The organism is Pseudomonas grimontii (assembly GCF_007858185.1).
GTDB lineage: Bacteria > Pseudomonadota > Gammaproteobacteria > Pseudomonadales > Pseudomonadaceae > Aquipseudomonas > Aquipseudomonas grimontii.
Genome location: NZ_VFES01000001.1, coordinates 622,065 through 679,524 on the forward strand (window position 1 = coordinate 622,065; position 57,460 = coordinate 679,524).

The window sequence follows — 57,460 nt, forward strand, 5'->3', positions numbered from 1 at the left end:
GCCCTCTTCATCGGTGGCGATCACATGTTGTCCCTTGATGTAGGGAAAGCTGGCTTCCAGCTCTTCAAGGGCGGCGCCGATCAGCTCGCCGAGCAGTTCTTCGGTGTGGCGCTTGGGGTACATCTCGGCGATGGCCGCCAGCCGCGCGGCGGCCTCTACATCCAGATGGATGGCGTACTCCGTCTTGGTCAGGCGACCCTTGGCGTTTTCTTCCCAATGCTGGGCCAGTTCTCGAATTTTCATGGCAACCTCAATAAAGCCAGCGGTGGCGGGCGGTGATGAGTGACCAGTCGTGCGCGTGGATAAACGCGGCGACTCACAGTTGAGACTAGCTGTAAGTCACAAGGTTTAAAGTCTTGTCATAAAACGATGCTGGCGGCACTCTGACACACCTGCGCGTCCCGGATTTCTGGCTGGAGATTGGCTGATGAGTGATATCGATGCACGCTTGCGTGAGGATGTTCACCTGCTGGGTGAGCTGTTGGGCAATACCATTCGAGAGCAGTACGGCGATGATTTTCTCGCTAAGATCGAGCAGATTCGCAAAGGCGCCAAGGCCGACCGCCGCGGAGCCGCCCCGGACAAAGCCGCTGGTGATGAACTGAGCGCCAGCCTCAATCAGTTGCAGGAAGACGAACTGCTACCCGTGGCCCGGGCTTTCAACCAATTCCTTAACCTGGCCAATATCGCCGAGCAGTACCAGTTGATTCACCGGCGCGATGAGTCGCAACCGGCACCGTTCGAGTCCCGTGTTTTGCCGGAGTTGCTGGCCCGCCTGCAAGGCGAAGGCCATAGCAACGAGTCCCTGGCCCGCCAGTTGGGACGCCTGGAAATCGAACTGGTCCTCACTGCCCACCCCACCGAAGTGGCGCGTCGCACCCTGATCCAGAAGTACGACGCCATCGCCGCGCAACTGGCGCGGCAGGATCACCGCGACCTCACCACCGCTGAGCGCGAGCAGATCCGCCAGCGCCTGCAACGCTTGATCGCCGAAGCCTGGCACACCGAAGAAATCCGCCGCACCCGGCCTACCCCGGTGGACGAAGCCAAGTGGGGCTTCGCGGTGATCGAGCATTCGTTGTGGCACGCCATCCCCAATTACCTGCGCAAGGCCGACCAGGCGTTACATGCTGCGACGGGCCTGCGTTTGCCGCTGGAAGCCGCGCCGATCCGCTTTGCGTCGTGGATGGGCGGCGACCGTGACGGCAACCCGAATGTCACCGCGCCGGTCACCCGCGAGGTGTTGCTGCTGGCGCGCTGGATGGCTGCCGACCTGTACCTGCGCGATATTGACCACCTGGCTTCCGAACTGTCGATGCAAAAGGCCAGCCCTGCGTTGCAGGCTAAGGTCGGCGACAGCGTCGAACCCTATCGCGCGCTGCTCAAGCAACTGCGCGAACGCCTGCGCGCCACGCGCCAATGGGCACATACCGCGTTGAGCAGCAGCACGCCGGCGCCTGCCGAGGTCTTGCAGAACAACCGCGACCTGCTCGAGCCACTGGAGTTGTGCTATCAGTCGCTGCACGAGTGCGGCATGGGCGTGATCGCCGATGGCCCACTGCTCGATTGCCTGCGCCGGGCCGTAACGTTTGGCCTGTTCCTGGTGCGGCTGGATGTACGCCAGGATTCCAGTCGTCATTCGGCGGCCATGACCGAAATCACCGATTACCTGGGCCTGGGCCGTTACGAGGACTGGAACGAAGAGATGCGCATCAGCTTCCTGATGAAGGAGCTGGCCAACCGTCGACCGCTGTTGCCGGGTTATTTCAAGCCGTCGGCCGATACGGCCGAAGTGCTCAACACCTGTAAGGAAGTGGCCGCCGCGCCTGCCGCATCGTTAGGCTCGTATGTCATCTCCATGGCCGGCGCCGCGTCGGACGTATTGGCGGTGCAGTTGCTGCTTAAAGAGTCGGGCGTCCAACGGCCGATGCGCGTGGTGCCCCTGTTCGAAACCCTCGCCGACCTGGATAACGCCGGCCCCGTGATCGAGCAACTGTTGTTGCTGCCAGGCTACCGTGCGCGCTTGCAGGGCCCGCAGGAAGTGATGATCGGCTACTCCGACTCGGCCAAGGACGCCGGCACCACGGCCGCCGCCTGGGCGCAGTACCGGGCCCAGGAGCGGCTGGTGGATATTTGCCGTGAGCAACAGGTGGAATTGCTGCTGTTCCATGGCCGTGGCGGCACCGTCGGGCGTGGCGGCGGCCCGGCCCACGCGGCGATCCTGTCGCAACCGCCGGGTTCGGTGGCGGGACGTTTCCGTACCACCGAACAAGGCGAGATGATTCGCTTCAAATTCGGCTTGCCGGACATTGCCGAACAGAACCTCAATCTCTATCTGGCCGCCGTGTTGGAAGCGACGTTGCTGCCACCGCCGCCACCGGAGCCGGCGTGGCGCCACTTGATGGATGAATTGGCGGCCGACGGCGTCAGCGCTTATCGCGCGGTGGTGCGGGAAAATCCGCAATTCGTCGAGTATTTTCGCCAGTCCACTCCCGAGCAGGAGCTGGGCCGTCTCCCCTTGGGCAGTCGTCCGGCCAAGCGTCGTGCCGGTGGTATAGAAAGCCTGCGCGCCATTCCGTGGATCTTCGGTTGGACCCAGACTCGCCTGATGCTGCCGGCCTGGCTGGGTTGGGAAGCTGCGTTGAGCAAGGCCCTGGAACGCGGCGAAGGCGAACTGCTGGGGCAGATGCGCGAACAGTGGCCGTTCTTCCGCACCCGCATCGATATGCTGGAAATGGTCCTGGCCAAGGCCGATGCCGATATTGCACGCCTGTATGACGAGCGCCTGGTGCAGCCGGACCTGTTGCCATTGGGGGCGCACTTGCGCGACCTATTGTCGCAGGCGTGCGACGTGGTGCTTGGCCTGACCGGTCAGTCGCAACTGCTGGCCCATAGCCCGGACACCCTGGAGTTTATCCGCCTGCGCAACACCTACCTTGACCCCTTGCACCTGTTGCAGGCCGAGTTGCTGGCGCGCTCGCGTCGCCAGGAAGCCGCGCAAGACAGCCCTCTGGAACAGGCGCTGCTGGTGTCCGTGGCCGGTATTGCCGCCGGCTTGCGCAACACCGGCTGAGGTTTTTTGCGTGTTCTCAACGGCTTGCGCAGAAACCACGACGGCCGCCCTGAAAAGGGTGGTCGGCGTTTATGGGGCCGGTTGCACTCAGGCACACCCTACCTATGACGTACGCGTGGCGCGGGTTCCTGCGACTTTTGGCGGCTTGTGTGGTTAGGGCCTGCTGTGTATCTTGATCAGCCTTTGGCCGTTTGGGCGGCTTGGGCCCATATTTTCATGAGCCCTATATATTTTTACGAGATTGGCCCCACGCGGCGAATCCGAGCGTCATCTCTATAAAAAATTGAGGAGCACATCGATGCGCGTCATTCTGCTGGGAGCTCCCGGGGCCGGTAAAGGTACTCAGGCAAAGTTCATCACTGAAAAATTCGGCATTCCACAAATCTCCACCGGTGACATGCTGCGCGCAGCCGTCAAGGCCGGCACCGAGCTGGGCCTGATCGCCAAGAGCGTGATGGACAGCGGTGGCCTGGTCTCCGATGACCTGATCATCAACCTGGTCAAGGAACGCATCAGCCAGGAGGACTGCAAGAACGGTTTCCTGTTCGACGGCTTCCCACGCACCATTCCCCAGGCTGAAGCCCTGGTCAAAGCCGGCGTCGAGCTGGACGCCGTGGTTGAAATCGCGGTTGAAGACGAAGAAATCGTCCAGCGTATTGCTGGCCGCCGGGTTCACGAAGCCTCTGGCCGCGTGTACCACACCGTCTACAACCCGCCTAAAGTTGAAGGCAAGGACGATGTCACCGGTGAAGACCTGGTGCAGCGTAAGGACGACACTGAAGAAACCGTGCGTCATCGCCTGTCGGTCTACCATTCCCAGACCAAGCCGCTGGTGGATTTCTACCAGAAGCTGTCCGCTGCCCAGGGCAAGCCGAAGTACAGCCATATCCCTGGCGTCGGCTCCGTGGAAGCGATCACTGCCAAGGTGCTGCAAGCACTGAGCTGATCCTTTAGCGGCTTTATACACAACGGCCCGCTTGCGGGCCGTTGTTGTTTATACTGGCGCACTTTTTTTCGACTTGGACACCCACACCAATGAGCACCCTGCTGGCCCTGGACACCGCGACTGAAGCTTGCTCCGTTGCCTTGCTGCACGATGGCAAAGTAACAAGCCACTACGAGGTGATCCCACGCCTGCATGCGCAGAAGCTGTTGCCGATGATCAAGCAACTGCTTGAAGACGCGGGCACCACCCTGTCGGCCGTGGATGCCATCGCCTTCGGCCGTGGCCCGGGGGCGTTCACCGGGGTGCGTATTGCCATTGGTGTGGTCCAGGGCCTGGCCTTTGCGTTGGAGCGCCCGGTGCTGCCGGTCTCCAACCTTGCCGTACTGGCTCAGCGTGCCTTGCGCGAACACGGCGCCCAGCAGGTGGCGGCGGCTATCGATGCGCGTATGGACGAAGTGTATTGGGGCTGCTACCGCGAAACGGCTGGCGAAATGCGCCTTGTCGGCGTGGAAGCCGTGCAGCCACCGGAATCTTCGGTATTGCCGGGCGATGCCAGCGGCGACTGGTTCGGTGCTGGCACGGGTTGGGGTTATGGCGAGCGCATCGGTGTGTCGCTGGTGGGCCAGGACGCCAGCATGTTGCCCCATGCCGAAGATTTGCTGACCTTGGCGCGCTTCGCATTTGAGCGTGGCGAGGCGATTCCTGCGGATCAGGCTGCACCGGTTTACTTGCGCGATAAAGTGGCGCAGACCAAGGCGGAAAGAGGGGTTATTTGACGCCAAAAATGATGGCAATTTGAAGCAAAAGTCGCCAATCGTCAGAATTTGCCCCCGTTTTTAAACCTTTTTCAAATTATGTGTTCTAGTTATCACCAGAGCATTTGCGCGCGACGGACAGTGCTGCCAAAATGCCATTACTGATAGCGAGTTCGCGCCTATGCGTATTGATGGATTTTCCTCACAGTCGTACCCAATCAAGCGCAAGCCGCGTAAGGCAAACGCCACGGTGGACGATTCCGTCGAGGATTCGCCGGACTTCATTGACGTCCAATCCGATGCGCAGGCCAGTTCACAAGCCCGCATCAGTGGCGTTCCGGCCCGTCAGCAAGACATGGTCTTCCCGCGCTCCATGAGCAAAAGCGTTGCCACCGCCCTGGCCAGCTACCTGACCACCGCCGGATTTGTCGAATGGGATATGGAAGTACTGGGTCTCGACATCCACATCTGATGCGCCTGCCTTACTACCTCGGCTGCCCGTCCTGGAGTGAAAACGCCTGGCGCGAGTACCTGTACCCCGCCGATGCCCGCTCCAGCGATTACCTTGCCCTTTATTCCCAGGTCTTCAACGCCGTTGAAGGCAATACCACGTTCTACGCCCGACCCTCGGCCGCCACCGTGCAGCGCTGGGCCGACATCATGCCCGAAAATTTTCGCTTCACTGCCAAGTTCCCCGGTGACATCAGCCACGGTGGCGACTTGCGTGAGCAATTGCCGGCGGCGGAAAGTTTTGTCGGGTTGATGAGCCCGCTCGGTGAGCGTGTTTCGCCGCTGTGGCTGCAGCTGTCGGCGAGTTTTTCACCGCAACGCCTGGCTGAACTCGTCGGCTTTATTGATGGCCTGGAGCGCCCGATTGCGGTGGAAGTACGCCACCCTGAGTTCTTCGCCAAGGGCGATGCCGAGCGTACGCTCAACCGTTTGTTGCGTGATCGCGGTGTCGAGCGCATCTGCCTCGACCCGCGCGCATTGTTCAGTTGCACGTCGACGTCGGCGGCGGTACTGCATGCACAATCGAAAAAGCCCAAGGTGCCACCCCGTCCGGCAGCGCTGACCCAGTTTCCCCAAGTGCGTTTTATCGGTCATCCGGAGCTTGAGGCCAATGACCCGTTCCTGGTCCCGTGGGTGGAAAAAGTTGCCGCTTGGATCGAAGAGGGGCGCACGCCCTACGTGTTCCTGCACACCTCTGATAATCGCCTTGCCGCGCAACTGGCCCTGCGTTTTCATGCGCAACTGATGGCACGCCTGCCCGGCCTGCCGGCGTTGCCGACCTTGCATCGGGAGCCCGAAGCCGAGCAACTGGGGTTACTCTAGGGCTCCTTTTCCCGTCAGGAGTCAGTCATGGATGCCCAAACCCTTCGCGCCGAAACCTTCAAGGCCCTGCATGAGCGCGACCGCGCCTTCGTGATGCCCAACCCATGGGATGCCGGCTCTGCGGTGATGCTCGCCAGCCTTGGCTTTGAAGCCCTTGCCACTACCAGTGCGGGTTATGCGTTCAGCCTGGGGCGCCCGGATGCGGAAGGTGCATTGTCCCTGGAAGACACCTTGCGCAATGCCGCCATGATCGCCAAGGCTACCGCGCTGCCGGTGGCGGCCGACCTGGAAAACGGATTCAGCGACACCCCAGAAGGCTGTGCACAGGCCATCCTGAGTGCCGCCGGCAGCGGCATCGTCGGTGGCTCCATCGAAGATGCCACGGGCATTGCCGTCGACCCCATCTATCCCTTCGACCTCTCCGTAGAGCGTGTGGAAGCCGCCGTTGCCGCTGCCCGCAGCTTGCCGTTCCCCTTCACACTGACGGCCCGCGCGGAAAACCTCCTGCATGGTCGCCTGGATCTGCCCGACACCATTCGCCGCCTGCAGGCCTACGCCGAAGCCGGCGCCGACGTGCTCTATGCGCCGGGCCTGCGCAGTGCCGAGGACGTGCTGGCGGTGGTCAAGGCCGTGGCGCCAAAGCCGGTGAACGTGTTGATGTCCGGCGGCCTGAAACTCAGCGTGGCGCAATTGAGCGCGATGGGGGTTAAGCGCATCAGCGTAGGCTCGGCCATGGCACTGGCGGCCTATGGTGAATTCTACCGAGCGGCCCAGGAAGTGTATGAACTGGGTACCTTCAGCTTTACCGAACGCTCGATGCCCTTCAGCAAGGCCAATCAGTTCTTCAAGGGCTAAACCGTGCGTTTTTTCAAAGTGCTGGGTGTGCTGCTGGTACTCGGTGGTGCATTTGCCATAGGCGTATGGCGTGGCTGGCTGCCGCTGCCGGCTGAATGGAATCCGTGGTCGCCGTTGGACGTACGGTCCAGCCCGAACCTGTTGACCCGCTACAAGCTGGGGCGCCTGCAGGATGACCCCGCGCTGTGCGACCAGGTGCTGAAAACCTCAGGTCTGCGAGTCAGCCATCAGGCTGACTCGCCCGCCGACGCGGCCTGTCCTTTGCGCAATACCTTGCGCGTGCAGGGCGCAGATGTGGCATTAAGCAGCAGCTTTCTCGCCAGTTGCCCGTTGGCCGTGGCGTTCGCCCTGTTCGAGCGTCACAGCCTGCAACCGGCGGCCCAGGCGGTGTTCGGCCAGTCGGTGACGCGGGTCGATCACTTGGGCAGCTTTGCCTGTCGCAACATGTATAACCGTGCCGAAGGGCGGCTCAGCCAGCATGCATCGGCCAATGCCCTGGATATTGCCGGGTTTCGCCTGGCGGATGGGCGCAGTATCAGCGTGCTCAAGGATTGGTCGGGGGACGGCGACAGCGCGCGGTTCCTGCGCCAGGTGCGCGATGACGCCTGTGATGATTTCAATGTGGTGTTGAGCCCGGACTACAACGCCGCGCACCGCAACCATTTCCATCTGGACATGGGGCGTTGGTGGGTCTGTCGTTAGGCGGCCAGGCGCAGGTTGTGGGTGATCAGTGGGCGTGCCCAGTGGTAGTCGAAGTCCAGCGCCTTCTGTTGCGCCAGCAGTTCTTCGGTTGGGTAAGGCGTGGCAGGTGGTGGCAACAGGTCCAGTTCGAACTCGGCAATCGGTAAGTGCAGAGGGCGTGGTTCCGGCGCCGGGCCGGGCTCAGGCAGTGGCTGGCCGGCAGTCAGGACGATCGGGCGAACCCAACCGCTTTCGAAATTCTGCTGGCGCTGCTGGGCGACGATTTCTTCCTGCGGGAACGGCGTGGCGGCCGGTGGCAGCAACTCGGTTTCGAATTCGGCGATGGGCAGGAACAGTGGCTCAGGTGGTGCGATCTCGGTGTCTTTGACGTCGCACTCGCGCTGCGTGAGGATCTGCGACAACAGGTCGGCGCCTGCGCTGGGCTCTACCGCCGGGTCCGCCGGTGCCGGCGCCTTGGCGGCGAGCGCATCCGGCGTTTCACCGAGCTGCTCGGCCAGCGCCCGGGCGAAGAAGTCCTGCCACACATGACTCACCCCGGCCAGTGCTTGGGTATTGCGCAGGCCGTAGTGGTTATGGGTCGGCAGTACACCGATGGTTAGGGGGAGAATGTCTGACATTTTTCTCGGTCGACGCTCAGCTCTGGCAAAATACCTGACTGTTATTTCTATCGGCCGTTGTTTGCCGATCCTTAATATTTTTGAGCGTAGCGATTGATGAGCGAACAACCAGCGGCCAGCCGCATCCAGGTCGAGGCCTTGGGCGAAGGTTTCCAGGCCCGGGCCGAGCAGTGGGCTGAACAGCTCGGCTTGCCTTTACAGCTCGCGGATGCGGATTTTTCCCTACAAGTGGGGGAACACGGCCTGCAACTGCAGCAGCTTGGGCCTGACGCGCCGGGGCCGGTGCGGGTGGACTTCGTCGAAGGCGGCGCGGCTCACCGGCGGCTATATGGCGGCGGCAGCGGACAGATGATCGCCAAGGCCGTGGGCATTGCCCAAGGCGTGCGCCCCCGTGTATTGGATGCCACGGCCGGCCTGGGCAAGGATGCGTTCGTGCTGGCCAGCCTGGGCTGCGAGATGAGCCTGATCGAGCGCCAACCGCTGATCGGTGCGTTGCTCGAGGATGGCCTGGCACGCGGTACGCAGGATTTCGACGTCGCGCCCATCGTGGCGCGCATGAAGCTGCTCAAGGGTAACGCCATTGACGTGATGCTCAATTGGCAAGGGGAGCCACCCCAGGTGATCTACCTCGACCCGATGTTCCCTCATCGTGAGAAAACCGCTCTGGTGAAGAAAGAAATGCGCCTGTTCCGGCCACTGGTGGGTGATGATCCGGACGCACCGGCCTTGCTGGCCGCCGCCCTGGCCCTGGCCAGTCATCGCGTGGTGGTCAAGCGCCCGCGCAAGGCGCCGTGCATCGAGGGCCCCAAACCGAGCCATGCGCTGGATGGCAAGTCCAGCCGATATGACATTTATCCCAAGAAAGCGCTCAAGTCTTAAGCCACAAGCCACAAGCCACAAGCCACAAGCCACAAGCTGCAAGCAAAAGCGCTTTTCACTTGCTGCTTGCAGCTAACCACTTGCAGCTGCATCTCTCCTATAGGCCCGCATAAATAACCCCACCACCTCCTGCACATGGGCTTCGGCAGCCTCTTCACTCAGTTGCCCGCCGCAGCCATACAGCAGGCAGAAGTTCGCGGTGCCCTTGAGCAGGCAGAAAAAGTGCTCGGCCGCCGTCAGCGGTCTATCGATGCTCAGCGCGCCGCTCTGGTCGATCTTGCCGAGCAGGCGCTCCATGCCCTGGAGCATGCGCATGGGCCCGGCTTCAAAGAAGATTTGGGAGAGTTTCACGTCCTGATTGCCGGTGGTCATCATCAGGCGATGCAGGTTCACCGACTCTTCACTGTTGATCAGCCGATGGAACCCCCGCGCGATATTCAACAATACCGTTTCCACCGGTATGCCTTCGGGCAGTTCGAAGTACATCACCGGCAACTGTTCCTCGCACTTGGCCACCACGGCGGCGGTGAACAAGGTCTCTTTGTCGGTGAAGTGACTGTAGACGGTCAATTTCGACACGCCGGCCTCAAGGGCCACGGCATCCATGCTGGTGTTGGCGTAGCCGTTGCTCAAGAACAGGCGTTTCGCTGCCGAGAGGATAGCCTGGCGTTTTGCCATGTCCTTGGGACGCCCAGGGCTATTGGTGCTCACACGATTGTCGGACATTTTCACCTTTAATACTGGACTGGTGAGTTTTGTATTAATAACATACTGGCAAGTATAATTATTCCTAGCTCCATTTGCGAAAGGTCCTTCAGCATGCGCAGCACTTTTCTGCCCTTTGCGTTGCCTGCCTGTCTGGTCTTCCTGTTGGCCGCTTGCGACCATGAAGACGCGGTCCAGACTACCGTCCGCCCGGCCATGGTGGTGCAGCCGCAACCGTCGGCGCAGTCGGCGGACAGCTACCCAGGTGAAGTACGCGCGCGCTATGAGCCGGACCTGGCCTTTCGCATCGGCGGCAAAGTCAGCAAACGGCTGGTGGAGGAGGGTGAGCGGGTCAAGGCCAACCAGCCGCTGGCGGAGCTGGATCCCCAGGACGTGCGCCTGCAACTGGAAGCCACCCGTGCCCAGGTCGCCGCCGCCGAGGCCAACCTGAGGCTGGTGCGCGCCGAGCGTGACCGCTACAAGACCCTGATGGACCGTCAGATGGTCAGCCGTTCCCAGTACGACAATTCCGAAAACCTTTACCGTTCCGGTGAAGCGCGCCTCAAGCAGATCAAGGCCGAGTTCGACGTCGCCAGTAACCAGGCCGGTTACTCCGTATTGCGTGCCCCCCAGGATGGCGTCGTCGCCAAGCGTGCGGTGGAAGTAGGCCAAGTGGTATCCGCTGGCCAGACCGTGTTCACCCTGGCCACCGATGGCGAGCGCGAAGTGCTCATCAGCCTGCCCGAACAAGGGTTTGGTCGCTTCAAGATCGGTCAGCCGGTAGCCGTGGAGTTGTGGAGCCAGCCCGACCAGCGTTTCACCGGGCGCATTCGTGAACTGTCGCCTGCGGCAGATCCAAAATCGCGGACCTTCGCCGCTCGCGTTGCCTTCACCGGCGGCAAAGTCCCGGCGGAGCTGGGTCAAAGTGCTCGCGTATTCATACAGGCCGACGGCGTTGTCCCGCTGTCAGTGCCGCTGTCTGCCCTGAGTGCGGAGAACGGTGCGTCCTACGTCTGGCGTGTACAGCCGGACAACACCCTCAAGCGCACGCCGGTACGCATCGGTGCCTTCGGCGAAAAAACCGTACCGGTGCTGGAAGGCTTGACTCCCACCGATTGGGTGGTAGCCGCAGGCGTGCACGTGCTCCACGAGGGCCAGCAAGTGCGCCCGGTGGATGGCTCCAACCGTGTAGTGAATCTGGCGGCTAAGGAGTAGTCCCGATGGCTTTCAACCTTTCCGAATGGGCGTTGCGTAACCGCCAGATCGTACTGTTCCTGATGATCCTGCTGGCTGTGGTCGGCACCTTGTCCTACACCAAGCTGGGGCAAAGCGAGGACCCGCCGTTCACCTTCAAAGCCATGGTGATCAAGACCAACTGGCCCGGCGCTACGGCCCAGGAAGTCTCGCGCCAGGTCACCGAGCGTATCGAGAAAAAACTGATGGAGACCGGCGAATACGAGCGCATTGTTTCTTTCTCTCGCCCGGGTGAGTCCACCGTCACCTTCATTGCGCGCGACTCCATGCATTCCGTGCAGATTCCTGAGCTGTGGTACCAGGTGCGCAAGAAGATCAGCGACATCCGGCAGACCTTGCCGCCGGATATCCAAGGGCCGTTTTTCAACGACGAGTTCGGCACTACTTTCGGCAATATCTATGCCCTGACCGGCGACGGCTTCGACTATGCCGTGCTCAAGGACTACGCCGACCGCATCCAGATTCAGCTGCAACGGGTGGCGGATGTGGGCAAGGTCGAGTTACTTGGCCTACAGGACGAGAAGATCTGGATCGAGCTGTCCAACCTCAAGCTCGCCACCCTTGGCCTGCCGTTGGCCGCTGTGCAGCAGGCGTTGCAGGAGCAGAACGCGGTCTCCACTGCCGGCTTCTTTGAAACCCCGAGCGAGCGCGTGCAACTGCGCGTGTCGGGTAACTTCAAGACGGTGGAAGAGATCCGCAACTTTCCTATTCGTGTCGGTGACCGAACCTTTCGAATCGGCGATGTAGCCGACATTCACCGCGGCTTCAACGATCCACCGGCACCGCGTATGCGTTACATGGGGGCGGATGCTATCGGACTGGCCGTGGCCATGCGTGCTGGCGGCGATATCCTGGTACTGGGCAAGGCTCTCGAAGGCGAATTCGCCCGCTTGCAAAAGAACCTTCCGGCGGGCATGGAGCTGCGCAAGGTGTCAGACCAACCGGCAGCGGTGAAAACCGGTGTCGGCGAATTCGTGCAGGTGTTGGCCGAGGCGTTGGCGATTGTCTTGCTGGTGAGCTTCTTCTCCCTCGGCGTACGCACGGGCCTGGTCGTAGCCCTGGCGATTCCGCTGGTGCTGGCGATGACGTTTGCCAGCATGTATTACCTCGGTATCGGCCTGCACAAGATTTCCCTCGGCGCGTTAGTGCTGGCCCTCGGCTTGCTGGTGGATGACGCGATCATTGCCGTGGAAATGATGGCAATCAAAATGGAGCAGGGCTACGACCGGCTCAAGGCTGCCAGTTTTGCCTGGACCAGCACCGCCTTCCCGATGCTCACCGGCACGCTGATCACGGCGGCCGGCTTCCTGCCGATTGCCACCGCGCAGTCGAGCACGGGCGAATACACGCGCTCGATTTTCCAGGTAGTGACCATCGCGTTGCTCGCCTCATGGATCGCCGCCGTGGTGTTTGTGCCGTACCTGGGGGAAAAACTCCTGCCGGACCTGGCGAAGATTCACGCGGCCAAACACGGCACCGATGGCCCGGATCCCTACGGCACGCCGTTCTACCAACGTGTAAGGCGTTTGGTGGAGTGGTGCGTGCGTCGGCGCAAAACCGTGATTGTGTTGACGTTGCTGCTGTTTATCGGCTCGGTGGCGTTGTTTCGCTTTGTGCCGCAGCAGTTTTTCCCGGCCTCAGGCCGCCTGGAGTTGATGGTCGACCTGAAACTGGCCGAAGGCGCTTCCCTGAGCAACACCGCCGACCAGGTCAAGCGACTGGAAGCCTTGCTCAAGGACCATGCCGGCATCGACAACTACGTCGCCTATGTCGGCACCGGCTCGCCGCGTTTCTACTTGCCCTTGGACCAGCAATTGCCGGCGGCCAGCTTCGCGCAGTTCGTGGTGCTGGCTAAAACCATTGAGGAACGCGAAAGCCTGCGTACCTGGCTGATCGAAACCCTCAACGAACAATTTCCCGACCTGCGCTCCCGTGTCACCCGCCTGGAGAACGGTCCGCCCGTGGGCTACCCGGTGCAGTTTCGCGTCACCGGTGAACACATCGAGGAAGTCCGCGCCCTCGCACGGAAAGTCGCGGCCAAGGTTCGCGAAAATACCCATGTGGTCAATGTGCACCTGGACTGGGAAGAACCCAGCAAGATCGTCTACCTCAATATCGATCAGGACCGCGCCCGCGCCCTTGGCGTCAGCACCGCCAACCTGTCGAAATTCCTGCAAAGCTCACTCACCGGCTCCAGCGTCAGCCAATACCGGGAGGACAACGAGTTGATCGAAATCCTCCTGCGCGGCACGGTTCACGAGCGCACCGAACTGTCGCTGCTGCCTAGCCTGGCGGTGCCGACCGACAACGGTAAAAGCGTGGCCCTGTCGCAGATCGCCACCCTCGAATACGGCTTCGAAGAGGGCATTATCTGGCACCGCAACCGCCTGCCGACGGTGACCATCCGTGCCGATATTTATGGCAAGGAGCAACCGGCGACCCTGGTCCAGCAGATCCTGCCGACCCTCGCAGGCGTACGCGCCGAATTGCCGGACGGTTACCTGCTGGACGTTGGCGGCACCGTCGAAGATTCCGCTCGCGGGCAGAACTCGGTGAAGGCCGGTGTGCCGCTGTTTATCGTGGTGGTACTGACCTTGCTGATGCTGCAACTGCGCAGCTTCTCACGCACGGCGATGGTGTTTCTTACCGCGCCGTTGGGCCTGATTGGCGTCACCTTGTTCCTGCTGGTATTTCGTCAACCTTTCGGCTTCGTGGCCATGCTCGGTACCATCGCGCTGTCGGGGATGATCATGCGCAACTCGGTGATCCTGGTGGACCAGATCGAACAGGACATCAAGGCCGGCCTGGCGCCGTGGCAGGCGATTATCGAAGCCACCGTGCGACGCTTCCGCCCGATTGTGCTGACTGCCCTTGCGGCGGTGCTGGCGATGATCCCGCTGTCGCGTAGCGTGTTCTTCGGGCCGATGGCCGTGGCGATCATGGGGGGGTTGATCGTGGCGACGGCGTTGACCCTGTTGTTCCTTCCGGCCCTGTATGCTGCATGGTTCCGAGTGAGGAAGGACGTCGTGTAATCATGCTGGCTACTGTTTCAGCCCTAATGTTGTTATTACTCGCCCCCGGCCCGACCAACACCCTGCTGTTTCGTGCCGGGGTGCTGTTTGGCTATCGCGCGTCCTGGTGGTTGGCGTTGGTCGAGTGCCTGGCGTACTTGCTGCAAGTCTCGGTGTGGGGCGTTGCGCTGCTCTACCTGGCGGCCTATTCGCCGTGGGCATCGAAGCTCACGCAATTCGCGGCGGCCTGTTACCTGCTGTATGTCTCGTACAGGCTCTGGCAACGCAAAAACAGCACCGTCGACCCTGGCCGTGACCGCTTCAATGGGTTGAATTTTTTCTGGCTGACGCTGATGAACCCCAAGGGGCTGTTGATTGTGTCCTTCATTGCACCCGCCGGCACCTTTGCCACATGGCAAGGCTATGTCGGGTTCATGACCACACTGGCATTGGTGGTAATACCCGTAGGGTCTGCGTGGATCGTGTTCGGCAGTCGCTTCGAAGGGCTGCAAAAAGCCTGGCTGACACCCTTGAAGATCAACCGTGCGACGGCACTGGCAATGGCGTGCTTTGCCACGTTGACGGTGGGGCGATTGGCTGAGTCGGTACTGCATTGAGTCGCTCCCCGTTGCAGGGAGCGATTCTTGCGCGGCTTAAAGTGCGCCAAACACCTTCTTCGCCAGGCTGGTAGCCGCAGCCGCCGGGTTCTTGCGAATCGTCTCTTCCTGCTGCGCAATCATCTTGAACAAACCATCCAGCGCCTGTTCGGTCACGTAGTTTTCGACGTTGGCACTCTTGGCATCCACTGCGCCAAACGCTGCAGCCTTGCCTGCGAGGGCGTTGTACTGCTGGGCCACGCCCACCTTGTCGGTAGCGGCCTTGACGATCGGCAGGAACTTGGCGCGGATGGCTTCGCGGCTGCTTTTGTTCAGGTATTGGGTGGCGGAGTCCTGGCCGCCGCTGAGGATACCCTTGGCGTCGGTCACGCTCATGTTCTTCACCGCGTTGACCAGAATCGGCTGGGCCTGGGTCACGGCGGTTTCCGCCGCTTTGTTCATGCTGTCTTCCAACTGCGTGACCTGGTCACCCATGCCGAACATTTTCAGTTTGTCGGCGACTTTGCCCAGCTTGCCCGGCAGGCCGATCTTCACTTCAGGATTGTTGCTGAAACCGCCGGGTACACCCAGTTGTTTCACGGCGATCTGTGCGCCTTGGGTCAGGGCGTCCTTGAGACCGCCGCTGGCGTCGCCCTGGGACAGGCTACTGAGGTCCAGGGCCATGGCATTGGCGCCGAGCAGCAGGCCGGCACACAGGGCAGTCAAGCGAAGGGAGTTGCGGAGCATGGGGCTTCCTTATGTTCGTAAATTCAGTGAGCGACCGCATCAACCCGCAGGCGCAGCGGCTGTGGATCCTGGCCGTTGAGCTGCACCGCGTGCCGTTCGGTGGTGATAAACAGTAGCTTGCCATCCAGTTCGATGCGAGCGCTCAGCGAATAACTGTGGCCCGGCTTGACCTGCGCGGGGTCGTAGGTCAGGTGAAACGGCAGCGGCACCTGGCCTTTGACCGGGCCTTTCTGTTCGGCGAGGGTCACGGCAGGCGCATCCGCCAGGGACACGTCTTGCAGGCTGACACTCAAGGTGGCAGTGGGCGGCAGGGCGATACGTTGCAGGTAGAACACTTCGCCGTCGAGGCTGGCCTTGGGTGCAGGATGCATGGATTGGCAGGCTCCGAGCAGGGCGGTGAGCCCCAGGAGAATGATCTTTTTCATGGTGCAGCTCCTTTTCAACGGTGCCAGCGTCCAGCTGGCGCCTTCTTCAATCTAGCGTGTTTCTTCTGCTTCCACCGGCGCTTCGGCCGCGCCATCCACGCGATGCAAGGCCACCTGACGGATCGACAGGCGAATATCCGCCGGCAACACGCGCTTGGCCGCGCCTTCGGCCAGCTCACCGAGCAGGTCGTGGTAGCTCAACTTGCCGGCCTCGTCGCGGCGCAGCACATCTTGTTCCAGCAAGGTCTGGATGAAATGTCGGAAAAGGCTCTTGTCGAAGAATTCCGGGGCGTTGAGGCCATGCAGGATCGACAGGCGCTGGGCCATGATCGTGCACAGGTCTTCCAACTCTTCGGCGCTGATGCTGTTCTGGCCGCTGTTGAGCAGCAGCGAGATCGCCATATAGAAGCGTTGCAGGGTCTGGGCGATGGTCTTGGACAGCAGTGTCAGCAGCACGAAGTGTCGCGAGCTCGGCGCCGGGCGCAGGAACACATTGTTTTCGAAGCGCAGCAGGCCCTGTTCGACGAACGCGTCCAGCCATTGATCGACCACCGTCTCCAGCTCGTCCAGCGACCAGCGGATAAACAGCTCCGATTGCAGGTACGGATACAGCGCGTGGGTGTAGCGCAGGATCTGCTCGCGGCTCATCCGCGAGCTGCTCTGGAAGAAGCTCGCCAGCAGCGCCGGCAGGGCGAAGATGTGCAGCACGTTGTTGCGGTAGTAGGTCATCAGGACGGCGTTCTGCTCGTCCAGGTACAGAATCTTGCCCAAGGCATCGCTCTGTTCCGACAGCAGGTACATGTCCTTGACGTGCTTGATCAGCGCCAGGCCGTCGCCTTCGGGCAAGGTGGTGTGCGGCGAATAAGGGACGCGGCGCAGCAGCGCCAGGTACAGGTCCAACTGGCGGGCCATGGCCTGTTCATCCAGGGCCAGGCGCGTGGTCGACAGCAGCGCCAGGGCGACCAGGTTCACCGGGTTCACCGCGGCGGCTTCGTTCAAGTGGCGGGCCACCTGCTCGCCGAGGCGGTTCGTGGTTTCGTTAAGCCAGGCCGGTTTGTAGTTCGGGCCCAGTTCCTGGGTGCGCCAGTCCGGTTGCTCGGCGTCGAGGAACTCCGCCAACTTGATCGGCTCGCCGAAGTTGACCGCGACCTGGCCAAAGCGCTGCTTGAGCGCACCGATCACTTTGAAAATATCGAAGATCGACTCTTTCTTCTTGCTCGCCCCGCGCAGTTCGCCGAGGTAGGTGCGGCCTTCAAGCACGCGTTCGTAACCGATGTACACCGGCACGAACACGATCGGCATGCGCGAGGAACGCAGGAAGCTGCGCAGGGTGATCGCCAGCATCCCGGTCTTTGGCTGCAGCATGCGCCCGGTGCGCGAGCGGCCGCCTTCGACGAAGTACTCCACCGGGAAGCCCTTGGTGAACAGGGTGTGCAGGTATTCGTTGAACACCGAGGTGTACAGCGGGTTGCCCTTGAAGGTGCGGCGCATGAAAAACGCACCGCCACGGCGCAACAGGCTGCCGATTACCGGCATGTTCAGGTTGATGCCAGCGGCGATATGCGGCGGGGTCAGGCCGTTCTTGAACAGCAGGTAGGACAGCAGCAGGTAGTCGATATGGCTGCGGTGGCAAGGCACATAAATCACCTCGTAGCCCTGGGCAACCTTTTGCACACCCTCGATGTTATTGACCTTGATGCCGTCGTAGATTTTGTTCCAGAACCAGCTCAGCACCACTTCCAGGAAGCGGATCGCGGTGTAGGTGTAGTCGGAGGCAATCTCGTTGCCGTAGCGCAGGGCCTGGGCCTTGGCTTTTTCCGGGCTGATTTTTTCCCGCTCGGCTTCGTCAAGGATGGCCTGGCGCACCAGCGGCATGTTGACCAAACCCTTCACCAGATTGCGCCGGTGGGACAAATCGGGACCGATCACCGCAGTCTTCAGGTTACGAAAGTGCACGCGCAGGATGCGTTGGGCCATGCGAACGGTGCGTTCGTGGCCTTTATTGTGCTCGATCAATTCACGCAGGTTGATGGGCGCGGAGAATTGCACGCGGGTCTTGCGTCCCAGGATCAGGATGCTCAACAACCGGCGTAGACGCCCGGTGACCGCCCAGCTGTCGGCAAACAGCAGTTTCCATGGGCTGGACTCGCTCGCAGGGGTTTGCCCCCAGAACACGCTGACCGGAATGATTTGTGCATTCTCTTCGGCGTGTTCGCTGAGGGTGTTGACCAGGCGGGTCAGGGTTGGCGGCGCGCCGCGCTTGTCCTGACGCCCGAGCCAGTCCGGCTCGGGCGTGAGGTAGAAGAACGCCGCGGGTTCCATCAACGGGCCTACCGATACCGGCAGCACCGGGCGCGGCAAGCCGGCCTTGGTGCACTCGGCATCGACCACGGCCAGTTCGGTGAGGGAGGGTGATTGCAGGACGTAAAACACCGGCCGGCTGCGGTCGAGGTTAAGGGTTAGGGACGACTGGTTGATCGTCTCCGAGCGAACCCAGAGGTACAACAGTCGGCGCAAGGTGCCAAACACCAGACGGCGGAACGGGGAGCGGGTCATAGGCGAGCTGCTTCAAGTGGGAAAAACCGAGCAGGCGCTCGGGCGGGTAGTGTGCCGTATTCGCCGAAAATCGGCAAAAAAGCAGCGATGTAAACTTGAGTTGATCGTTTTTGAGCCTGTCTTATACTCGGCAGTTCAACGCGATCGGCTCAACAATAACAATCAAGTGGGAGTGAACAGATGGCAACGCGCGAGACAGGCAATGTGAAGTGGTTCAACGACGCCAAAGGCTATGGCTTTATCCAGCGTGAAGACGGCAAGGATGTGTTTGTGCACTACCGCGCCATTCGCGGCGACGGCCACCGTTCGTTGGCCGAGGGCCAGCAGGTGGAATACGCCGTGGTGACCGGCGAGAAGGGGTTGCAGGCGGAGGATGTGGTCGGCCTGTAGGCCGAGCGGCAAGTTTCAAGCTACAAGCTGCAAGCGCTTTGACTTGCAGCTTGTAGCTTGAAGCTGCTTTTTAAGCTGTTTTCCAGGTGATCTGCTCTTCACCGTCTGCGCTGATGCGAATCCAGGTGTCGGCGCTTTCCTCACCTTCCTCCTCGACCCAGGTCCCCGGTGCGCAGCGCACTTCCACGTTCAGCGCGGCAAACGCAGCGCGGGCGCAGGCAATGTCGTCTTCCCACGGCGTCTGGTCACTTTCCAGGTACAGGCTGTTCCACTTGCCTACGGCTTTCGGCAGCCAGGTCACGGGTACATTGCCGGCCTTGCACTTGTAGGTCTGGCCACGCTGGACCCAGTCGCTGCATGGGCCCAGGGCAGCGCCCAGCCAGGCGGCGATAGCCTTGTAGTCGACGTCGGCGTCCTTCAGGTAAATCTCGATATCAGGTTGGCGCATGGATGTTCCTCGTTGCGGGATTCGAAAATCCATTCGCGGATGTTTAAACGTCGGTTATTGAAGCACGAAATAATCGTAGCGCATCGATACGGTGACCAGCAGCGGCTCGGCAGCCTCGATCACCTCGGCACGGCGCTCGGCACTGGCGCGCCAGCCGTGGGGGGTCATGGCCAGCAGGTTGGCGCGGTCCTGCGGCTCGGCCAGGCTCAACTTGAATTCCAGGGTTTCACTGTGCGCCTGGCTCATGCCGTCCGGCACCAGGGCCAGGTGCTTGTCGTCGGTGTACTCGCGCACTTCGTCGTACAGGCGCTCGCGCAGTTCCATCAGATGGCCGCTGGTCGGGCCGACCTTCATCAGGCCGCCGCCTGGACTGAGCAGGCGCTTGGCCTCTTGCCAATCCAACGGGCTGAACACACTGGCGAGGAATTGGCAGCTGGCGTCGGCCAAGGGCACGCGGGCCATGCTGGCGATCAACCAGGTCAGCGCCGGGTTGCGTTTGCACGCGCGCTTGACCGCTTCCTTGGAAATGTCCAGCGCGTAGCCGTCGGCATGGGGCAGGGCCGCGGCGATTTGCGCGGTGTAGTAACCCTCGCCGCAACCGATGTCGACCCAGCGCTGCGGTGCGCGTTCGGCGGCCAGCTCGGCCAGGCGCCTGGCTACCGGGGCGTAGTGCCCGGCGTTGAGAAAGTCGCGGCGCGCCTCGACCATCGCCAGGTTGTCGCCCGGGTCACGGCTGTTCTTGTGTTGCACCGGCAACAGGTTCAGGTAACCCTGGCGCGCGCGGTCGAAACGGTGCCCGGCCGGGCACGCCACGCCATTGTCCACCGCGTTTAGCGGCGCGCTGCAAATAGGGCAGGCAAGCATCAGGCGAGCAACTTGATCAGGGTCTGGTAGTAAATTTCGGTCAGCACATCGAGGTCGCTGGCGAGGATGCGCTCGTTGACCTGGTGGATCGTCGCATTCACCGGGCCCAACTCGACCACCTGGGTGCCGAGGGTCGCGATGAAGCGTCCATCGGAAGTGCCGCCACTGGTGGAGGCCTGGGTCTCACGCCCGGTGATCGCCTTGATGCTGGCCGACACCGCATCGAGCAACGCGCCCGGCTCGGTCAGGAATGGCAGGCCCGACAGCGCCCACTCCACGTGCCAGTCCAGGCCGTGCTTGTCGAGAATCGCCGCAACGCGCTGTTGCAGGCCTTCGACAGTGGATTCGGTGGAAAAACGGAAGTTGAACACCGCCGTCAGGTCCCCAGGAATCACGTTGGTGGCGCCGGTGCCGGAGTTGAGGTTGGAGATCTGGAAGCTGGTCGGCGGGAAGAAGGCGTTGCCGTTGTCCCAGTGCTCGGCGGCCAGTTCGGCCAGGGCCGGTGCGGCCAGGTGGATCGGGTTCTTCGCCAGGTGCGGGTAAGCCACGTGGCCCTGTACGCCGCGCACGGTCAGCGTGGCGCCGAGGGAACCGCGACGGCCGTTCTTGACCACATCGCCCACCAGGGTAGTGCTCGACGGTTCGCCGACGATGCACCAGTCCAGGCGCTCCTTGCGCGCGGCCAGGCGTTCGATCACGGCCTTGGTGCCGTGGTGCGCCGGGCCTTCCTCATCGCTGGTGATCAGGAAAGCGACCGAGCCCTTGTGGTCCGGGTAGTCGCTGACGAAGCGCTCCGCCGCCACCAGCATCGCGGCCAGGCTGCCCTTCATGTCGGCCGCGCCACGCCCGCAGAGCATGCCGTTTTCGTCGATCAATGCGTCGAACGGGTCGTTCTGCCAGGCTTGCACCGGACCGGTGGGGACCACGTCGGTGTGGCCGGCGAAGCACAGCACCGGACCGTCATGCTTGCCATGGGTGGCCCAGAAGTTGTCCACGTCCTCGATGCGCATCGGCTCCAGCGCAAAACCGGCGTCGCCCAGGCGCTGCATCATCAGCTTCTGGCAATCGGCGTCGATCGGCGTGACCGAGGGGCGACGGATCAGGTCGATGGCAAGTTGAAGGGTCGGCGAAAGGTCGGCATGGGCCGTCATGGGAAAACTCCGGAAAGCATGTTTGGAAGAGCAGGGCGGGCAGACAAAACGGCCGTTATCTTATAGCAAAACGGCGACCACAGGCCGCCGTTTAGTGCATTGCGCACGTTTTTAAGCCGCAGGTGCGGGCTCAGGTGCCGCTGCCGGTTTCGGCAGCGACGACAGGAACGCCATGATCAACGCCGCCACATACGGCAGCGATTGCACCAGCAGCATCACCACCCAGAAACGTATGTCATTGCTCGGCAGGCCCTGCACCAGGTAGATCCCCAGCGCGGCGCCCCACAACAGCAGCATGATGAACATTTCTTCGCGGGCTTCGGAAATCGCTACCCAGAAGCCGTGGTTATCCGCGTTTTTCGGTGTACGAAAGAACGGAATGCTGGTGGTGAAGAAGCCATACAGCACCGCCTTGGCGATGGTGTGGGACAACGCCAGGCCAGCCAGGGCGGCGCAGAATGCATCCTTGAGGTTCACGCCCACCGCACGGCGGTAGAGGAAGATGATCTTGCCCACCTTGAACACGAACAACGCCAACGGCGGGATCGCGAAAATCAGCAGCGGCGGGTCGACCCGCGTCGGCACGATGATCATCGCCGCCGACCACAACAGCGCGCCGACGGTGAAGAAGATGTTCATGCCGTCCGCCACCCACGGCAACCAGCCCGCGAGGAAGTGGTAGCGCTGGCCACGGGTCAGCTCGGTCTCTTTGCCGCGCAACAGGCTGGCGGTGTGACGCTTGATGATCTGGATCGCGCCATAGGCCCAGCGGAAGCGCTGTTTCTTGAAGTCGATAAAGGTATCCGGCATCAGGCCCTTGCCGTAGCTGTCGTGGTAGTACGCCGCCGACAGGCCTTTCTCGAATACCCGCAGGCCCAGTTCGGCATCTTCGCAGATGCACCAGTCGGCCCAGCCCAGTTCTTCGAGCACCGAGCGACGGGTCATGGTCATGGTGCCGTGCTGGATGATCGCGTCGCGGTCGTTACGGGTGACCATGCCGATATGGAAGAAGCCTTTGTATTCGGCGTAGCAGAGCTTCTTGAAGGTGCTTTCGTTCTGGTCGCGATAGTCCTGCGGCGACTGCACCACGGCGATTTTCGGGTCGGCGAAGTGCGGCACCATGTGCTTGAGCCAGTTCGGCGACACGCAGTAGTCCGAGTCGATCACCGCGATCACTTCGGCATCCTTGGCGGTGTGCGGGATCAGGTAGTTCAGCGCGCCGCCCTTGAAACCGGCCAGGGGCGCGACGTGGAAAAACTTGAAGCGCGGGCCGAGGGTTTCGCAGTAGTCGCGCACCGGTTCCCATACCGCCGGGTCTTTGGTGTTGTTGTCGATGATCAGGACTTCGTAGTCCGGGTAATCGAGGGCGGCCAGGGCGTCGAGGGTCTGTTTGACCATCTCTGGCGGCTCGTTGTAGCACGGCACATGGATCGACACTTTCGGGCGGTAGTCTGATTCCCCTTCCACCGGCAGGAATTCACGCCGGCGCTTGTGGGTCCATACCGCTTCCGCCAGTTCGTGGGCTTCGGTCAGCAACACGATGAATACGCCCAGGGCGCCCAGGGCCAACAAGATGCCGACGGTCACGCTGAACCAGGTGCTGTATTGCTGGCTGTAGTCGTAGCCGATCCACACCAGTACCGAACCGCAGAGGAACGCAATAAAGGTCAGGAAGGTGCGGCCACGCTGGCGCAGGGATGAGCCGTCGATCATCAGCAGGGTCAGGGACAGCAATGCGAGCACCACCGATCCGATCGCCAGGACGCGCCATTGCGGGATCGCAACGACGGGCCCTTCAAAGTTGAATTTTTGCTGGCGCGCGGCGTTGTACACGCCCCAATAAGCGCCGGCCGAGCCTTCGTCGCTGACTTTCCACGGCTGGTCAAAGGCTTCGATAACGAAGTAGTTGTAGCCCTGGCGGTTCAGCTTGTTCACCAGCGTACGCAGGTAAATCGCCTGGTCTGCCGGCGACGTTTCATTACCGCCGCGCATACGGCCGTTACTTGGCCAGCCAACTTCCGACAATAGCAGCGGCTTTTTCGGGAACAGTTTCTTCAGGTCCTTGGCGCGGTCGAGTACGTACTGGCCGGCCTTGTCCATCGGGATGTATTCCCAGAACGGCAGGATGTGCGCGGCAATCAGGTCGACGTGCTTGGCCAGTTGCGGGTTCTTTTCCCAGATATGCCATTGCTCGGAGGTCGTCACCGGTACTTTCACGGCGCTGCGCACCCGGTCCAGCAACACGATCAGTGCTTCAGGAGTGATCTCTTCACGGAACAGGGCCTCGTTACCGACGACAACCCGCACGACGCTGCGCGAGCTGTTGGCGATCTCGATGGCACGCTGGACTTCGCGCTCGTTACGTTCCAGGTCCGGGCTGATCCAGATCCCCAGGGTTACGCGCAGGCCGAACTCTTCGGCCAGCTTGGGAATGTCCCCCAACGTGCCGTCGACCGAGTAGGTGCGGATGTTATCCGTCAGCTTGCTCATGATCTCCAGATCGCGACGCATCTGCTCGTCGGTGGGGTACTGGTCTTTCTGCGGGTACTGGCCTTGCTGGAACGGCGAGTAGGAAAAACCGGAGATCTGCTCGGGCCAGTTGGGAGCGGTGACCGGGCGGTTGATCAGCGCCCAGAAGCCGGTGAACAGCGCGGCAATTGCCAGCACCACCACCAGGTTGAGTCCAAATTTACGCGATGCCATGGTTATGTCGGGTTCCAAAGGGTGCGGAACGAAAAGAGGTGTCGGCCTACACCGAACGGCGCGCATCCTACACCGGCCTTTCCCTGACCGTACAGCAAGCCGAGAAAAACCGGACATTGGGCAGCGAAAGTACATCTAAGTTCTTAACTTGTAGTTTGTAGCTTAAAACTTGTCGCTGCGTGGCCCTATAATGCGCGCCGGTTTTTGGGGTAATGGTCATGAGTACAGAAGATCCGCGGTTTGCAGGCGTCGCCCGCTTGTATGGCATTGAAGGCCTGGAGCGCTTGAAAGCGGCCCATGTGGCGATCGTCGGCGTCGGCGGTGTCGGTTCGTGGGCCGCTGAGGCCATGGCCCGTTGCGGGGTGGGCGAGATTTCGCTGTTCGACCTGGACGACGTCTGCGTCAGCAACAGCAACCGCCAACTGCACGCCTTGGACAGCACCGTGGGCAAGCCCAAGGTCGAGGTGATGGCCGAGCGCCTGCGCGCTATCAACCCGGATTGCACGGTGCATGCGGTGGCGGATTTCGTCACCCGCGACACCATGGCCGAGTACATCACGCCGACTATCGACTGCGTGATCGACTGCATCGACGCGGTTAACGCCAAGGCCGCACTGATTGCCTGGTGCAAGCGCCGCAAGATCCAGATCATCACGACTGGCGGCGCCGGCGGGCAGATCGACCCGACGCTGATCCAGGTGTGCGACCTGAACCGCACCTTCAATGACCCCTTGGCGTCGAAAGTGCGCTCCACCTTGCGCCGTGACTACGGCTTTTCCCGCACCGTGACCCGTCATTACAGCGTGCCGTGCGTGTTTTCCACCGAGCAACTGCGTTATCCCAAGCCGGACGGCAGCATCTGTTTGCAGAAGAGTTTTGTCGGTGATGGGGTGAAGCTCGACTGCGCCGGTGGGTTTGGCGCGGTGATGATGGTGACGGCGACCTTCGGCATGGTCGCGGCGACCAAGGCGGTGGACAAGATTGTGGCCGGCGTGCGCCGGCCTTCCGAGCGGGTCAAGCCCACCTAGATCTCACTGTCGAACATAGATCCAAATGTGGGAGGGGGCTTGCCCCCTCCCACATTCAGTTTTGTGTATGGCTTAGTGTTCGCATGCGCTGCAGTACAGCATTCAGACCGTTGCTGCGTGACGGCGACAATTGCCGCGACAGGCCCAACTGTGCGAACCAATCAGTCAGATCAACCGACCCCAACTCAGCCGCCGACAACCCGTTGACCCGCGCCAGCAGCAACGCTACCAACCCGCGAATCATGCGTGCCTCGCTGCTCGCGGCGAACTGCCAGTGACCATCGTGCAAGCGCCCCACCAACCACACCAGGCTTTCACAGCCCTGCACCAGGTTGGCATCGACCTTATCCTCATCCGCCAATGCGGGCAGACGTTCACCCCACTGCATCAGCATTCGCGCGCGTTGTTCCCAACTGCCGACTGACTGAAAGGCTTCCAGCGCAGCCAGCGCATCCACTGGCAGGCTCATCGCAACATATCCAGCGCCTGGTCCAGCGCTTCAAAGAAGCGTTCCAGGTCATCGGAGTCGTTATACAGCGCCAGGGATACACGGATCGCTCCCGACAAATGCATCGCCTTGAGCAGCGGCATCGCGCAATGATGGCCGGCACGTACGGCAATGCCTTGCTCGGTCAGCAGGTGCGCGAGGTCGGCGTTGTGCACGCCCTCGACCACAAAACTGACCAGCGCCACCTGCGGCGAACCCAGCACGCGCACGCCATTGCGCGCGTTCAGCCCGCGCAACAGGTAGTCATGCAGGGCCGCTTCATGGGTGAGAACCGCCTGTGGGTCAAGCGAACTCAGGTAGTCCAGGGTCGCGCCCAGGCCGATCACGCCGGCAATCGGCGGGGTGCCGGCCTCGAAACCCAGTGGTGCCGGGCGGAAGCTGGCGCTGTGGTAGTCGGCCTGTTGCACCATCTCGCCGCCAAACTGCCAATGGCGCAGGTGATGCAGGGCTTCGTGGCTGCCGTACAGCACGCCGACGCCGTCGGGTCCGTACAGCTTGTGGCTGGAAAATACATAGAAGTCGCAGCCCAGGGCCTGTACGTCGTGGCGGCCGTGGACAATGCCTTGGGCGCCATCGACCACGGTCAGGGCGCCGTGGACGTGGGCCAAGGCCAGCAAGGCTTGCAGCGGTTGCCAGGTGCCGAGGACGTTGGACAGTTGGCTCACCGCCAGCAGGCGCGTACGCGGGCCGATCAACTCGGCGGCGGCTTGCAGGTCGATCACGCCGTCATCGCCGAGTGGCAATACCACCAGGGTGAGTGCACGACGCTTGGCCAGTTGTTGCCACGGCAACAGGTTGGCGTGGTGTTCCAGGGCGCTGATGACAATTTCATCGCCCGCATTGAATAAGTGCTCGAGGCCATAGGCCAGGAGGTTCAGCGCAGAGGTCGCGCCGTGGGTAAACATGATTTGCCCGCTGTCACCTGCATTCAACCACTGTGCAACCTTGCTGCGACTGTCCTCGAAGGCCTGGGTCGCATGGGCGCCCGGCAAATGCTGGGCACGGTGCACATTGGCGGCGCCATTGGCGTAGTAATGACTGATGGCATCCAGCAGGGCTTGGGGTTTTTGCGTCGTCGCGGCGTTGTCCAGATAGGTCTGGTCTTGCCGTTGCAGGGTGGCGATGGCCGGAAAGTCGGCGCGCCAGGGGGAGGGCACAAGCATGGTGTTCAAGACTCGTATAAGCGAACCCCAGGGTCGGGGCCCGCTAGTGGCATCGAGTGGCTGCTTAGTTGTGAGCGTGCAGCGCTTCGTTCAGTTCGATGGCCGATTTGTGGGTTTTGCACTCCACGGCACCGGTCTCGGAGTTACGGCGGAACAGCAGGTCCGGTTGGCCGGCCAGCTCACGCGCCTTGACCACCTTGACCAGTTGGTTCGACTCGTCCAGCAGTGCAACCTTGGTGCCGGCAGTGACGTACAGGCCCGACTCCACGGTGTTGCGGTCGCCCAATGGGATACCGATACCGGCGTTGGCACCGATCAGGCAGCCTTCACCAACCTTGATCACGATGTTGCCGCCGCCCGACAGGGTTCCCATGGTCGAGCAACCGCCGCCCAGATCCGAACCCTTGCCGACGAACACGCCGGCTGATACACGGCCTTCGATCATGCCCGGGCCTTCGGTGCCGGCGTTGAAGTTGACGAAACCTTCGTGCATCACGGTGGTGCCTTCGCCCACATAGGCGCCGAGGCGGATACGCGCGGCATCAGCGATACGCACGCCGCTCGGTACCACGTAGTCGGTCATTTTCGGGAACTTGTCCACCGAGAACACTTCCAGCAGCTCGCCACGCAGGCGGGCTTCCAGTTGGCGTTCGGCCAGCTCATTGATGTCGATTGCACCCTGGCTGGTCCAGGCCACGTTCGGCAACTGCGGGAACACACCGGCGAGGCTCAGGCCATGTGGCTTGACCAGGCGATGGGACAGCAGATGCAGCTTGAGGTAGGCCTCTGGGGTGGACGTCAGTGCGGCGTCTTCGGCCAGCAGGGTGGCGACCAGCGGAGTGTGGCTTTCAGCCAGACGGCTCAGCAGAGCGGCTTGGGTGGCGTCGACGCCTTTGAGCGCATCAGCCAGTTGCAGAGCCTGGGCGACGGTGAAGGTGATCGCCTGGTTGCCTTCGCTGTAGCCGAGGATCGGCGCGATGGCGGCAACGATTTCAGCCGATGGGTTGAGCAAGGGTTGTGCGTAAAACACTTCCAGCCAAGCACCTTGGCGGTTCTGAGTGCCGACGCCGAAGCCCAGGCTGAACAGGGAATTGGACATGCTGTTACCTCTACAAAAATGGAAGGGCTGGCCTACTTGAGGGCCGCCGAATATGTATCTGGCTTGAAGCCAATCAGGGTTCTGTCACCGAGATCAAGCACCGGGCGCTTGATCATCGAAGGTTGCGCGAGCATCAATTCAATGGCTTTCGACTGATCGAGATCGGCTTTGCGTTCGTCTTCGAGTTTGCGAAAGGTGGTGCCCGCACGGTTCAAAACCACCTGCCAACCGTGCTCGTTGCACCATTGGGTCAAGTGTTCGCGGTCGATACCGGCCGTTTTGTAGTCATGGAACTCATAGCTCACAGCGTGCTCATCGAGCCAGGTGCGCGCCTTTTTCATGGTGTCGCAGGCTTTGATGCCGAAAAGGTGCAACGTTTTGCTTGAAGCGGTCAAGGAATTGCCCCCCCTGCTTTACTGACGTAAGTGCCAATGAAAATGAAAGATCACGGATTATGCCACGACCAGCGGGTTTGGGTGCCGCTCGTCAGCACCGTGCGACTTTTGTGCAAAAGCCAGCGCGCGGCATAGGTGGGTAACATAGCCGGGTAATATGGCACTTCAACGGCCAGTTGTTGCCTGATGTGTGTCGTTGCAAGTCGATTGTCCGGGAAACCCGCGTTATGCAAACCGCCTACACCGTTCTTATCCTGCTGATGCTGGTCAGCGTTTCGCGTCTGGTCGGGCGTGTCATCCCCCTGCCGCTACCCCTGGTGCAGATTGCCGCAGGCGCCTTGCTGGCCTGGCCCACACTGGGGCTGCATGTGGCGCTGGACCCGGAGCTGTTCCTGTTTCTGTTCCTGCCACCGTTGCTGTTCTCCGATGGCTGGCGCATGCCCAAGCGCGAATTGTGGCGCCTGCGAGGGCCGATCCTGACGCTGGCGGTGGGGTTGGTGCTGTTTACCGTGGTGGGTGCCGGTTATTTCATTCATTGGATACTGCCTACGATTCCGCTGCCGGTGGCCTTCGCCTTGGCGGCCGTTTTATCGCCGACGGATGCCGTGGCGGTGTCAGCCATTGCCCAGAACCGTTTGCCAACGCCGTTGATGCATATGCTTCAGGGCGAGGCCTTGATGAATGATGCTTCGGGCCTGGTGACGTTTAAGTTTGCGCTGGCGGCGGCATTGACTGGAATATTTTCGCTGACGGATGCCAGTCTGACGTTCGTAATGGTGGCTGTCGGTGGCCTGGCGGTGGGCGTGGCGTTGAGCTGGCTGGTCGGCCGTTTGCGTGCCTGGATGATCGCACGGGGATGGGACGACCCGGCTACCCATGTGGTGTTCATGTTGCTGCTGCCGTTTGCCGCTTATGTGCTGGCTGAACGCCTGGGGGCCTCGGGCATTCTGTCGGCGGTGGCGGCGGGGATGATGCAGAGCTGGCTGGACCTGCTGCCCCGCCAGACCAGTACACGGTTGCTTAACCGCAGCGTCTGGTCATTGCTGGAGTTTGCCTTCAATGGCTTGGTCTTCCTGCTGCTGGGCCTGCAACTGCCGGACATCATCAAGGCCGTGGTGAGCCATGAGCCGACGTTGTGGCCGACGTTGCTGTATCGCTGCCTGGATGTGATCGCGATTTTTCTGGTGCTGGTGGTCTTGCGCTTTATCTGGGTGCAAAGCATCTGGCGCTTATCAGGCTGGCTGCGACGGTTTCGTGGGGAAAGTGAGCTGACGCTGGTGCCGACCGCCCGTTCCTGCTGGCTGTTGACCGTTGGCGGTGTACGCGGTGCCGTGACTCTGGCGGGTGTGATGTCGGTGCCGTTGCTGCTGGCGCCGGGTCAGGATTTTCCCGAGCGTGATCTGCTGATCTTCATTGCCGCCGGCGTGATCCTGCTGTCGCTGATCGCCGCATGCATCGCGTTGCCGCTGCTGTTGCGCGGCATCGAAAAGAGCCCGGACGAAAAGCGCCACAACGAAGTGCGCGAGGCCTGGAAGAAGACTGCGGTGGCAGCGATCCATGCCCTGGAGGCCGAGGAGCCGGCCGAGACCGACAGCCAGGACGCCGCCCAGGCCGCATTAGCTACTGAGCTCAAGGCACGATTGATGTCGGAATATCGTCATCAGTTGGAGGTATTCAACGACTCGGTCGAAGCCCAGGCACTGGCGCGCCACATGGACTTGCTTGAGCGCAAACTGCGCCTCAAGGCCCTGCGTGCGCAGCGGTTGGAGTTGTACAGCTTGAGCCGTCATCACCAGATTGGTGATGACGTGCTACGTGAAGTGTTGGCTGAGTTGGATATGGAGGAAGCGAACCTGGGGTATATAAAGTGAGCAGGCGGCCCGCAGTACAGACGTTATTGCTTTCCAAAACCCAGCGCTTGGGCGAATAAGTTCTTCATGAAGAGACTGGGATATTTCTTTTTTGAATCGAAATCGATGCCCATCGTTGGCTTCGATAGGTGCACACGCTTCGCATCGGTTCCGATCGCAGACCAGCTTTTTTTACCTTTGGCGGTGGGGGCTATTCTTATGTCGCCCCTGGGGCCCTCAATAAATTCGAGCTTGAGGTTTATATAGGGTTGCATCAGGGCGATGTGTTCTTGAGTGAATTTTTTTTGCGCATCACTCATGTTGAGTAGTGACAGCGTGACGGTGGAGTGGTTAGGCCAGAGTTTGCTGACTGTCGCCGACGCATTGAAATATTTCGCGGTCTTTGCGGGTGATGGCAGGCTGCGCGGGTAAAGCGTCTTGATGAAGTTGATATCGTCTTCGGATAACTCAATGTTCATTCCAATGCCTTTCCCGTCTTTGAGTAAGTCGGACGCGAACTCATAATGCATTATCGACTTTTTGTCGTAGTCGGATGTTTTGATCTTCAGTCTCTTCTGGTGATATTTGAATAATATCTGACTGTCCGTTTCTGCTTTGCTCATGCCAACTGATTGGGCATAGGCATAGAGCTTTTCTTTATCGAACTCAAGCGTTCGGTCTGGATGCTTATGTTCGTGATCCAGGCCCAAGGCATGTCCGAACTCATGTTGTATGGTTCGAATGACTTTGTTGTCGTCGTTCTTGAAATTGATGCCCATGGAGAACTCAGAAGACGGGATTTCTTTGGCGTCTTTACCGATCCTCGACCATCCTGCGGCAGGCGCTGAAATAGAGGTGATTCTTATGTCTGCGTCAGGTGTTTCGACAAATTTAAGTTTCAGGTTTATATGCGGAGCCCATTGGTTGATGTTCGCTTTAGTGAGCGCCTTTTCGCGCTCGTCCATGTTAGCGAGAGAAATCGTTAAGTTTGAATTCTGTGGCCATAACCGTTCAAACAACGCGACGCCGCGTTTGTTTCTGCGCAAAGGGGCTGATTGGTTTTCAGGGCTTTCATAGATGTTTTTTTCTGCGGTTGCGGGCAGTGGCAGCATATTCGGCGCAATCATGGTCAATTCCAAGTCCAGGAAGTCGGACGACGTGTCAGAAGATGCACGGTAAGTGTCGCATCGGGTGACCAGGGTTCCATGAGGTTGCGCAGGGAAGGCGTAAGCATATTCGAGGCGATGAAGGCCGGGAGCCATGACCACCGTTTTTAATCACAGTCCGCGCTGCATTGCACAGCGCGGGGGAGGGGCGAAGGGGTTACTGCCTGCGCAGGAGGAACTCCCTGATCCGCTGAGCTGCTTCCACACACTCGGCCAGCGGCGCAACCAACGCCATGCGCACGCGCCCGGCGCCGGGGTTCACGCCATCCACTTCCCGCGACAGGTACGAGCCCGGTACCACGGTCACATGTTCTTCCACGAACAACTCCCGGCAGAACGCGGCATCGTCGCCATTCACGTTCGGCCACAGGTAGAAACCACCGTCCGGGCTTTGCACATCCAGAACGGGTTTGAGGATCGCCAGCACTGCATCGAATTTCTCGCGGTACAGGTCTCGGTTGGCCAGTACGTGGGCTTCGTCCTGCCAGGCGGCGATGCTGGCCAGCTGGGTTTGCACCGGCATCGCGCAGCCGTGGTAGGTGCGGTAGAGCAGGAAGGCCTTGAGAATCTCGGCGTCGCCAGCGACAAAACCGGAGCGTAGGCCCGGCAGGTTGGAGCGCTTGGACAGGCTGTGGAACACCACGCAACGCTTGAAGTCCTGGCGGCCCAGCTCGACACACGCACTGAGCAGGCCCGGTGGCGGGGTTTGTTCGTCGAAGTACAGTTCGCTGTAGCACTCGTCTGCGGCGATGACGAAGTCATATTCGTCTGCCAGGGCGATGAGTTTTTTCAGCGTCTCAACCGGGATCAGCGCGCCGGTAGGGTTGCCTGGGGAGCACAGGAACAGGACCTGGCAGCGTTTCCAGATGTCTGGCGATACCGCCTCGAAATCCGGGTTGAAGCCGTTTGCGTCCAGGCATGGCAGGTAGTGCGGCTTGGCCCCGGCCAGGAACGCAGCGCCTTCGTAGATCTGGTAGAACGGGTTCGGACTGACCACCAGCGCGTCGTCGCCACGGTTGACCACGGTCTGGGTGAAGGCGAACAGCGCTTCACGGGTGCCGTTGACCGGCAGGATATTGCGCGCCGGATCCAGCCAGCCCTTGGGTACGTTGAAGCGGCGTTCGCACCAGGCACCAATGGCCTCGCGCAGGGCGGGAATACCCAGCGTGGTGGGGTACACCGCCATCTGGTCGAGGTTATTGCTCAGTGCCTCGGCGACGAATGCCGGGGATTTGTGCTTGGGTTCGCCGATGGACAGCGCAATCGGGCGTTTGTCCGGGTTCGGCGTGACACTGCCCAGCAGGGCGCGCAATTTCTCGAACGGGTAGGGCTGCAGCTGGTTCAGGGCGTTGTTCATCGGTGGATCTCGTTCAATTCATTGGAAGCAAAAAAGGGCTGTCGGTCAGATACTCAAGCGCGATAACGCAACGTTATTTTCCTGATTGACGCTCAACTGTTGGACGATGGCTTCCTGCAAGCGGCGGCACAGCTCCGGGTCGGACAGCGGCTGGTTATCGGCGTCGGTAATAAAGAACACGTCTTCCACCCGTTCGCCCAAGGTTGCAATCTTGGCATTCTGCAGTGACAAATCGAATTCCAGGAAAATACCGCCGATCCGTGCCAGCAGGCCTGGCCGGTCCGGGGCGCTGAGCTCCAGCACGGTCACCGGACGCTGCGCGTCATTGGAAATGGTCACCTGGGGCGCAAACGCAAAGTGCTTGAGCTGGCGCGGTACCCGGCGCTGGATGATCGTCGGGTAGTCATCGGGGTTGCGCAGGGCTTCGGTCAGGCCTTCGCGGATCTTTTTCACCCGGGCCGGGTTATCGCCGATGGACTCGCCTTCGGTATCCAGCACGATATAAGTATCGAGGGTGAACTGGCTGCTGGAGGTGATAACACGGGCGTCATGGATGTTCAGGTTGAGCTGGTCCATGGCAGCCACGGTCACGGCGAAGAAGTCGTGCTGGTCGGGCGCATAGATGAAGATCTGCGTGCCGCCTTCGAATTCGCGCTGGGTGGTTTCCTTGATCAGCACCAGCGGGCCGCCATCGGCCGGCTGCTGCAGGATCGCGTCAGTGTGCCAGGCCACATCGCCGGCGGTGTGGCGCAGGAAGTAGTCGTCACCCAATTGCGACCACAGTTGCTCGACGTCGTCCGGGTCGTTGCCGCCGCGCACCAGGATGTCCAGGGCGGCGCTTTGGGTGCGGCGGATTTGCTCCTCGCGGTCCACCGGGTTTTCCAGGCCACGGCGCAGCGCGCGCTTGGTCTCGGTGTAGAGCTGGCGCAACAGGCTGGCACGCCAGGAATTCCACAGCGTCGGGTTGGTGGCGTTGATGTCGGAGACTGTCAGCACGTACAGGTAATCGAGGCGGGTTTCATTGCCGACGATCCCGGCGAAATCGTGGATCACCTGCGGATCGGACAAGTCCTTGCGCTGGGCGGTGGTCGACATCACCAGGTGGTTCTGCACCAGCCACACGATCAGGCGGCTGTCCCACAGCGGCAGTTGGTGGCGCTGGCAGAACGCCTCGGCATCGACCGCGCCGATTTCCGAGTGGTCGCCATGCCGGCCCTTGCCGATGTCGTGGTACAGGCCGGCCAGGTAGATCAACTCCGGCTTGGGCAGCTTGGCCATGAGCTTGCTGGCCAGCGGGAATTTCTCTGATACCTGGGTGTACTGCAGCTTACGCAAGTGCTTGATCAGGTTCAGGGTGTGGGCGTCCACGGTGTAGATGTGGAACAGGTCGTGCTGCATCTGCCCGACGATAAAGCCGAACTCCGGCAGGTAGCGCCCGAGGATGCCGTAGCGGTTCATGCGGCGCAGGTTGCGGTGGATGCCGATCTTGCACTTGAACAGCTCGATAAACAGGCTGGTGTTGCGAATGTCGTTGCGAAAGTCATCGTCGATCAGGTGACGGTTTTCCCGCAGCAGGCGGATGGTATCGGCGCGTACGCCCTTGATTTCCGGCTGCTGGGCCATCAGCACGAAGATTTCCAGCATGGCGAACGGGGTGCGACGGAACACGTTGTCGTTGCGTGCCTCGATATAGCCGTCGTGCAGCTGGAAGCGCGAATTGATCGGCTGCGGCGGTGTTTCGTCTTCGGGGGCCAGGATCACTTCTTCGAAGTGCTGGATGATCAGGTCGCTGAGCTGGGCAATGCTCATGACCACCCGGTAGTACTGCTGCATGAAACTTTCGATGCTGGTCTTCGCGTCTTCGCCGTCAAACCCCAGCAGGGTTGCGATGGAGCGCTGGTGATCGAACAGCAGGCGATCTTCGGAGCGCCCGGCGAGCATGTGCAGGGCGTAGCGCACTTTCCACAGGAATTCCTGGGACGACGCCAGCAGGGCGTTCTCGCTCTCCACCAGGAAGCCTTCGCCGGCCAGGGCGCGCAGGTTCAGGGTGCCGTATTGGCGGCGGGCTACCCACAGAATCGTCTGGATGTCGCGCAGCCCGCCCGGCGAGCCTTTGACATTGGGTTCAAGGTTGTATTCGGTGTCGTTGTACTTGTGGTGCCGGGCCTTCTGTTCGGCACGCTTGGCCAGGAAGAAATCCTTGCTCGGCCACATGTTCGCCGTGCTGGTGACTTCGAGCATGCGCTGGCGCAGGCGCTCGGGGCCGGCGATGGTGCGGCTTTCCATCAGGTTGGTGATGACGGTGAGGTCGGCGCGGGCCTCTTCGGCGCATTCGTCCACCGAGCGCACGCTCTGGCCGACTTCCAGGCCGATGTCCCACAGCAGTGTCAGAAAGCGCTCGATGGAGTCGCGAAAGATCTCATGATCGGCGCTGTCCAGCAGGATCAGCAGATCAATGTCGGAGTAGGGGTGCAGCTCGCCGCGACCGTAGCCGCCGACCGCCACCAGGGCGATATCGGCGTCTTCGCTCCAGCTGAACTGTTCCCAGGCCTTTTGCAAGATGTTATCGACGAACCAGGCGCGGTCCTCGATCAGCCGGCGGATGTCCCGGCCGCTGCGAAAGCGCTCGTCGAGCACCTCACGGGCCTGGCGGATAGCCTTCTTGAAGGCGGCGATGGGGCTCGCTTTCAGGGCCAGTTCGGCCTGGAACTGGCCACGGTCGAAGAGTTCGGGATCCACCTGGGGCATCGATCGGCTTTCCTTTCTATCTATCAGTCAGTCACAACACAGTTTGGGAAAACCTTGGCAGCCTTTTACGCCGAAATGCGTGGGATTGTGTCGTCGGCGCGCAGGGTGAAGATCTCGTAGCCGGTTTCGGTGACCAGCAAGGTGTGTTCCCACTGGGCCGAGAGCTTGCGGTCCTTGGTGATGGCGGTCCAACCGTCGCCCAGCACCTTGGTGTCGGCCTTGCCCTGGTTGATCATCGGCTCGATGGTAAAGGTCATGCCTGCCTTGAGCTCCATGCCGGTGCCGGCGCGGCCGTAGTGCAGGATCTGTGGTTCTTCGTGGAACACGGTGCCGATACCGTGGCCGCAGAATTCACGCACCACCGAAAAGCCGTTCTTTTCGGCGTGCTTCTGGATCACCTCGCCGATGTCGCCCAGGCGGCAGCCAGGCTTGACGATTTCGATGGCCTTGTACATGCATTCCTGGGTGACCTGGGACAGGCGCTCGGCCCAGACCGGCACGGTGCCGACGTGGAACATGCGGCTGGTGTCGCCGAAGTAGCGGTCCTTGATCACGGTGACGTCGATGTTCAGGGTGTCGCCGTCCTTCAACGGCTTGTCGCCAGGTATTCCGTGGCAGACCACGTGATTGACTGACGTGCAGATCGACTTGGGGAAGCCCTTGTAGTTCAGCGGCGCAGGAATGGCGCCCTGCACATTGACTATATAGTCGTGGCAGATCTGGTTCAGGGTTTCCGTGGTAACGCCGGGCTTGACGTGCTCGGCAATCATTTCCAGCACGTCGGCAGCCAGTTTGCCGGCGATGCGCATGCCGGCGATGTCTTCGGCGGTTTTCAAACTAACGGTCATACAAGCTCTCTCTAGCGCGAAGCGCTGAAATCAATACGGTTTACGGGCGTGCGACAAAAGGTTACAGAATTCGCACAAGCCCCAAAAAACGCGATTCTAACAGACGCGGGCGGCAAATCATGAGCCCCTGACGATCGCTTCTCTCTATCAGATGGGGTTATATCGGCTCTATTCAAAGGGTTGCGTACCCCTCGCTCACACCAAATGTGATTGCGTGTTTCGTTTTTGCCCTTCGTATGGTATAAAATGCGCCGCTTTCCGGGGATACCCCGAAAAGCTTAAATCCACACACGTGTCGACACGATGACCTGGGTGCCGGGGGGCTTGATGCCGCTGGTTGGTCATTGGGATACGTGGAGGCCAAACCCGACTTATTAAGGAACTATCATGTCCCAAGTCAACATGCGCGATATGCTGAAGGCCGGTGTGCACTTCGGTCACCAGACCCGTTACTGGAACCCGAAAATGGGTAAATACATTTTCGGCGCGCGTAACAAGATCCACATCATCAACCTTGAAAAAACCCTGCCAATGTTCAACGAAGCTCTGACTTTCGTAGAGCGCCTGGCCCAGGGCAAAAACAAGATTCTGTTCGTCGGCACCAAGCGTTCCGCTGGCAAGATCGTTGCTGAAGAAGCAGCACGTTGCGGTTCTCCGTACGTCGATCACCGCTGGTTGGGCGGCATGCTGACCAACTTCAAAACCATCCGTGCTTCCATCAAGCGTCTGCGTGACCTTGAAGTGCAAGCCGAAGACGGTACTTTCGCCAAGCTGACCAAGAAAGAAGCGCTGATGCGCACTCGTGACCTGGAAAAGCTCGATCGTTCCCTGGGTGGTATCAAGGACATGGGCGGTCTGCCTGACGCACTGTTCGTTATCGACGTTGATCACGAGCGCATCGCGATCACCGAAGCCAACAAACTGGGCATCCCTGTTATCGGCGTAGTCGATACCAACAGCAGCCCGGAAGGCGTTGACTACATCATCCCAGGCAACGATGACGCAATCCGCGCTATCCAGCTGTACATGGGTTCGATGGCTGACGCTGTAATCCGTGGTCGCAACCACGTTGCTGGTGGTACCGAGCAGTTCGTTGAAGAAGCTCCGGTAGCCGCAGCTGAGTAATTGACGCCCTGGCGTTGACTCAGTAAGCAAAAAGGGGGCTTGGCCCCCTTTTTGCCACCTCGAAAACCATTTGTGAGCGCCCACTTGTGGCAGCGCAACATAGCGACTGTAACGTGCAGCGGCTAACAAGGGTGGTTCGGGAAGAATTGATCCCCCGTTCGATCGGGTGGAATGGTTGAAAACCTATCCAAGAGGAATTTGAAAATGGCAGCAATTACTGCAGCGTTGGTTAAAGAACTGCGTGAGCGTACCGGCGAAGGCATGATGGATTGCAAGAAAGCCCTGGAAAAGGCTGACGGCGACATTGAAAAAGCCATTGATGACATGCGTGCTTCCGGCGCCATCAAGGCTGCCAAGAAAGCAGGCAACGTGGCTGCTGAAGGTGCTATCGCTCTGAAAGAAGACGGCAAGTCTGCTGTTCTGCTGGAAGTGAACTCTCAGACCGACTTCCTGGCCCTGCAGGACGACTTCAAGGCATTTGTTGCTGCCAGCGTTGAAAAAGCGTTTGCCGACAAGCTGACTGACGTCGCTCCGCTGATCGCCGCTCAAGAAGCTGATCGCCTGGTACTGGTCGGCAAGGTTGGCGAAAACGTCAACATCCGTCGCCTGGTACGCGTTGAAGGTGATGTTGTTGGTGGTTACCTGCACGGCAACAAGATCGGCGTTGCAGTTGTCCTGAAGGGCGGCAACGTTGAGCTGGCCAAAGACATCGCTATGCACGTAGCGGCCAGCAACCCAGAGTTCCTGCTGCCTTCGGAAGTTTCTGCCGAAGCGATCGAGCGTGAAAAAGCTGTGTTCCTGCAGCTGAACGAAGAAAAAATCAAAGGCAAGCCCGAAAACATTGTTGAGAATATGGTCAAGGGCCGTATCAGCAAGTTCCTGGCCGAAGCAAGCCTGGTTGAGCAGGCGTTCGTCAAGAACCCTGAAGTCAAGGTTGGCGAACTGGCTAAGAAAGCCGGTGCTGAAATCGTTTCCTTCACTTACTTCAAAGTAGGCGAAGGCATCGAGAAGCCGGTCGACAACTTCGCTGAAGAAGTTGCTGCCCAGCTGGCTGCCGCCAAGCAATAAGACAGTTTTTAACTGTCGCCCGAAAGAGGCTGCCCGCTCACGCGCGCAGCCTCTTTTCAAATGGGCAGGCCGATTTTATTTGGCTTACCCTCGGAACTGGCTTACAAAGCCGTGTTCCGATGGCGCTGTGAGAGCGTCCAGCTAGAGTGAATGCAAGCCGTAAACGGCTCGCCAAGAATTTTTAAAATACGCCGCAGGAGAGATTCGCAATGGCTCAGCAGGGCAGTGGTTATCAGGCTCGCTATAAACGCATTCTACTCAAGCTCAGCGGCGAGGCCCTGATGGGCTCGGAAGAGTTCGGGATCGATCCCAAGGTGCTCGACCGCATGGCGCTGGAAGTCGGCCAGTTGGTCGGGATCGGCGTACAGGTCGGCCTGGTGATCGGTGGGGGTAACCTGTTCCGCGGCGCGGCACTGAGTGCGGCCGGTATGGATCGGGTCACCGGCGACCACATGGGCATGCTGGCCACTGTGATGAACGCCCTGGCCATGCGTGACGCCCTGGAGCGTGCCAATATCTCGGCTATCGTGATGTCGGCTATTTCCATGGTGGGCGTGACCGATCACTATGATCGTCGCAAAGCCATGCGCCACCTGAACGCCAAAGAGGTGGTGATCTTTGCTGCCGGTACCGGCAACCCGTTCTTTACCACGGACTCGGCTGCTTGCCTGCGTGCCATCGAGATCGATGCTGACGTGGTGCTCAAGGCGACCAAGGTAGATGGCGTGTACACCGCAGACCCATTCAAAGACCCGCATGCCGAGAAGTTCGATCATCTGACCTACGATGAAGTGCTGGATCGCAAGCTGGGTGTGATGGACCTGACGGCTATTTGCCTGTGTCGCGACCATAAGATGCCGCTGCGCGTATTTAACATGAACAAGCCCGGTGCCCTGCTGAATATCGTACACGGCGGCGCGGAAGGGACTCTGATCGAGGAAGGCCAACAATGATCAATGAAATCAAGAAAGACGCCCAAGCGCGTATGCAGAAATCCCTGGAGTCTCTGAGCCACGCATTCGGCCAGATTCGTACCGGTAAGGCGCACCCGAGCATCCTGGGGAGCGTGATGGTGCCTTATTACGGCGCTGATACCCCGCTGAGCGGCGTGGCCAACGTTACCGTAAAAGATTCGCGCACCCTGCAAGTCGTGGCCTTCGAGCGCAACATGCTCGCAGCAGTCGACAAAGCCATCCAGAGCGCCGGCCTGAACCTCAACCCGACCAACCTGGGCGAGTTGCTGCTGATCTCCATGCCGGCCCTGACTGAGGAAACCCGTAAGGGCTTCACCAAGCAGGCGCGTAGCGCGGCTGAAGATGCACGCGTTGCGGTGCGCAACATCCGTCGGGATGCCTTGGGTGACCTGAAGAAACTGGTCAAGGACAAGGAAATCAGCGAAGACGAAGAGCGTCGTGCCGTCGCTGATATCGATAAACTGACCAAGGACGCCGAGGCCCAGATCACCAAGGCCACGGAAGAAAAAGAAAAGGACCTGATGGCCGTATAAGGGGTCAGGACGCCTTCATGGAAAAGACCAAGCAGACTGTGCCCTCTGTGGTGCCGCGCCATGTCGCGATCATCATGGATGGGAATAATCGCTGGGCGAAAAAACGCTTTATGCCGGGTGTCGCCGGGCATAAGGCGGGTGTCGATGCGGTGCGGGCTGTGATTGAGGTGTGTGCCGAGGCCAAGGTCGAGGTGTTGACCTTGTTCGCCTTCTCCAGTGAAAACTGGCAGCGGCCCGCCGAAGAAGTCAGCGCCTTGATGGACCTGTTCTTCAAGGCCCTGCGTCGTGAGGCCAGGCGCCTCAACGACAACAACATCAGCCTGCGCATCATCGGCGACCGCTCGCGCTTCCATCCGGAACTACAGGCGGCCATGCGTGAAGCCGAGGCTATCACGGCTGGCACCAACCGCTTTGTGCTGCAAATCGCAGCCAACTATGGCGGCCAGTGGGATATTGCCCAGGCAGCGCAGCGACTGGCCCGCGAAGTGCAGGCCGGTCATCTGCGGCCGGACGACATCACGCCTGAATTGCTACAAACCTGTCTGGTGACCGGTGACCTGCCGTTGCCTGACTTGTGTATCCGTACCGGTGGTGAGCATCGCATCAGCAATTTCCTCTTGTGGCAGTTGGCTTACACCGAGCTGTACTTCTCCGACCTGTTCTGGCCGGACTTCAAACACGATGCCATGCGCACTGCGCTGGCCGATTTCGCTTCCCGTCAGCGTCGCTTCGGTAAAACGAGTGAGCAGATCGAAGCTGGAGCCCGGGTTTAAATGCTTAAACAACGAATCATCACAGCACTGATACTGTTGCCGATTGCCCTGTGCGGGTTTTTCCTGCTGGATGGCTCTGGCTTTGCACTGTTTATCGGCCTGGTGGTAACCCTGGGTGCCTGGGAGTGGGCGCGATTGGCAGGTTTCAACGCGCAATTACCGCGAGTGGTGTATGCCGTTGTCGTGGCGGTGCTGCTGTTTCTGATGCACACCCTGTCGAGCATCATCGTACCTTGGGTATTGGGGGCGGCGGTGCTGTGGTGGGCGCTTGCGACCTATCTGGTGTTGACCTTTCCGCGTAGCAGTGGCCAGTGGTCCAGCGTTGCCAGCAAGTTGGTGATTGGCTTGTTGATCCTGTTGCCGGCCTGGCAAGGGCTGGTGGAGATCAAGAATTCGCCGATGGGTAACTGGCTGATCATGGCGGTGATGGTGCTGGTCTGGGGCGCAGACATCGGCGCTTACTTCTCTGGTCGGGCATTCGGCAAGCGCAAGCTGGCGCCGGCAGTCAGCCCGGGCAAGAGTTGGGAGGGTGTGTATGGCGGCCTGGCGTTGACGCTGGCGATCACTCTTGTGGTGGGCTTGGTGCGCGACTGGTCGGCGAAGGAAATCTTCCTGGCCCTGCTGGGCACGGCCATCGTCGTATTTATCTCGGTGGTCGGTGACCTCACCGAAAGCATGTTCAAGCGCCAGGCCGGGATCAAGGACAGCAGCAACCTGCTGCCGGGTCATGGCGGGGTGCTGGATCGTATCGATAGCCTTACCGCTGCCATCCCGATCTTTGCCGTGCTGTTGTGGATGACCGCTTCGTGAGCCGCCTGCAACAAGTGACCGTGCTGGGTGCAACCGGCTCGGTGGGGTTGAGCACGCTGGATGTGATCGCTCGTCACCCTGACCGCTATCAAGTGTTTGCCTTGACCGGGTACAGCCGCCTCAGCGAACTGTTGGCGCTGTGCGTGCGCCATGTGCCGCGCTTTGCTGTCGTGCCTGAGCGTTCGGTTGCACGGAGCCTGCAGGATGATCTGCGGGCTGCCGGGCTGGCCACTCAGGTGCTGGTGGGGGAGGAGGGGTTGTGCCAGGTCTCGGCCGATGCCGAGGTGGATACGGTGGTGGCCGCGATCGTCGGTGCCGCCGGCTTGCGTCCGACCTTGGCTGCCGTGGATGCGGGCAAGAAAATCCTGCTGGCCAACAAAGAAGCGCTGGTGATGTCCGGCGCGCTCTTCATGCAGGCGGTGCGCAAGAGCGGTGCCGTGCTGCTGCCCCTCGACAGTGAGCACAATGCAATCTTCCAATGCATGCCGGGTGACTTTGCTCGCGGTCTGAGCCAGGTGGGTGTGCGTCGGATTCTGCTGACCGCTTCGGGTGGTCCTTTCCGGCAAACTCCCTTGGCGGAGTTGGAGCATGTGTCTCCGGATCAGGCGTGCGCTCATCCTAACTGGTCGATGGGCCGCAAGATTTCCGTAGACTCGGCAAGCATGATGAATAAAGGCCTGGAGTTGATCGAGGCCTGTTGGTTGTTCGATGCGCGACCGGATCAGGTCGAGGTGGTGATTCACCCGCAAAGTGTGATTCATTCACTGGTCGACTATGTGGATGGCTCGGTATTGGCCCAATTGGGTAATCCCGATATGCGCACCCCGATCGCCAATGCCCTGGCCTGGCCGGAGCGGATTGATTCCGGCGTAGCGCCATTGGATCTGTTTGCAATTGCCCGCCTGGACTTTGAAGCGCCGGACGAGCAGCGTTTTCCTTGCCTGCGTTTGGCGCGTGAGGCGGCGGAGGCGGGTAACAGCGCACCGGCGATGCTCAATGCGGCGAATGAAGTGGCCGTGGCGGCGTTTCTCGAACGGCGCATCCGCTTTCCGCAGATCGCGAGTATCATCGAGGACGTCCTGGGTCTTGAGCCCGTGGTGGCAGTCAGTGACCTCGGGGCGGTATTCGAGGCGGATACCAAGGCACGCGCCTTGGCTGAACAATGGTTGAACCGCAACGCGCGTTAATCTGTGGGCGCGATTGAGCCTTCGGGCACTGGATTGGAATGCGGAGAAATTAGATGAGTGCGCTTTACATGATTGTCGGCACCCTGGTTGCTCTGGGTGTGCTGGTTACCTTCCACGAGTTCGGCCACTTCTGGGTGGCACGTCGTTGCGGTGTCAAGGTACTGCGCTTTTCCGTCGGCTTCGGCATGCCGCTGGTTCGCTGGCACGACCGACGTGGCACCGAGTTCGTGATCGCGGCCATCCCGTTGGGTGGCTACGTCAAGATGCTCGATGAGCGTGAAGGCGAAGTGCCTGCTGATCAGTTGGACCAATCCTTCAACCGCAAGACCGTTCGTCAGCGTATTGCCATTGTTGCCGCCGGTCCGATTGCCAACTTCCTGTTGGCAATGCTGTTCTTCTGGGTCTTGGCCATGCTCGGCAGCGAGCAGGTGCGTCCTGTGATCGGCGCGGTCGAGGCGGACAGTATCGCGGCCAAGGCAGGTCTGGTCGCAGGGCAGGAAATTGTTTCCATTGATGGCGAGCCGACTACGGGTTGGGGCGCGGTCAATTTGCAACTGGTGCGTCGTTTGGGTGAAAGCGGCACCGTCAACGTCGTGGTGCGTGAGCAGGATTCCAGTGCCGAAACCCCGCGCGCGCTGGCTTTGGACCATTGGCTCAAAGGCGCTGATGAGCCTGATCCGATCAAGTCCCTGGGCATCCGGCCATGGCGTCCTGCGCTGCCGCCAGTGCTTGCTGAGTTGGATCCGAAAGGTCCGGCCCAGGCCGCAGGTCTGAAAACCGGCGATCGCTTGCTGGCCCTCGATGGCCAGGTGCTGGGTGAATGGCAGCAGGTGGTCGATCTGGTGCGCGTCCGCCCTGATACCAGAATTGTGCTGAAAATTGAGCGTGACGGCGCTCAAATTGATGTCCCCGTGACCCTGGCGGTACGTGGGGAAGCCAGGGCGGCCGGGGGTTACCTGGGGGCTGGTGTGAAGAGTCCGGACTGGCCGCCCTCGATGGTGCGCGAGGTCAGTTTCGGGCCGCTGGCGGCAATTGGCGAGGGTGCAAAACGCACCTGGACCATGAGTGTGCTGACCCTCGAATCCCTCAAGAAAATGTTGTTCGGCGAGCTCTCGGTAAAAAACTTGAGTGGACCGATAACCATTGCTAAAGTGGCGGGCGCTTCTGCCCAGTCGGGTGTCGCGGATTTCCTGAATTTCCTGGCTTATCTGAGTATTAGCCTGGGTGTTCTGAATTTGCTGCCCATTCCAGTATTGGATGGGGGGCATCTGTTGTTTTATCTGGTCGAGTGGGTGCGTGGTCGCCCCTTGTCGGATCGGGTGCAGGGTTGGGGGATACAGATCGGTATCAGTTTGGTGGTTGGGGTGATGTTATTAGCCTTGGTCAACGATCTGGGTCGACTGTAACGCTTCGCTGAATTGCGAATCTGCCGCATTTTGCGGCAGTTTGTTTATTGCCAGTTGGAATAAGAAAGGACTTCATGAAACGTCTGCTGCTAACTGCGGTTCTCACCGTATTGATGATCGCCGAAGTTCACGCCGAGTCCTTCACCATCTCCGATATTCGCGTCAACGGCCTCCAGCGGGTTTCCGCGGGTAGCGTCTTTGGTGCCTTGCCGTTGAACGTCGGGGAACAGGCTGATGACCGTCGCCTGGTGGAATCCACTCGTGCGCTGTTCAAAACCGGGTTCTTTCAAGACATCCAACTGGGTCGCGAAGGTAACGTCCTGGTTATCACCGTCGTCGAGCGACCCTCCGTCGCCAGTATCGAGATCGAAGGCAACAAGGCGATCTCCACTGAAGACCTGATGAAAGGCCTGAAGCAATCTGGCCTGGCCGAGGGCGAGATCTTCCAGCGCGCCACTCTTGAAGGTGTGCGTAACGAACTGCAACGCCAGTATGTTGCCCAGGGCCGCTACTCCGCGACCGTGGAAACGGAAGTGGTGCCACAGCCTCGTAACCGTGTCGGCCTCAAGGTCAACATCAACGAAGGTACCGTGGCGGCCATTCAGCACATCAACGTGGTGGGTAACACCAAGTTCGCTGATGACGACCTGATCGACCTGTTCGAGCTCAAGACCACCAACTGGTTGTCGTTCTTCAAGAACGATGACAAGTACGCCCGCGAAAAACTCTCCGGTGACCTGGAGCGCCTGCGTTCCTACTACCTGGACCGTGGTTATATCAACATGGATATCGCTTCGACCCAGGTGTCCATCACTCCGGACAAGAAACACGTCTACATCACTGTCAACGTCAACGAAGGCGAGAAGTACAAGGTTCGTGACGTGAAGCTCAGCGGCGACTTGAAAGTGCCTGAAGACCAGGTCAAGGCCCTGTTGCTGGTGCAGAAAGACCAGGTGTTCTCGCGCAAGCTGATGACCACTACCTCCGAACTGATCACCCGTCGCCTGGGTAACGAAGGCTATACCTTCGCCAACGTCAACGGCGTGCCTACCCCGCACGATGAAGACCACACCGTGGACATCACCTTTGTCGTCGACCCAGGCAAGCGTGCCTATGTGAACCGTATCAATTTCCGTGGCAACACCAAGTCTGCGGACGAAGTGCTGCGCCGTGAAATGCGCCAGATGGAAGGTGGCTGGGCGTCGACTTACCTGATCGACCAGTCCAAGACCCGTCTTGAGCGCCTGGGCTTCTTCAAAGAGGTGAACGTCGAAACCCCAGCCGTACCGGGTGTGGATGACCAGGTTGACGTGAACTACGCCGTGGAAGAACAAGCGTCGGGTTCCATCACCGCCAGTGTCGGCTTCGCACAGAGCGCCGGTCTGATCCTCGGTGGTTCCATCACCCAGAACAACTTCCTGGGTACCGGTAACAAGGTGTCCATCGGCCTGACCCGAAGCGAATACCAGAGCCGTTATAACTTCGGTTATGTCGACCCCTACTGGACTGCAGACGGTGTAAGCCTGGGCTACAACGCCTTCTACCGCACCACCGACTACAAAGACCTCGACGTTGACGTAGCAAGCTATGCAATCGACAGCCTGGGCGTAGGCGCCAACATCGGTTACCCGATCAGCGAGACCTCGCGCCTGACCTTCGGCCTGACTGCGCAACAGGATGAGATCAAGACCGGTGTGTACACCGTGGACGAGATCTTCGACTTCACTCGCAAGGAAGGCGACAAGTTCCTGAACTTCAAGGCGTCCGCCGGCTGGTCCGAGTCGACCCTGAACAAAGGTGTGCTTGCCACCCGTGGTCACTCCCAGAGCCTGACTCTGGAAGCAACGACTCCGGGCAGCGACCTGTCGTTCTTCAAGCTCGATTACCGTGGTCAGTTGTTCCAGCCGTTGAGCGATAACTACACCATGCGCCTGCATACTGAGTTGGGCTATGGCGACGGTTATGGTTCCACCAATGGGCTGCCGTTCTACGAGAACTACTATGCGGGTGGCTTCAACTCCGTGCGTGGCTTCAAGGACAGCACCTTGGGTCCACGTGGTACACCGAGCCGTGGTGTAGGCGTGACTGGTAACACCGGTACTGTCCTCGACTCGGACAACAAGCCGCTGCCATTCGGTGGCAACGTATTGATCCAGGGTGGTGCGGAAATCCTGTTCCCGCTGCCGTTTGTCAAAGATCAGCGTTCCCTGCGTACTTCGGTCTTCTGGGATGTGGGTAATGTGTTCGACTCCAAGTGCGAACAGGTCACCAACCCGAGTGGTGTGAAGTCCAACACCCAGTGTAATGATGTTAGCCTGACCAACCTGGCGAGCTCCGTTGGTGTCGGTGTGACGTGGGTGACTGCGCTTGGCCCGTTGAGCTTCGCTCTGGCCATGCCGATCAAGAAACCGGATAACGCTGAAACCCAGATTTTCCAATTCTCCCTCGGCCAGACGTTCTAAGCGTCTGACCCAAGATAACGACAACGGATTCTGTAGGAGTACATCGTGCGTAAGTTGACTCAATTGGTTCTGCTGGCCACCGTGCTGGTAACCACCCCGGCCTTCGCCGAGATGAAAATCGCCGTCCTGAACTATCAGATGGCCCTGCTGGAATCCGACGCGGCCAAGAAATACGCCGTGGATGCCGAGAAAAAATTCGGTCCGCAACTGACCAAGCTCAAGACGTTGGAAAGCAGCGCCAAGGGTATCCAGGACCGCCTGGTAGCGGGTGGCGACAAAATGCAGCAAGGCGAGCGCGAGCGTCTGGAGCTTGAATTCAAGCAAAAGGCCCGTGACTACCAGTTCCAATCCAAGGAGCTGAACGAAGCCAAGGCTGTTGCCGACCGCGAAATGCTCAAGCAGCTCAAGCCTAAACTCGACAGCGCTGTGGAAGAAGTCATCAAGAAAGGTGCCTTTGACCTGGTGTTCGAGCGTGGCGCAGTGATCGACGTCAAGCCTCAATACGACATCACCCGTCAGGTGATCGAGCGCATGAACCAGCTGAAGTAAGCCATGACCGCGACTATCAAGCTCGGCGAGTTGGCCGAGTTCCTGGGAGCCACCTTGCGTGGCTCCCCGGAGAAGGAAATCACTGGGCTAGCCACCTTGCAGGAGGCTGGCCCAGCTCAGTTGAGCTTCCTCGCAAACCCCCAATATCGTAAATACCTGGTCGACTGCCAGGCCGCAGCCGTGTTGCTGAAGGCCGCTGACGCCGAGGGTTACGCCGGGGATGCCCTGGTAGTGGCTGACCCCTACCTGTCGTACGCAAAGGCGTCGCATCTGTTCGACCCGAAGCCCAAGGCGGCGAGTGGTGTTCATCCGTCTGCGGTTATCGCCGATGATGCCCAGGTTGATCCTGCGGCCAGCATCGGTGCGTTTGCGGTGATCGAGAGCGGCGCACGCATCGCGGCCGGTGTAACGGTCGGCGCGCATTGCTTTATCGGCGCTCGCTGTGTAATCGGCGCCGACGGTTGGTTGGCGCCTCGCGTGACCCTGTACCACGATGTGCGTATTGGTGAGCGTGTGGTCATTCAATCGGGTGCGGTAATCGGTGGTGAAGGCTTCGGTTTTGCCAACTCCAAGGGTGTCTGGCACAAGATTGCCCAGGTCGGCGGCGTATTGATCGGCGACGACGTGGAAATCGGTGTGAATACAGCGGTCGATCGCGGGGCCTTGGCCGATACCGTGATCGGTAACGGCGTGAAGCTCGACAACCAGATCCAGATCGCCCACAACGTGCAGATTGGCGATCACACCGCCATGGCCGCGTGTGTAGGCATTTCCGGCAGCACCAGGATCGGCAAGCATTGCATGCTCGCCGGTGGCGTAGGGCTGGTGGGGCATATCGATATTTGCGACAACGTTTTCATCACCGGCATGACCATGGTCACCCACTCGATTACCGAGCCGGGGGCCTACTCATCTGGTACCGCCATGCAGCCCGCAGCTGAATGGCGCAAGAGTGCAGCACGTTTGAGGCAGCTCGACGACATGGCTCGACGTCTCAAACAGCTGGAAAAGCGTGTTGGGGACGTGACCCCTGGCGGTAATGCTTCATCAGAAGGCTGATACCATTTCCATATCAAGTGTGCACAGCCGCTAGACTGCCTCCTTGATTTGCTAGCGGGGCGTGCGTTTAGTCGCCCGCCCCCAATCTTTATTACAGGCTTCCCCCCGAAATGATGGACATCAACGAGATTCGCGAATACCTGCCTCACCGTTACCCGTTCCTGCTGGTGGACCGTGTAGTGGACCTCAATGTTGAGGAAAAGCGCATTCGTGCCTACAAGAATGTCAGCATCAACGAACCATTCTTCAACGGCCACTTCCCCGCGCATCCCATCATGCCGGGCGTATTGATCATCGAAGCAATGGCCCAGGCTGCCGGTATCCTTGGTTTCAAAATGCTCGACCTCAAGCCTGCCGACGGCACGCTTTACTATTTCGTGGGCTCCGACAAGTTGCGCTTTCGCAACCCGGTTACTCCGGGTGACCAGTTGATCCTGGAAGCCAAGTTCATCAGCTGCAAGCGCCAGATCTGGAAGTTCGAATGCCAGGCCTCGGTAGACGGCAAGCCGGTGTGCTCTGCCGAGATCATCTGCGCGGAACGCAAACTATGAGTTTGATTGACCCTCGCGCAATCATCGATCCGTCGGCCGTACTGGCCGCCGACGTTGAGGTCGGCCCTTGGTCGATCATCGGCGCAGGTGTGGAAATCGGCGAGGGGACTGTCATCGGGCCGCACGTGATCCTCAAAGGTCCGACCCGCATTGGCAAACACAACCGCATTTACCAGTTTTCCTCGGTAGGCGAAGACACCCCGGACATGAAGTACAAGGGTGAAGAAACACGCTTGGTAATCGGTGATCACAACATCATCCGTGAAGGCGTGACCATTCACCGTGGCACCGTGCAGGATCGTGCCGAGACCACGCTGGGTGATCACAACCTGGTCATGGCCTATGCCCATATCGGCCATGACAGCGTGATCGGCAACCACTGCATCCTGGTCAACAACACGGCGTTGGCCGGTCACGTGCATGTTGATGATTGGGCGATCCTGTCCGGCTTCACCCTGGTGCATCAGTACTGCCATATCGGCGCCCACAGCTTTTCCGGCATGGGCACCGCCATCGGCAAGGACGTTCCGGCGTTCGTCACGGTGTTCGGCAACCCGGCCGAAGCCCGCAGCATGAACTTCGAAGGCATGCGCCGTCGTGGGTTCAGCGAAGAGGCGATCCACGCCCTGCGCCGCGCCTACAAGGTGGTCTATCGTCAGGGGCTGACGGTCGACCAGGCGTTGATCCAACTGTCCGAGCCGGCAGCGTTGTTCCCGGAAGTCGCGGTGTTCCGTGACTCGATCCAGGCGTCGACCCGCGGCATCACCCGCTGATCATGGCTACTCTGCGTATCGCGCTGGTGGCCGGAGAAGCTTCCGGCGACATTTTGGGCGCAGGTCTTATGCGGGCGCTCAAGGCCCAGCACCCTGCGGTGGAATTTATCGGCGTCGGTGGCCCGCTGATGCAGGCCGAAGGCCTCACGTCGTACTTTCCCATGGAGCGTCTGTCGGTCATGGGACTGGTCGAAGTGCTGGGTCGCCTGCGTGAGCTGTTGGCTCGTCGCAAGCTGCTGATCCAGACGCTGATCGAAGAAAAGCCCGATGTTTTTATCGGAATCGATGCGCCGGACTTTACCCTCAATATCGAACTCAAGTTGCGTCAGGCCGGCATCAAGACCGTGCACTACGTCAGCCCCTCTGTGTGGGCGTGGCGGCAGAAGCGTGTGCTGAAGATCCGCGAAGGCTGCGACCTGATGTTGACCCTGTTGCCGTTTGAGGCCAGGTTCTACGAGGAGAAGGGCGTGCCGGTACGGTTTGTCGGGCATACCCTGGCTGACACCATTCCTTTGCAGGCTGACCGTGCAGCCGCGCGTGCCGAACTGGGTTTGCCCGACGGCCCGCTCGTCGCGCTGATGCCGGGCAGTCGAGGCGGTGAAGTTGGCCGTCTTGCCAACGTGTTTTTCGATGCTGCCGAGCGCCTGCAAGCCTTGAAGCCTGGAGTGCGTTTCGTGTTGCCCTGCGCCAGCCCGCAACGGCGTGCACAAATCGAGACACTGCTGGTCGGTCGCAATCTGCCCTTGACCCTGCTCGACGGTCGGTCGCACCTGGCCCTGGCGGCCTGTGATGCGGTGCTGATCGCTTCGGGTACCGCGACCTTGGAGGCCCTGCTGTACAAGCGCCCGATGGTCGTGGCCTATCGCTTGGCGCCGCTGACTTTCTGGATTCTCAAGCGCATGGTCAAAAGCCCTTACATCTCCTTGCCCAACTTGCTGGCCCAGCGCCTGTTGGTTCCGGAGTTGTTGCAGGACGATGCAACGCCCGAAGCCCTCGCGCAAACCCTACTACCCTTGATCGACGGCGGCGAAGAACAGACTCGTGGTTTTGACGACATCCACCGCACCTTGCGCCGTGATGCATCGAACCAGGCAGCCGATGCCGTACTGACCTTGATCGGCCAAAAACAGGAAGCTTTATGAGCACGCAAATAGGCCTGGATTTCAGCCTGGTTGCCCAAGCCCACGAACTGGTGGCCGGCGTTGACGAAGTAGGGCGTGGCCCGCTGTGTGGCGCGGTGGTGACGGCGGCCGTGATCCTCGATCCAAACCGTCCGATCCTGGGGCTCAACGACTCGAAAAAACTCACCGAGGCGCGCCGTGAAAAACTCTACGACGAAATCTGTGAAAAGGCCCTGAGCTGGCATATCGCCCGGGCTGAAGTCGAAGAAATCGACGAGTTGAACATTCTGCACGCCACGATGCTGGCCATGCAGCGTGCCGTTGAAGGCCTGCACATCACGCCAAAACTGGCGATGATCGACGGCAACCGTTGCCCTAAGCTGGCGATGCCGGCTGAAGCGGTGGTCAAGGGCGATAGCAAGGTTCCAGCCATTGCCGCCGCTTCGATCCTGGCCAAGGTCAGCCGAGACCGTGAAATGGCTGCCTTCGAATTGATTTACCCCGGCTACGGTATCGGGGGCCACAAAGGCTATCCGACGCCCGTTCATCTGGAAGCCCTGGCCCGTCTTGGTCCAACGCCGATCCACCGGCGCTCGTTTGCCCCGGTGCGCCAGGCTTATGAGCTACGCGAGAACCTCAGCGAGGTTTAGTCGCAAGGCTGATGTTTTTGCCAAGGCCCGGTACAATCCCGGGCCTTGTTGTTTCTAAGTTTCTGGACAGGATCACTATGCCGGCTTCATTCGTTCACCTGCGCCTGCACACTGAATACTCCCTGGTCGACGGCCTGGTACGGATCAAACCACTGGTCAAAACCCTGGTGGGCATGAACATGCCTGCGGTCGCGGTTACCGATCAGAACAACATGTGTTCCCTGGTCAAGTTCTACAAGAACGCCATGGGCGCCGGCATCAAGCCGATCTGCGGCGCCGACCTGTGGCTGTCCAACAAAGACCCGGATAACCCCCTGAGCCGCATCAGCCTGCTGGCGATGAATGGCGTGGGTTATCGCAACCTCACCGAATTGATTTCCCGTGGCTTTATCGACGGTCAGCGCAACGGCTCGATCATCATCGAGCGCGAATGGGTCGCCGAGGCCAGCGAAGGCCTGATCATGCTGTCGGCCGCCAAGGAGGGCGAGATCGGTATCGCGCTGCTGGGCGGCAATCCCCATGAAGCCGAAGTACTGGCGAGTGAGTGGATGCAGGTATTCCCCGACCGCTTTTACCTGGAAGTCCAGCGTACCAACCGCCCCAACGATGAAGAGCATCTGCACGCCGCCGTAGCCCTGGCCGACAAGCTGGGCGCGCCGTTGGTGGCGACCAACGATGTGCGCTTTATCAAGAAGGAAGATTTCGAGGCCCACGAAACCCGCGTGTGCATCGGTGAGGGCCGGGCGCTGGATGACCCGCGCCGCTCCAAGAACTACAGCGAAGAGCAGTACCTCAAGAGCGCGGAGGAGATGGCCGAGCTGTTCAGCGACCTGCCCGAGGCCCTGGAAAACTCCGTCGAGATTGCCAAGCGCTGCAATATCGAAGTGAAGCTGGGCAAACACTTTTTGCCCAATTTCCCGATTCCCGATGGCATGACCATCGACGAGTATTTCCGCAAGGTTTCATTTGATGGCTTGGAGGAGCGTCTCTCCGTCCTGCTGCCCAAGGACACCACCGAAGATTACGAGGCCAAGCGCCAGGTCTATGTCGACCGGCTGAATTTCGAGCTGGATATCATCATCCAGATGGGGTTCCCCGGTTACTTCCTGATCGTGATGGACTTTATCCAGTGGGCCAAGAGCAACGGCGTCCCGGTAGGCCCGGGCCGGGGCTCGGGTGCTGGCTCGCTGGTCGCCTATGTACAGAAAATCACCGACCTTGACCCACTGGAATACGACCTGCTGTTCGAGCGGTTCCTGAACCCGGAACGGGTCTCCATGCCCGACTTCGACGTCGACTTCTGCATGGACGGCCGGGACCGCGTGATCGAATACGTGGCCGAGAAATACGGTCGCAACGCCGTGAGCCAGATCATTACCTTCGGTTCCATGGCGGCCAAGGCGGTAATCCGTGACGTGGCGCGGGTGCAGGGCAAGTCCTACGGCCTGGCGGACCGCCTGTCGAAGATGATCCCGTTCGAAGTCGGGATGACCCTGGAAAAAGCCTACGAGCAGGAAGAGATCCTGCGCGACTTCATCAAAATCGACGAAGAAGCCGCCGAAATCTGGGACATGGCGCGCAAGCTCGAAGGCGTGGTGCGTAACGTCGGTAAACACGCCGGTGGTGTAGTAATCGCGCCAACCAAGCTGACTGACTTTTCGCCTATCTATTGCGATGAAGAGGGCGGCGGCCTGGTCACCCAGTTCGACAAGGACGATGTGGAGGCGGCCGGCCTGGTGAAGTTCGACTTCCTCGGCCTTCGGACTCTGACGATCATCGACTGGGCGCTCAAGACCATCAACCGAGACCGCGCCAAGGTCAACGAAGAGCCGCTGGATATCGCGTTCATCCCGCTGGATGACAAACCGACTTACCAATTGCTGCAAAAAGCTGAAACGACTGCAGTGTTCCAGCTTGAATCGCGGGGCATGAAGGAGCTGATCAAAAAGCTCAAGCCCGACTGCCTGGAAGACTTGATCGCACTGGTGGCCCTGTTCCGTCCGGGCCCGCTGCAATCGGGCATGGTGGATGACTTCATCAACCGTAAGCACGGCCGCGCCGAGTTGGCGTACCCGCACTCCGATTACCAGTATGAAGGCCTCAAGCCGGTATTGGCTCCGACCTACGGCATCATCCTGTACCAGGAACAGGTGATGCAGATCGCCCAGGTAATGGCCGGCTACACCCTCGGTGGTGCGGACATGCTGCGTCGTGCCATGGGTAAGAAAAAACCCGAGGAAATGGCCAAGCAACGCGGCGGTTTCATTGAGGGTTGCGCCACCAACAATATCGACGCCGACCTCGCCGGTAACATTTTCGACCTGGTGGAAAAATTCGCCGGTTATGGCTTCAACAAATCCCACTCCGCCGCCTACGGGCTGGTGTCGTACCAGACCGCCTGGCTGAAAGCCCACTACCCGGCGCCGTTCATGGCTGCGGTACTTTCGGCGGATATGCACAACACCGACAAGGTCGTGACCTTGATCGAGGAAGTGCGCACCATGAAGCTGCGCCTCGACGCACCGGACGTGAACGCCTCGGAGTTCAAGTTCACGGTGAATGACGAGGGTCGCATCATCTATGGCCTGGGCGCGATCAAAGGCGTGGGCGAAGGGCCGGTGGAAGCCATCACCGAAGCGCGCCAGGACGGGCCGTTCAAGGATTTGTTCGACTTCTGCGCACGTGTTGACCTCAAGCGCATCAACAAACGTACCCTCGATGGTCTTATCCGCAGCGGCGCGCTCGACCGTCTTGGGCCGTATTTCCATGATGAGCCGAAGGCTTACCAGGCGAATATCGATCGCAACCGCGCGGTGTTGCTCACCGCCATGGAAGAAGCGATCAAGGCCGCCGAACAGACCGCCCGGACCCACGACAGCGGCCACGCCGACCTGTTTGGCGGGTTGTTCGTCGAAGACGATGCGGATGTGTACGCCAACCACCGCAAGGCCAAGGACCTGACCCTCAAGGAGCGCCTCAAGGGTGAAAAAGACACCTTGGGCCTGTACCTCACCGGTCACCCGATTGACGAATATGAAGGTGAAATCCGCCGTTTCGCCCGTCAGCGCATCATCGACCTGAAACCGGCGCGGGATACCCAGACCGTCGCCGGCATGATCATCGCCCTGCGAGTGATGAAAAACAAAAAGGGCGACAAGATGGGCTTCATCACCCTCGACGACCGCTCGGGCCGGATCGAAGCGTCGCTGTTTGCCGACGCCTTTCACTCTGCGCAGTCGCTGCTGCAGACCGACGCCATGGTGGTGGTGGAAGGGGAGGTCAGCAACGATGACTTCTCCGGCGGCTTGCGTCTGCGGATCAAGCGAGTGATGAGCATGGAAGATGCGCGCACCAACCTGGCCGAAAGTCTGCGCTTGAAGGTCAAGACCGAAGCCCTCAAGGGCGATCAGCTACGCTGGTTGGGTGACTTGCTCAAGCGCCACCGCGGCGCGTGCCCGGTGACCATGGAATACACCGGCAGCGACGCCAAGGCCATGCTGCAGTTCGGCGAGACCTGGCGAATTGATCCGGCTGACGGCTTGATTCAAGCATTGCGTGACCAGTTCGGTCGTGACAACGTCTTCCTCCAATACCGTTGACGATCAGGTGATGGCAAATCGCCTGATCTCGACCAAACATTTAATCTCGACCTAGACGCGCCTCTCCCTTAAGGTAGGGCGCGAATAGACAACCGGCTGGCCAGGCAACCCTTGGCCGTCGACCCAAGACGGACGCTTATGAACCCGAATTTTCTTGATTTCGAACAGCCGATCGCTGACCTGCAAGCCAAGATCGAAGAACTGCGCCTGGTCGGCAATGACAATTCGCTGAATATCGGCGATGAGATCGCTCGCCTGCAAGACAAGAGCAGCACGCTCACCGAAGACATCTTCGGCAAGTTGACCAGCTGGCAGATCGCGCGCCTGGCTCGTCACCCGCGTCGTCCTTACACCCTGGACTACATTCAGCACATTTTCACCGAGTTCGACGAACTGCACGGTGACCGCCACTTCTCCGACGACGCGGCTATCGTGGGTGGTATCGCTCGCCTGGACGATCAGCCGGTCATGGTCATCGGTCACCAGAAAGGCCGTGAAGTGCGCGAGAAAGTACGCCGTAACTTCGGCATGCCGCGCCCAGAAGGCTACCGCAAGGCCTGCCGTCTGATGGAAATGGCCGAGCGCTTCAAGATGCCGATCCTGACCTTTATCGACACCCCGGGCGCTTACCCAGGTATCGACGCCGAAGAGCGCAACCAGAGCGAAGCCATTGCCTGGAACCTGCGCGTCATGTCTCGCCTGAAAACCCCGATCATTGCCACCGTGATCGGTGAGGGTGGTTCCGGCGGCGCACTGGCGATCGGTGTCTGTGACCAGTTGAACATGCTGCAATATTCGACCTACGCGGTGATTTCACCCGAAGGTTGCGCCTCGATCCTGTGGAAAACCGCAGAAAAAGCGCCGGACGCTGCCGAAGCCATGGGCATCACTGCCGATCGCCTCAAGGGCCTGGGTATCGTGGACAAAGTGATCGCCGAGCCATTGGGCGGCGCCCACCGCGACCCGGCTGCCGCCGCCGCTACTATCCGTGCCGAGTTGGGTTCGCAGCTGGCGATGCTCAAGAAACTGGATAACGAAGCGCTGCTGGCCCGTCGTTACGAGCGCCTGATGAGCTACGGTCTCTAAGGCCGCAGCGGTACTAATGTGGGAGGGGGCTTGCCCCCGATTGCTGAGTGTCAGTCACTGTATTCACTGGCTGATGCTCCGCTATCGGGGGCAAGCCCCCTCTCACATTAGCTTTGTGTATGCTTGGCTTGGGTATTCCAGATTTGCGGCGGTAACCTGTGATGAAACCGACTTTATCCGCCAAACTCCTGCACGCCCTAGCCCCCTGGCGCAACGCCCCGGCCTGGCATATCGCATTCTCCGGCGGTCTTGACTCCACCGTACTGCTGCACCTCCTCGCCTCCCTGGCCAAAACCGAAAATTTCCCGCCGCTCAACGCTGTCCATGTCCACCATGGCCTGCAAGCCGCCGCCGACACCTGGCCGAGCCATTGCCAGTCCATTTGCGACAGGCTGGGCGTGCCCCTGCGCGTAATGCGTGTGCATGTGCAGCCCGGCGCCAGCCTTGAGCGTGCAGCGCGTGATGCGCGTTACCGGGCGTTTACCGAGATGATCGGGGCAGGGGGGGTGTTGCTCACAGGCCAGCATCGCGACGATCAGGCTGAAACCCTGCTGTTTCGCCTGTTGCGCGGGGCCGGCGTGCGGGGGGCGGCGGCAATGCCTGTGCACCGTCCATTGGCGGGTGGCCATTTGGTGCGGCCGTTGCTGGATGTCTCGCGTGCCGAGTTGGAAGCCTATGCCGCTGATCATCAACTCAAGTGGATTGAAGATCCTTCCAATGCCGATCCACGCTTCTCCCGTAATTACCTGCGTCACTGCGTGATCCCGACGCTGACGGCGCGTTGGCCCCAAGCCGTCTCCAGCCTGGCCCGCACTGCCGACCATCTTGGTGAGGCGCAAGCTTTGCTGGGTGAGTTAGCCTGCATGGACCTGCAAGTCGCCGATCAACCTTCACGGTTTCCTTGGCTGGTTTTGCCTTCATTGGCTCTCGACCCACTGCGCGAACTTTCCGATGCGCGTCAGCGCAACGTCCTGCGCCATTGGCTGGCGCCGCTGACCCGTTTACCCGACAGCGACCACTGGGCTGGCTGGTATTCCCTACGCGATGCCAAGGGCGACGCACAGCCCTTATGGCGTCTGGCCGATGGGGAATTGCACCGTTGTGGCGAACGCATCTGGTGGTTGCCTCGCGCCTGGTCGGAATTTTCCCACGCGTCGGTGAGCTGGCCTAGCCCGCAAAACCCACTAGAGTTACCCGGCAATGGCCTGCTGGAAATTATCGGCAAGGTGCCCGAAGGCCCGCTGGAGGTTGGTTATCGCCAGGGCGGCGAAATGCTTGAAGTACCAGGCCGAGGCCGGCGTGACTTGAAGCGCCTGCTTAATGAACATGGAGTGCCGGGCTTCGTCCGTGGCAGATTGCCGCTGCTGTATCGGGGCGAGCAATTGCTCGGCGTGCCCAACCTCACTGGACTCTGGGCCGCACCGAATGAAGGCTGGCAATTACATTGGATGCCACAGAGCTGCGATCAAGGTTTGAGCTGATAGAGCCTTTCCGGTAGACTACGCTCCCTTCTTGATACAACTTCTGTGGATTCGCCTGAATCGCAGCAGTTGCCGATTACCA

At 60.3% G+C, this 57,460-nt stretch carries 50 protein-coding genes (1 of these 50 running past the window's edge); 32 read left to right on the forward strand and 18 right to left on the reverse strand.

What is annotated here, in order from left to right; genetic code table 11:
- Positions 1-243, reverse strand: the 5' portion of a protein-coding gene (locus FIV39_RS02990) for a pilin assembly protein (RefSeq protein ID WP_090408602.1). Its footprint begins 102 nt before the window's first position; 243 of the gene's 345 nt are visible here — the first part of the coding sequence; the start codon lies at positions 241-243; its stop codon lies off the left edge, out of view.
- A 184-nt stretch (positions 244-427) separates the two neighbouring features.
- Here FIV39_RS02990 and ppc point away from each other — a divergent pair, with 184 nt between their 5' ends.
- The 7 genes from ppc (at position 428) to FIV39_RS03025 (ending at position 7,663) form a co-directional block, all read left to right on the forward strand.
- Positions 428-3,073: a phosphoenolpyruvate carboxylase gene (gene ppc, locus FIV39_RS02995; protein ID WP_090408599.1), complete on the forward strand. Its 2,646-nt coding sequence runs from the start codon at positions 428-430 to the stop codon at positions 3,071-3,073.
- Positions 3,074-3,371: 298 nt separating this feature from the next.
- Positions 3,372-4,019 (forward strand): adenylate kinase, encoded by a 648-nt coding sequence (adk, locus tag FIV39_RS03000; RefSeq protein WP_010212617.1) that lies wholly within the window; start codon positions 3,372-3,374, stop codon positions 4,017-4,019.
- An 89-nt stretch (positions 4,020-4,108) separates the two neighbouring features.
- On the forward strand, positions 4,109-4,795 hold the full coding sequence (tsaB, locus tag FIV39_RS03005) for a tRNA (adenosine(37)-N6)-threonylcarbamoyltransferase complex dimerization subunit type 1 TsaB (protein ID WP_090408595.1): 687 nt from the start codon (positions 4,109-4,111) through the stop codon (positions 4,793-4,795).
- A 160-nt stretch (positions 4,796-4,955) separates the two neighbouring features.
- The gene (locus FIV39_RS03010; protein ID WP_090408592.1) at positions 4,956-5,246 is read left to right on the forward strand and encodes a hypothetical protein; all 291 of its coding nucleotides are present in this window, start codon (positions 4,956-4,958) and stop codon (positions 5,244-5,246) included.
- Positions 5,246-6,106, forward strand: a complete 861-nt coding sequence (locus FIV39_RS03015) for a DUF72 domain-containing protein (RefSeq protein WP_090408589.1) — start codon at positions 5,246-5,248, stop codon at positions 6,104-6,106. Before FIV39_RS03010 ends, FIV39_RS03015 begins: the two co-directional genes overlap by 1 nt.
- A gap of 27 nt (positions 6,107-6,133) precedes the next feature.
- Entirely contained in the window at positions 6,134-6,961 is an 828-nt protein-coding gene (locus FIV39_RS03020) for an isocitrate lyase/PEP mutase family protein (protein WP_090408587.1), read from the forward strand.
- Between the two features lie 3 nt (positions 6,962-6,964).
- Positions 6,965-7,663 carry an extensin-like domain-containing protein gene (locus FIV39_RS03025; protein WP_090408584.1) on the forward strand — a complete coding sequence of 233 codons (699 nt, stop codon included), beginning with the start codon at positions 6,965-6,967 and terminating at the stop codon, positions 7,661-7,663.
- On the opposite strand, the gene FIV39_RS03030 is transcribed toward FIV39_RS03025, so the two are convergent.
- Complete coding sequence (locus tag FIV39_RS03030) at positions 7,660-8,280, reverse strand: energy transducer TonB (RefSeq protein WP_090408582.1); 621 nt, start codon at positions 8,278-8,280, stop codon at positions 7,660-7,662. The genes FIV39_RS03025 and FIV39_RS03030 overlap by 4 nt on opposite strands.
- A 96-nt stretch (positions 8,281-8,376) precedes the next feature.
- Between FIV39_RS03030 and FIV39_RS03035 the strand changes: the two genes are divergently transcribed.
- Positions 8,377-9,159: a class I SAM-dependent methyltransferase gene (locus FIV39_RS03035; protein WP_090408579.1), complete on the forward strand. Its 783-nt coding sequence runs from the start codon at positions 8,377-8,379 to the stop codon at positions 9,157-9,159.
- Between the two features lie 72 nt (positions 9,160-9,231).
- Here the strand turns inward: FIV39_RS03035 and FIV39_RS03040 are convergent, their stop codons facing one another.
- Positions 9,232-9,885, reverse strand: coding sequence for a TetR/AcrR family transcriptional regulator (locus FIV39_RS03040; protein WP_090408577.1), 654 nt, complete (start codon positions 9,883-9,885; stop codon positions 9,232-9,234).
- Positions 9,886-9,978: 93 nt separating this feature from the next.
- Between FIV39_RS03040 and FIV39_RS03045 the strand changes: the two genes are divergently transcribed.
- The 3 genes from FIV39_RS03045 to FIV39_RS03055 are packed head-to-tail and all read left to right on the forward strand — an operon-like array spanning position 9,979 to position 14,746.
- Positions 9,979-11,079 carry an efflux RND transporter periplasmic adaptor subunit gene (locus FIV39_RS03045; RefSeq protein ID WP_090408574.1) on the forward strand — a complete coding sequence of 367 codons (1,101 nt, stop codon included), beginning with the start codon at positions 9,979-9,981 and terminating at the stop codon, positions 11,077-11,079.
- A 5-nt stretch (positions 11,080-11,084) separates the two neighbouring features.
- Positions 11,085-14,150: an efflux RND transporter permease subunit gene (locus tag FIV39_RS03050; protein ID WP_090408571.1), complete on the forward strand. Its 3,066-nt coding sequence runs from the start codon at positions 11,085-11,087 to the stop codon at positions 14,148-14,150.
- A 2-nt stretch (positions 14,151-14,152) separates the two neighbouring features.
- A complete protein-coding gene (locus FIV39_RS03055; RefSeq protein ID WP_090408568.1) occupies positions 14,153-14,746 on the forward strand; it encodes a LysE family translocator in 594 nt (197 codons plus the stop codon).
- A 36-nt stretch (positions 14,747-14,782) separates the two neighbouring features.
- Here the strand turns inward: FIV39_RS03055 and FIV39_RS03060 are convergent, their stop codons facing one another.
- From FIV39_RS03060 to plsB, 3 genes are read right to left on the reverse strand one after another with little or no spacing between them, the layout of a single operon-like run.
- On the reverse strand, positions 14,783-15,472 hold the full coding sequence (locus FIV39_RS03060) for a DUF4197 domain-containing protein (protein WP_090408565.1): 690 nt from the start codon (positions 15,470-15,472) through the stop codon (positions 14,783-14,785).
- Between the two features lie 23 nt (positions 15,473-15,495).
- A complete protein-coding gene (locus FIV39_RS03065; RefSeq protein WP_090408562.1) occupies positions 15,496-15,897 on the reverse strand; it encodes a YbaY family lipoprotein in 402 nt (133 codons plus the stop codon).
- 51 nt (positions 15,898-15,948) lie between these two features.
- Positions 15,949-18,453, reverse strand: a complete 2,505-nt coding sequence (plsB, locus tag FIV39_RS03070) for a glycerol-3-phosphate 1-O-acyltransferase PlsB (RefSeq protein WP_090408559.1) — start codon at positions 18,451-18,453, stop codon at positions 15,949-15,951.
- 180 nt (positions 18,454-18,633) lie between these two features.
- Between plsB and FIV39_RS03075 the strand changes: the two genes are divergently transcribed.
- Positions 18,634-18,843 (forward strand): cold-shock protein, encoded by a 210-nt coding sequence (locus tag FIV39_RS03075; RefSeq protein WP_032891681.1) that lies wholly within the window; start codon positions 18,634-18,636, stop codon positions 18,841-18,843.
- A 70-nt stretch (positions 18,844-18,913) separates the two neighbouring features.
- On the opposite strand, the gene FIV39_RS03080 is transcribed toward FIV39_RS03075, so the two are convergent.
- From FIV39_RS03080 to FIV39_RS03095, 4 genes are all read right to left on the reverse strand, one after another.
- Complete coding sequence (locus tag FIV39_RS03080; RefSeq protein ID WP_090408552.1) at positions 18,914-19,291, reverse strand: hypothetical protein; 378 nt, start codon at positions 19,289-19,291, stop codon at positions 18,914-18,916.
- A gap of 54 nt (positions 19,292-19,345) precedes the next feature.
- Positions 19,346-20,155 (reverse strand): putative RNA methyltransferase, encoded by an 810-nt coding sequence (locus FIV39_RS03085; RefSeq protein WP_090408549.1) that lies wholly within the window; start codon positions 20,153-20,155, stop codon positions 19,346-19,348.
- On the reverse strand, positions 20,155-21,306 hold the full coding sequence (dapE, locus tag FIV39_RS03090; RefSeq protein WP_027604490.1) for a succinyl-diaminopimelate desuccinylase: 1,152 nt from the start codon (positions 21,304-21,306) through the stop codon (positions 20,155-20,157). Before dapE ends, FIV39_RS03085 begins: the two co-directional genes overlap by 1 nt.
- Before the next feature lie 111 nt (positions 21,307-21,417).
- Positions 21,418-24,009 (reverse strand): glycosyltransferase, encoded by a 2,592-nt coding sequence (locus tag FIV39_RS03095; RefSeq protein WP_090408546.1) that lies wholly within the window; start codon positions 24,007-24,009, stop codon positions 21,418-21,420.
- Between the two features lie 218 nt (positions 24,010-24,227).
- Here FIV39_RS03095 and tcdA point away from each other — a divergent pair, with 218 nt between their 5' ends.
- Positions 24,228-25,037, forward strand: a complete 810-nt coding sequence (tcdA, locus tag FIV39_RS03100) for a tRNA cyclic N6-threonylcarbamoyladenosine(37) synthase TcdA (RefSeq protein ID WP_390620680.1) — start codon at positions 24,228-24,230, stop codon at positions 25,035-25,037.
- Positions 25,038-25,092: 55 nt separating this feature from the next.
- Here tcdA and FIV39_RS03105 read toward each other — a convergent pair whose 3' ends face one another.
- The 4 genes from FIV39_RS03105 to FIV39_RS03120 all read right to left on the reverse strand — a co-directional run bounded on the left by FIV39_RS03105 (position 25,093) and on the right by FIV39_RS03120 (position 28,148).
- A complete protein-coding gene (locus FIV39_RS03105; RefSeq protein WP_090408540.1) occupies positions 25,093-25,506 on the reverse strand; it encodes a SufE family protein in 414 nt (137 codons plus the stop codon).
- Positions 25,503-26,708 (reverse strand): aminotransferase class V-fold PLP-dependent enzyme, encoded by a 1,206-nt coding sequence (locus tag FIV39_RS03110; RefSeq protein WP_090408537.1) that lies wholly within the window; start codon positions 26,706-26,708, stop codon positions 25,503-25,505. Before FIV39_RS03110 ends, FIV39_RS03105 begins: the two co-directional genes overlap by 4 nt.
- A 64-nt stretch (positions 26,709-26,772) precedes the next feature.
- Positions 26,773-27,807 (reverse strand): 2,3,4,5-tetrahydropyridine-2,6-dicarboxylate N-succinyltransferase, encoded by a 1,035-nt coding sequence (gene dapD / locus FIV39_RS03115; RefSeq protein WP_027604485.1) that lies wholly within the window; start codon positions 27,805-27,807, stop codon positions 26,773-26,775.
- A gap of 32 nt (positions 27,808-27,839) precedes the next feature.
- Positions 27,840-28,148: an arsenate reductase gene (locus FIV39_RS03120; RefSeq protein ID WP_236692109.1), complete on the reverse strand. Its 309-nt coding sequence runs from the start codon at positions 28,146-28,148 to the stop codon at positions 27,840-27,842.
- Positions 28,149-28,429: 281 nt separating this feature from the next.
- On the opposite strand from FIV39_RS03120, the gene FIV39_RS03125 reads away from it, so the two are divergent.
- Positions 28,430-30,073, forward strand: coding sequence for a Na+/H+ antiporter (locus FIV39_RS03125; protein WP_090408531.1), 1,644 nt, complete (start codon positions 28,430-28,432; stop codon positions 30,071-30,073).
- Positions 30,074-30,096: 23 nt separating this feature from the next.
- Here FIV39_RS03125 and FIV39_RS03130 read toward each other — a convergent pair whose 3' ends face one another.
- The 4 genes from FIV39_RS03130 to map all read right to left on the reverse strand — a co-directional run bounded on the left by FIV39_RS03130 (position 30,097) and on the right by map (position 36,171).
- Positions 30,097-31,314 (reverse strand): M12 family metallopeptidase, encoded by a 1,218-nt coding sequence (locus FIV39_RS03130; RefSeq protein ID WP_090408528.1) that lies wholly within the window; start codon positions 31,312-31,314, stop codon positions 30,097-30,099.
- 61 nt (positions 31,315-31,375) lie between these two features.
- Entirely contained in the window at positions 31,376-32,575 is a 1,200-nt protein-coding gene (dapC, locus tag FIV39_RS03135; RefSeq protein ID WP_090408524.1) for a succinyldiaminopimelate transaminase, read from the reverse strand.
- A gap of 45 nt (positions 32,576-32,620) precedes the next feature.
- Positions 32,621-35,323, reverse strand: coding sequence for a [protein-PII] uridylyltransferase (locus FIV39_RS03140; protein WP_090408521.1), 2,703 nt, complete (start codon positions 35,321-35,323; stop codon positions 32,621-32,623).
- 65 nt (positions 35,324-35,388) lie between these two features.
- Positions 35,389-36,171: a type I methionyl aminopeptidase gene (gene map / locus FIV39_RS03145; RefSeq protein WP_083359813.1), complete on the reverse strand. Its 783-nt coding sequence runs from the start codon at positions 36,169-36,171 to the stop codon at positions 35,389-35,391.
- A gap of 387 nt (positions 36,172-36,558) precedes the next feature.
- On the opposite strand from map, the gene rpsB reads away from it, so the two are divergent.
- The 18 genes from rpsB (at position 36,559) to tilS (ending at position 57,378) form a co-directional block, all read left to right on the forward strand.
- A complete protein-coding gene (rpsB, locus tag FIV39_RS03150; protein ID WP_003219330.1) occupies positions 36,559-37,296 on the forward strand; it encodes a 30S ribosomal protein S2 in 738 nt (245 codons plus the stop codon).
- Between the two features lie 204 nt (positions 37,297-37,500).
- Positions 37,501-38,364, forward strand: coding sequence for a translation elongation factor Ts (gene tsf, locus FIV39_RS03155; RefSeq protein ID WP_065926460.1), 864 nt, complete (start codon positions 37,501-37,503; stop codon positions 38,362-38,364).
- A 209-nt stretch (positions 38,365-38,573) separates the two neighbouring features.
- A complete protein-coding gene (gene pyrH / locus FIV39_RS03160; RefSeq protein ID WP_003172271.1) occupies positions 38,574-39,317 on the forward strand; it encodes a UMP kinase in 744 nt (247 codons plus the stop codon).
- Entirely contained in the window at positions 39,314-39,871 is a 558-nt protein-coding gene (gene frr / locus FIV39_RS03165) for a ribosome recycling factor (RefSeq protein ID WP_016974404.1), read from the forward strand. The genes pyrH and frr overlap by 4 nt, the downstream gene beginning before the upstream one ends.
- Positions 39,872-39,888: 17 nt before the next feature.
- The gene (gene uppS / locus FIV39_RS03170; protein ID WP_090408514.1) at positions 39,889-40,644 is read left to right on the forward strand and encodes a polyprenyl diphosphate synthase; all 756 of its coding nucleotides are present in this window, start codon (positions 39,889-39,891) and stop codon (positions 40,642-40,644) included.
- A complete protein-coding gene (locus FIV39_RS03175) occupies positions 40,645-41,454 on the forward strand; it encodes a phosphatidate cytidylyltransferase (protein ID WP_090408511.1) in 810 nt (269 codons plus the stop codon).
- Positions 41,451-42,641 (forward strand): 1-deoxy-D-xylulose-5-phosphate reductoisomerase, encoded by a 1,191-nt coding sequence (gene ispC / locus FIV39_RS03180; RefSeq protein WP_090408509.1) that lies wholly within the window; start codon positions 41,451-41,453, stop codon positions 42,639-42,641. The genes FIV39_RS03175 and ispC overlap by 4 nt, the downstream gene beginning before the upstream one ends.
- A gap of 53 nt (positions 42,642-42,694) precedes the next feature.
- Complete coding sequence (gene rseP, locus FIV39_RS03185) at positions 42,695-44,047, forward strand: sigma E protease regulator RseP (RefSeq protein ID WP_090408506.1); 1,353 nt, start codon at positions 42,695-42,697, stop codon at positions 44,045-44,047.
- A gap of 74 nt (positions 44,048-44,121) precedes the next feature.
- Positions 44,122-46,509 (forward strand): outer membrane protein assembly factor BamA, encoded by a 2,388-nt coding sequence (gene bamA, locus FIV39_RS03190; RefSeq protein ID WP_090408503.1) that lies wholly within the window; start codon positions 44,122-44,124, stop codon positions 46,507-46,509.
- Between the two features lie 45 nt (positions 46,510-46,554).
- Positions 46,555-47,058 (forward strand): OmpH family outer membrane protein, encoded by a 504-nt coding sequence (locus FIV39_RS03195; protein WP_003172279.1) that lies wholly within the window; start codon positions 46,555-46,557, stop codon positions 47,056-47,058.
- Positions 47,059-47,061: 3 nt separating this feature from the next.
- Complete coding sequence (gene lpxD / locus FIV39_RS03200) at positions 47,062-48,117, forward strand: UDP-3-O-(3-hydroxymyristoyl)glucosamine N-acyltransferase (RefSeq protein ID WP_090408500.1); 1,056 nt, start codon at positions 47,062-47,064, stop codon at positions 48,115-48,117.
- Between the two features lie 110 nt (positions 48,118-48,227).
- Positions 48,228-48,668: a 3-hydroxyacyl-ACP dehydratase FabZ gene (gene fabZ / locus FIV39_RS03205; RefSeq protein WP_003172281.1), complete on the forward strand. Its 441-nt coding sequence runs from the start codon at positions 48,228-48,230 to the stop codon at positions 48,666-48,668.
- Complete coding sequence (lpxA, locus tag FIV39_RS03210; protein WP_090408497.1) at positions 48,665-49,441, forward strand: acyl-ACP--UDP-N-acetylglucosamine O-acyltransferase; 777 nt, start codon at positions 48,665-48,667, stop codon at positions 49,439-49,441. The genes fabZ and lpxA overlap by 4 nt, the downstream gene beginning before the upstream one ends.
- A 2-nt stretch (positions 49,442-49,443) precedes the next feature.
- Positions 49,444-50,583 carry a lipid-A-disaccharide synthase gene (gene lpxB, locus FIV39_RS03215; RefSeq protein ID WP_090408492.1) on the forward strand — a complete coding sequence of 380 codons (1,140 nt, stop codon included), beginning with the start codon at positions 49,444-49,446 and terminating at the stop codon, positions 50,581-50,583.
- A complete protein-coding gene (rnhB, locus tag FIV39_RS03220) occupies positions 50,580-51,212 on the forward strand; it encodes a ribonuclease HII (protein WP_065938777.1) in 633 nt (210 codons plus the stop codon). The genes lpxB and rnhB overlap by 4 nt, the downstream gene beginning before the upstream one ends.
- 77 nt (positions 51,213-51,289) lie before the next feature.
- The gene (gene dnaE, locus FIV39_RS03225; protein ID WP_090408486.1) at positions 51,290-54,811 is read left to right on the forward strand and encodes a DNA polymerase III subunit alpha; all 3,522 of its coding nucleotides are present in this window, start codon (positions 51,290-51,292) and stop codon (positions 54,809-54,811) included.
- Positions 54,812-54,949: 138 nt separating this feature from the next.
- Positions 54,950-55,897: an acetyl-CoA carboxylase carboxyltransferase subunit alpha gene (locus FIV39_RS03230; RefSeq protein WP_003172288.1), complete on the forward strand. Its 948-nt coding sequence runs from the start codon at positions 54,950-54,952 to the stop codon at positions 55,895-55,897.
- Between the two features lie 161 nt (positions 55,898-56,058).
- Positions 56,059-57,378: a tRNA lysidine(34) synthetase TilS gene (gene tilS / locus FIV39_RS03235; RefSeq protein WP_090408483.1), complete on the forward strand. Its 1,320-nt coding sequence runs from the start codon at positions 56,059-56,061 to the stop codon at positions 57,376-57,378.
- Positions 57,379-57,460: the final 82 nt, after the last annotated feature.

Coding starts and splice junctions, on each gene's coding strand:
- FIV39_RS03060 (WP_090408565.1), bottom strand. CDS start 15,472: ATGCTCCGCAACTCCCTTCGCTTGACTGCCCTGTGTGCCGGCCTGCTG.
- dnaE (WP_090408486.1), top strand. CDS start 51,290: ATGCCGGCTTCATTCGTTCACCTGCGCCTGCACACTGAATACTCCCTG.
- FIV39_RS03105 (WP_090408540.1), bottom strand. CDS start 25,506: ATGAGCCTGCCAGTGGATGCGCTGGCTGCGCTGGAAGCCTTTCAGTCA.
- bamA (WP_090408503.1), top strand. CDS start 44,122: ATGAAACGTCTGCTGCTAACTGCGGTTCTCACCGTATTGATGATCGCC.
- FIV39_RS03050 (WP_090408571.1), top strand. CDS start 11,085: ATGGCTTTCAACCTTTCCGAATGGGCGTTGCGTAACCGCCAGATCGTA.
- dapC (WP_090408524.1), bottom strand. CDS start 32,575: ATGAACAACGCCCTGAACCAGCTGCAGCCCTACCCGTTCGAGAAATTG.
- tsf (WP_065926460.1), top strand. CDS start 37,501: ATGGCAGCAATTACTGCAGCGTTGGTTAAAGAACTGCGTGAGCGTACC.
- FIV39_RS03085 (WP_090408549.1), bottom strand. CDS start 20,155: ATGCTTGCCTGCCCTATTTGCAGCGCGCCGCTAAACGCGGTGGACAAT.
- dapE (WP_027604490.1), bottom strand. CDS start 21,306: ATGACGGCCCATGCCGACCTTTCGCCGACCCTTCAACTTGCCATCGAC.
- FIV39_RS03045 (WP_090408574.1), top strand. CDS start 9,979: ATGCGCAGCACTTTTCTGCCCTTTGCGTTGCCTGCCTGTCTGGTCTTC.
- uppS (WP_090408514.1), top strand. CDS start 39,889: ATGGAAAAGACCAAGCAGACTGTGCCCTCTGTGGTGCCGCGCCATGTC.
- dapD (WP_027604485.1), bottom strand. CDS start 27,807: ATGTCCAATTCCCTGTTCAGCCTGGGCTTCGGCGTCGGCACTCAGAAC.
- tilS (WP_090408483.1), top strand. CDS start 56,059: ATGAAACCGACTTTATCCGCCAAACTCCTGCACGCCCTAGCCCCCTGG.
- tsaB (WP_090408595.1), top strand. CDS start 4,109: ATGAGCACCCTGCTGGCCCTGGACACCGCGACTGAAGCTTGCTCCGTT.
- FIV39_RS03065 (WP_090408562.1), bottom strand. CDS start 15,897: ATGAAAAAGATCATTCTCCTGGGGCTCACCGCCCTGCTCGGAGCCTGC.
- FIV39_RS03075 (WP_032891681.1), top strand. CDS start 18,634: ATGGCAACGCGCGAGACAGGCAATGTGAAGTGGTTCAACGACGCCAAA.
- FIV39_RS03130 (WP_090408528.1), bottom strand. CDS start 31,314: ATGGCTCCCGGCCTTCATCGCCTCGAATATGCTTACGCCTTCCCTGCG.
- fabZ (WP_003172281.1), top strand. CDS start 48,228: ATGATGGACATCAACGAGATTCGCGAATACCTGCCTCACCGTTACCCG.
- FIV39_RS03110 (WP_090408537.1), bottom strand. CDS start 26,708: ATGCTTGTGCCCTCCCCCTGGCGCGCCGACTTTCCGGCCATCGCCACC.
- lpxD (WP_090408500.1), top strand. CDS start 47,062: ATGACCGCGACTATCAAGCTCGGCGAGTTGGCCGAGTTCCTGGGAGCC.
- rpsB (WP_003219330.1), top strand. CDS start 36,559: ATGTCCCAAGTCAACATGCGCGATATGCTGAAGGCCGGTGTGCACTTC.
- FIV39_RS03095 (WP_090408546.1), bottom strand. CDS start 24,009: ATGGCATCGCGTAAATTTGGACTCAACCTGGTGGTGGTGCTGGCAATT.
- FIV39_RS03230 (WP_003172288.1), top strand. CDS start 54,950: ATGAACCCGAATTTTCTTGATTTCGAACAGCCGATCGCTGACCTGCAA.
- FIV39_RS03020 (WP_090408587.1), top strand. CDS start 6,134: ATGGATGCCCAAACCCTTCGCGCCGAAACCTTCAAGGCCCTGCATGAG.
- pyrH (WP_003172271.1), top strand. CDS start 38,574: ATGGCTCAGCAGGGCAGTGGTTATCAGGCTCGCTATAAACGCATTCTA.
- FIV39_RS03120 (WP_236692109.1), bottom strand. CDS start 28,148: ATGAAAAAGGCGCGCACCTGGCTCGATGAGCACGCTGTGAGCTATGAG.
- FIV39_RS03055 (WP_090408568.1), top strand. CDS start 14,153: ATGCTGGCTACTGTTTCAGCCCTAATGTTGTTATTACTCGCCCCCGGC.
- adk (WP_010212617.1), top strand. CDS start 3,372: ATGCGCGTCATTCTGCTGGGAGCTCCCGGGGCCGGTAAAGGTACTCAG.
- lpxB (WP_090408492.1), top strand. CDS start 49,444: ATGGCTACTCTGCGTATCGCGCTGGTGGCCGGAGAAGCTTCCGGCGAC.
- FIV39_RS03035 (WP_090408579.1), top strand. CDS start 8,377: ATGAGCGAACAACCAGCGGCCAGCCGCATCCAGGTCGAGGCCTTGGGC.
- FIV39_RS03125 (WP_090408531.1), top strand. CDS start 28,430: ATGCAAACCGCCTACACCGTTCTTATCCTGCTGATGCTGGTCAGCGTT.
- FIV39_RS03040 (WP_090408577.1), bottom strand. CDS start 9,885: ATGTCCGACAATCGTGTGAGCACCAATAGCCCTGGGCGTCCCAAGGAC.
- ppc (WP_090408599.1), top strand. CDS start 428: ATGAGTGATATCGATGCACGCTTGCGTGAGGATGTTCACCTGCTGGGT.
- plsB (WP_090408559.1), bottom strand. CDS start 18,453: ATGACCCGCTCCCCGTTCCGCCGTCTGGTGTTTGGCACCTTGCGCCGA.
- FIV39_RS03175 (WP_090408511.1), top strand. CDS start 40,645: ATGCTTAAACAACGAATCATCACAGCACTGATACTGTTGCCGATTGCC.
- FIV39_RS03030 (WP_090408582.1), bottom strand. CDS start 8,280: ATGTCAGACATTCTCCCCCTAACCATCGGTGTACTGCCGACCCATAAC.
- rnhB (WP_065938777.1), top strand. CDS start 50,580: ATGAGCACGCAAATAGGCCTGGATTTCAGCCTGGTTGCCCAAGCCCAC.
- lpxA (WP_090408497.1), top strand. CDS start 48,665: ATGAGTTTGATTGACCCTCGCGCAATCATCGATCCGTCGGCCGTACTG.
- FIV39_RS03080 (WP_090408552.1), bottom strand. CDS start 19,291: ATGCGCCAACCTGATATCGAGATTTACCTGAAGGACGCCGACGTCGAC.
- FIV39_RS03140 (WP_090408521.1), bottom strand. CDS start 35,323: ATGCCCCAGGTGGATCCCGAACTCTTCGACCGTGGCCAGTTCCAGGCC.
- FIV39_RS03010 (WP_090408592.1), top strand. CDS start 4,956: ATGCGTATTGATGGATTTTCCTCACAGTCGTACCCAATCAAGCGCAAG.
- map (WP_083359813.1), bottom strand. CDS start 36,171: ATGACCGTTAGTTTGAAAACCGCCGAAGACATCGCCGGCATGCGCATC.
- rseP (WP_090408506.1), top strand. CDS start 42,695: ATGAGTGCGCTTTACATGATTGTCGGCACCCTGGTTGCTCTGGGTGTG.
- FIV39_RS03015 (WP_090408589.1), top strand. CDS start 5,246: ATGCGCCTGCCTTACTACCTCGGCTGCCCGTCCTGGAGTGAAAACGCC.
- tcdA (WP_390620680.1), top strand. CDS start 24,228: ATGAGTACAGAAGATCCGCGGTTTGCAGGCGTCGCCCGCTTGTATGGC.
- frr (WP_016974404.1), top strand. CDS start 39,314: ATGATCAATGAAATCAAGAAAGACGCCCAAGCGCGTATGCAGAAATCC.